Annotated in this window: 48 protein-coding genes (2 of these 48 only partly in view); 15 read left to right on the top strand and 33 right to left on the bottom strand. The window is 48.2% G+C overall.

The annotated features are described in order from the left end of the window. The 11 genes from C5O19_RS16805 to C5O19_RS16755 all read right to left on the bottom strand — a co-directional run. Positions 1-1,683 carry the 5' portion of a PAS domain-containing sensor histidine kinase gene (locus C5O19_RS16805; RefSeq protein WP_104714555.1) on the bottom strand. 852 nt of this gene lie to the left of the window's left edge, so the window shows 1,683 of its 2,535 coding nt (coding positions 1-1,683); its start codon is at positions 1,681-1,683; its stop codon lies beyond the left edge, outside the window. A gap of 385 nt (positions 1,684-2,068) precedes the next feature. Then, on the bottom strand, positions 2,069-3,229 hold the full coding sequence (locus tag C5O19_RS16800) for a serine hydrolase domain-containing protein (protein WP_165796047.1): 1,161 nt from the start codon (positions 3,227-3,229) through the stop codon (positions 2,069-2,071). 22 nt (positions 3,230-3,251) lie between these two features. Continuing rightward, positions 3,252-5,648 (bottom strand): penicillin acylase family protein, encoded by a 2,397-nt coding sequence (locus tag C5O19_RS16795; RefSeq protein ID WP_317046499.1) that lies wholly within the window; start codon positions 5,646-5,648, stop codon positions 3,252-3,254. Positions 5,649-5,717: 69 nt separating this feature from the next. After that, positions 5,718-6,806 (bottom strand): alpha/beta hydrolase family protein, encoded by a 1,089-nt coding sequence (locus C5O19_RS16790; RefSeq protein WP_104714553.1) that lies wholly within the window; start codon positions 6,804-6,806, stop codon positions 5,718-5,720. Between the two features lie 243 nt (positions 6,807-7,049). Continuing rightward, entirely contained in the window at positions 7,050-9,242 is a 2,193-nt protein-coding gene (locus C5O19_RS16785) for a penicillin acylase family protein (protein WP_104714612.1), read from the bottom strand. Positions 9,243-9,440: 198 nt separating this feature from the next. After that, on the bottom strand, positions 9,441-10,889 hold the full coding sequence (locus C5O19_RS16780) for a SusD/RagB family nutrient-binding outer membrane lipoprotein (protein ID WP_104714552.1): 1,449 nt from the start codon (positions 10,887-10,889) through the stop codon (positions 9,441-9,443). A gap of 12 nt (positions 10,890-10,901) precedes the next feature. Continuing rightward, a complete protein-coding gene (locus C5O19_RS16775; RefSeq protein ID WP_243406425.1) occupies positions 10,902-14,489 on the bottom strand; it encodes a SusC/RagA family TonB-linked outer membrane protein in 3,588 nt (1,195 codons plus the stop codon). A gap of 217 nt (positions 14,490-14,706) precedes the next feature. Next, positions 14,707-15,696, bottom strand: coding sequence for a FecR family protein (locus C5O19_RS16770; RefSeq protein WP_104714551.1), 990 nt, complete (start codon positions 15,694-15,696; stop codon positions 14,707-14,709). A gap of 218 nt (positions 15,697-15,914) precedes the next feature. Further along, positions 15,915-16,469: an RNA polymerase sigma factor gene (locus tag C5O19_RS16765; RefSeq protein ID WP_104714550.1), complete on the bottom strand. Its 555-nt coding sequence runs from the start codon at positions 16,467-16,469 to the stop codon at positions 15,915-15,917. Positions 16,470-16,965: 496 nt separating this feature from the next. Then, on the bottom strand, positions 16,966-17,847 hold the full coding sequence (locus tag C5O19_RS16760) for an SDR family oxidoreductase (protein ID WP_104714549.1): 882 nt from the start codon (positions 17,845-17,847) through the stop codon (positions 16,966-16,968). Positions 17,848-17,956: 109 nt separating this feature from the next. Further along, positions 17,957-18,502: a Crp/Fnr family transcriptional regulator gene (locus C5O19_RS16755; protein ID WP_243406424.1), complete on the bottom strand. Its 546-nt coding sequence runs from the start codon at positions 18,500-18,502 to the stop codon at positions 17,957-17,959. A gap of 256 nt (positions 18,503-18,758) precedes the next feature. Here C5O19_RS16755 and C5O19_RS16750 point away from each other — a divergent pair, with 256 nt between their 5' ends. Next, positions 18,759-19,151: a RidA family protein gene (locus tag C5O19_RS16750; protein WP_104714547.1), complete on the top strand. Its 393-nt coding sequence runs from the start codon at positions 18,759-18,761 to the stop codon at positions 19,149-19,151. A gap of 90 nt (positions 19,152-19,241) precedes the next feature. Here C5O19_RS16750 and C5O19_RS16745 read toward each other — a convergent pair whose 3' ends face one another. The 9 genes from C5O19_RS16745 to C5O19_RS16705 form a co-directional block, all read right to left on the bottom strand. Further along, the gene (locus C5O19_RS16745) at positions 19,242-20,300 is read right to left on the bottom strand and encodes an acyltransferase family protein (protein WP_104714546.1); all 1,059 of its coding nucleotides are present in this window, start codon (positions 20,298-20,300) and stop codon (positions 19,242-19,244) included. Between the two features lie 146 nt (positions 20,301-20,446). Continuing rightward, complete coding sequence (locus C5O19_RS16740) at positions 20,447-21,325, bottom strand: alpha/beta hydrolase family esterase (protein ID WP_104714545.1); 879 nt, start codon at positions 21,323-21,325, stop codon at positions 20,447-20,449. A gap of 83 nt (positions 21,326-21,408) precedes the next feature. Further along, a complete protein-coding gene (locus C5O19_RS16735) occupies positions 21,409-24,561 on the bottom strand; it encodes an ABC transporter permease/M1 family aminopeptidase (protein ID WP_104714544.1) in 3,153 nt (1,050 codons plus the stop codon). Further along, the gene (locus C5O19_RS16730; RefSeq protein WP_104714543.1) at positions 24,558-25,430 is read right to left on the bottom strand and encodes an ABC transporter ATP-binding protein; all 873 of its coding nucleotides are present in this window, start codon (positions 25,428-25,430) and stop codon (positions 24,558-24,560) included. The genes C5O19_RS16735 and C5O19_RS16730 overlap by 4 nt, the downstream gene beginning before the upstream one ends. 72 nt (positions 25,431-25,502) lie before the next feature. Further along, entirely contained in the window at positions 25,503-25,712 is a 210-nt protein-coding gene (locus C5O19_RS16725) for a helix-turn-helix domain-containing protein (protein ID WP_104714542.1), read from the bottom strand. Position 25,713: 1 nt separating this feature from the next. Next, positions 25,714-26,226 (bottom strand): DUF2975 domain-containing protein, encoded by a 513-nt coding sequence (locus C5O19_RS16720; RefSeq protein WP_094808569.1) that lies wholly within the window; start codon positions 26,224-26,226, stop codon positions 25,714-25,716. A 105-nt stretch (positions 26,227-26,331) separates the two neighbouring features. Continuing rightward, positions 26,332-26,808, bottom strand: coding sequence for an RES family NAD+ phosphorylase (locus C5O19_RS16715; protein ID WP_104714541.1), 477 nt, complete (start codon positions 26,806-26,808; stop codon positions 26,332-26,334). Between the two features lie 4 nt (positions 26,809-26,812). Further along, a complete protein-coding gene (locus C5O19_RS16710; protein WP_102202514.1) occupies positions 26,813-27,310 on the bottom strand; it encodes an antitoxin Xre-like helix-turn-helix domain-containing protein in 498 nt (165 codons plus the stop codon). A gap of 181 nt (positions 27,311-27,491) precedes the next feature. Then, positions 27,492-27,857 (bottom strand): VOC family protein, encoded by a 366-nt coding sequence (locus C5O19_RS16705; RefSeq protein ID WP_104714540.1) that lies wholly within the window; start codon positions 27,855-27,857, stop codon positions 27,492-27,494. A 319-nt stretch (positions 27,858-28,176) separates the two neighbouring features. Between C5O19_RS16705 and C5O19_RS16700 the strand changes: the two genes are divergently transcribed. Together C5O19_RS16700 and C5O19_RS16695 are read left to right on the top strand one after the other, a co-directional pair. After that, positions 28,177-29,055, top strand: coding sequence for a helix-turn-helix domain-containing protein (locus C5O19_RS16700; protein WP_104714539.1), 879 nt, complete (start codon positions 28,177-28,179; stop codon positions 29,053-29,055). Between the two features lie 70 nt (positions 29,056-29,125). Continuing rightward, entirely contained in the window at positions 29,126-29,863 is a 738-nt protein-coding gene (locus tag C5O19_RS16695; RefSeq protein ID WP_104714538.1) for an SDR family oxidoreductase, read from the top strand. 97 nt (positions 29,864-29,960) lie between these two features. On the opposite strand, the gene C5O19_RS16690 is transcribed toward C5O19_RS16695, so the two are convergent. Next, on the bottom strand, positions 29,961-31,220 hold the full coding sequence (locus C5O19_RS16690; protein ID WP_104714537.1) for an erythromycin esterase family protein: 1,260 nt from the start codon (positions 31,218-31,220) through the stop codon (positions 29,961-29,963). A gap of 170 nt (positions 31,221-31,390) precedes the next feature. Here C5O19_RS16690 and C5O19_RS16685 point away from each other — a divergent pair, with 170 nt between their 5' ends. After that, positions 31,391-31,801 (top strand): DUF1810 domain-containing protein, encoded by a 411-nt coding sequence (locus C5O19_RS16685; protein ID WP_104714536.1) that lies wholly within the window; start codon positions 31,391-31,393, stop codon positions 31,799-31,801. A 241-nt stretch (positions 31,802-32,042) separates the two neighbouring features. On the opposite strand, the gene C5O19_RS16680 is transcribed toward C5O19_RS16685, so the two are convergent. After that, complete coding sequence (locus tag C5O19_RS16680) at positions 32,043-32,444, bottom strand: DoxX family protein (protein ID WP_104714535.1); 402 nt, start codon at positions 32,442-32,444, stop codon at positions 32,043-32,045. A gap of 117 nt (positions 32,445-32,561) precedes the next feature. Between C5O19_RS16680 and C5O19_RS16675 the strand changes: the two genes are divergently transcribed. Further along, entirely contained in the window at positions 32,562-32,903 is a 342-nt protein-coding gene (locus C5O19_RS16675; RefSeq protein ID WP_094808561.1) for a winged helix-turn-helix transcriptional regulator, read from the top strand. Between the two features lie 218 nt (positions 32,904-33,121). Continuing rightward, a complete protein-coding gene (sugE, locus tag C5O19_RS16670) occupies positions 33,122-33,442 on the top strand; it encodes a quaternary ammonium compound efflux SMR transporter SugE (protein ID WP_104714610.1) in 321 nt (106 codons plus the stop codon). A gap of 109 nt (positions 33,443-33,551) precedes the next feature. Here the strand turns inward: sugE and C5O19_RS16665 are convergent, their stop codons facing one another. Both C5O19_RS16665 and C5O19_RS16660 read right to left on the bottom strand, forming a co-directional pair. After that, on the bottom strand, positions 33,552-35,069 hold the full coding sequence (locus C5O19_RS16665; protein ID WP_104714534.1) for a T9SS type A sorting domain-containing protein: 1,518 nt from the start codon (positions 35,067-35,069) through the stop codon (positions 33,552-33,554). Positions 35,070-35,116: 47 nt separating this feature from the next. Then, positions 35,117-36,685: a tail fiber domain-containing protein gene (locus tag C5O19_RS16660; protein WP_104714533.1), complete on the bottom strand. Its 1,569-nt coding sequence runs from the start codon at positions 36,683-36,685 to the stop codon at positions 35,117-35,119. 481 nt (positions 36,686-37,166) lie between these two features. On the opposite strand from C5O19_RS16660, the gene C5O19_RS16655 reads away from it, so the two are divergent. Continuing rightward, the gene (locus C5O19_RS16655; protein WP_104714532.1) at positions 37,167-38,213 is read left to right on the top strand and encodes an Atu2307/SP_0267 family LLM class monooxygenase; all 1,047 of its coding nucleotides are present in this window, start codon (positions 37,167-37,169) and stop codon (positions 38,211-38,213) included. A 114-nt stretch (positions 38,214-38,327) separates the two neighbouring features. Here the strand turns inward: C5O19_RS16655 and C5O19_RS16650 are convergent, their stop codons facing one another. Together C5O19_RS16650 and C5O19_RS16645 are read right to left on the bottom strand one after the other, a co-directional pair. Further along, positions 38,328-39,566 carry a tetratricopeptide repeat protein gene (locus tag C5O19_RS16650; RefSeq protein ID WP_104714531.1) on the bottom strand — a complete coding sequence of 413 codons (1,239 nt, stop codon included), beginning with the start codon at positions 39,564-39,566 and terminating at the stop codon, positions 38,328-38,330. A gap of 122 nt (positions 39,567-39,688) precedes the next feature. Further along, positions 39,689-41,020 (bottom strand): AAA family ATPase, encoded by a 1,332-nt coding sequence (locus C5O19_RS16645; RefSeq protein WP_104714530.1) that lies wholly within the window; start codon positions 41,018-41,020, stop codon positions 39,689-39,691. A 209-nt stretch (positions 41,021-41,229) separates the two neighbouring features. Between C5O19_RS16645 and C5O19_RS16640 the strand changes: the two genes are divergently transcribed. The 5 genes from C5O19_RS16640 to C5O19_RS16620 all read left to right on the top strand — a co-directional run bounded on the left by C5O19_RS16640 (position 41,230) and on the right by C5O19_RS16620 (position 46,758). Next, on the top strand, positions 41,230-41,988 hold the full coding sequence (locus tag C5O19_RS16640) for a helix-turn-helix domain-containing protein (protein ID WP_104714529.1): 759 nt from the start codon (positions 41,230-41,232) through the stop codon (positions 41,986-41,988). Between the two features lie 29 nt (positions 41,989-42,017). Continuing rightward, entirely contained in the window at positions 42,018-43,160 is a 1,143-nt protein-coding gene (locus tag C5O19_RS16635) for an FAD-dependent oxidoreductase (protein WP_104714528.1), read from the top strand. A gap of 583 nt (positions 43,161-43,743) precedes the next feature. Beyond that, positions 43,744-45,018: a sialidase family protein gene (locus tag C5O19_RS16630; protein ID WP_165796046.1), complete on the top strand. Its 1,275-nt coding sequence runs from the start codon at positions 43,744-43,746 to the stop codon at positions 45,016-45,018. A 110-nt stretch (positions 45,019-45,128) separates the two neighbouring features. Further along, a complete protein-coding gene (locus tag C5O19_RS16625; protein ID WP_104714526.1) occupies positions 45,129-46,025 on the top strand; it encodes a pepsin/retropepsin-like aspartic protease family protein in 897 nt (298 codons plus the stop codon). A 91-nt stretch (positions 46,026-46,116) separates the two neighbouring features. Next, positions 46,117-46,758 (top strand): HAD hydrolase-like protein, encoded by a 642-nt coding sequence (locus tag C5O19_RS16620; RefSeq protein ID WP_104714525.1) that lies wholly within the window; start codon positions 46,117-46,119, stop codon positions 46,756-46,758. On the opposite strand, the gene C5O19_RS16615 is transcribed toward C5O19_RS16620, so the two are convergent. Next, positions 46,755-47,450, bottom strand: coding sequence for a LytR/AlgR family response regulator transcription factor (locus tag C5O19_RS16615; RefSeq protein WP_104714524.1), 696 nt, complete (start codon positions 47,448-47,450; stop codon positions 46,755-46,757). The genes C5O19_RS16620 and C5O19_RS16615 overlap by 4 nt on opposite strands. A gap of 1 nt (position 47,451) precedes the next feature. Further along, the gene (locus tag C5O19_RS16610; protein ID WP_165796045.1) at positions 47,452-48,474 is read right to left on the bottom strand and encodes a sensor histidine kinase; all 1,023 of its coding nucleotides are present in this window, start codon (positions 48,472-48,474) and stop codon (positions 47,452-47,454) included. A 221-nt stretch (positions 48,475-48,695) separates the two neighbouring features. Between C5O19_RS16610 and C5O19_RS16605 the strand changes: the two genes are divergently transcribed. Further along, entirely contained in the window at positions 48,696-51,113 is a 2,418-nt protein-coding gene (locus tag C5O19_RS16605; protein WP_104714522.1) for a TonB-dependent receptor, read from the top strand. Between the two features lie 331 nt (positions 51,114-51,444). On the opposite strand, the gene C5O19_RS16600 is transcribed toward C5O19_RS16605, so the two are convergent. From C5O19_RS16600 to C5O19_RS16590, 3 genes are all read right to left on the bottom strand, one after another. Continuing rightward, positions 51,445-51,888 (bottom strand): hypothetical protein, encoded by a 444-nt coding sequence (locus tag C5O19_RS16600; RefSeq protein WP_133163381.1) that lies wholly within the window; start codon positions 51,886-51,888, stop codon positions 51,445-51,447. Between the two features lie 194 nt (positions 51,889-52,082). Next, entirely contained in the window at positions 52,083-53,150 is a 1,068-nt protein-coding gene (locus C5O19_RS16595) for a sensor histidine kinase (protein WP_165796044.1), read from the bottom strand. Positions 53,151-53,259: 109 nt separating this feature from the next. Further along, positions 53,260-54,363, bottom strand: a complete 1,104-nt coding sequence (locus C5O19_RS16590; RefSeq protein WP_104714519.1) for a sensor histidine kinase — start codon at positions 54,361-54,363, stop codon at positions 53,260-53,262. Positions 54,364-54,709: 346 nt separating this feature from the next. Here C5O19_RS16590 and C5O19_RS16585 point away from each other — a divergent pair, with 346 nt between their 5' ends. Further along, positions 54,710-55,198: a MarR family winged helix-turn-helix transcriptional regulator gene (locus tag C5O19_RS16585; protein WP_104714518.1), complete on the top strand. Its 489-nt coding sequence runs from the start codon at positions 54,710-54,712 to the stop codon at positions 55,196-55,198. 484 nt (positions 55,199-55,682) lie between these two features. Further along, on the top strand, positions 55,683-56,297 hold the full coding sequence (locus tag C5O19_RS16580) for an outer membrane beta-barrel protein (RefSeq protein ID WP_165796043.1): 615 nt from the start codon (positions 55,683-55,685) through the stop codon (positions 56,295-56,297). Positions 56,298-56,373: 76 nt separating this feature from the next. Here the strand turns inward: C5O19_RS16580 and C5O19_RS16575 are convergent, their stop codons facing one another. Together C5O19_RS16575 and C5O19_RS16570 are read right to left on the bottom strand one after the other, a co-directional pair. After that, a complete protein-coding gene (locus tag C5O19_RS16575; protein ID WP_104714516.1) occupies positions 56,374-56,814 on the bottom strand; it encodes a DUF2141 domain-containing protein in 441 nt (146 codons plus the stop codon). Between the two features lie 246 nt (positions 56,815-57,060). Next, positions 57,061-57,671 carry the end of a CBM35 domain-containing protein gene (locus C5O19_RS16570; protein ID WP_108724066.1) on the bottom strand. 2,365 nt of this gene lie beyond the right edge of the window, so only the last 611 of its 2,976 coding nucleotides appear in the window; the start codon falls outside the window, past its right edge — the gene reads right to left on this strand; its stop codon occupies positions 57,061-57,063.

The raw sequence follows: 57,671 nt of genomic DNA, 5'->3' as shown, positions 1-57,671 counted from the left end.
TTCGTTTTCCAGCGTGGTTTGTAACTCCCGTTCGAGGGTAATGTCACGGGCTGTACCTAAAAAAAGATGGGCCTCGCCTTTTGCATTCCTGTAGTGCTGACCGATAACTTGAATGGCCAAGGGCTGACTCGTCTCAGCGTTCAGGATTCGATACTCGGCCTCAAACCGTCCGTTGGATTCCGGGCTTAAGGACTGTTCCCATAACCGGGTGAGATGACCCCGATCATCGGGATGTACCATGGACCAGGCTTCTTCCAGGGAAATTTCCGTATGAGATAGACCAAACTTACGGGCGTATTTCTCAGAGGTGTACATCTGACCATTCGTAAGATCAATAGTCCACGTAGTCAATTCCGCCAGTTCAATGGCATCCCGCAAAGCCGCTTCACTTTCTTCGAGTGCCTGGCGGCTAACAACCGTTGGCGTAACATCCTGGATGATACCCGAAATCGAAATGGGTTTCCCTTTTTCCGTCAGGACCTGCCCCATGGAATGCAAATAACGCAAGTGGCCATTCTGGCGACTGATGACCCGGTAGGTGACATCGTGATAACCACCCTGCTTACCCGCGATGGAATCTTCAATGGCCTGGATCGTCCTTGCACGATCTTGCTCATGGATGAGCTGAAAAACTTCGTCGAGTAGGTATGTCTGGCTAGGCAGCTCAAACCAATCCACAATGGGTTGGGAATGAATCGATAGGCGACTGACTAAGTCTACCTTGAAGCTACCTAGGTTTCCAATGGTCAGGGCCAGCTCTAGATCACGGCTTTTATTCAATAGTTCCTGCTGGGCCTGAACCTGCGAAGTGACGTCCTGACAAAAGACAATCACACCCGTAATCGTACCGTCCTGCTCGCGATATGGCTGATAAATCAGATTTAGAAAGCCCTGCATGCTCCCGCTTTCAACCTGAATCTGATACGGTTGCTCGTAGAGATACAAGGGGTCGCCGGATTGCATAACCCCCTGTATTATAGTCTGAAAAGGGTCAGCCGCTTCGGGAATAATCTCAAATAAAGGATGATGCAGAAGCTCCTCAACCGTACGGTTCACCAATCGGGCGTAGGCTTCATTGACAATCGCTACCTGCAGCGACTCCCCGATTAGAACAATGATACCCGCCGTAGCCTGGCGAATCAGATTTTGAAAACGTTGCTCAGAAACGGCAAGTTGCTGAACCGTCAGCACTTTCTGTGTAGTCTCCGTGCACGCCACAAATACGCCTCGTATAAACCCCTTTTCGTCTTTAACGGGACTGTAGCTGTAGGTCCAGTAAACGGGTTCCATTTTTCCGTTCCGATAGATGGGTAGAAGCTGATCTTCCTCCCAGGTTGCCTCGCCACCCGCCATGATGGCATTGAGCCGGGGACGATTAAACGCCCACACTTCCGGCCAAATGTCTTCGCCCCGGCTGCCCAGTACCGCTGGGTGTTTACCCGTAATGCCCAAACTGGGGCGGTAGGCATCGTTGTAAAAACAGATATAGTCGGGTCCCCAGTAAAGAAACATGGGAAACTTGGAGTTCAGTAAAATACCCAGACTGATACACAAGCTGGCTGGCCAGGTATCCGGGGTTCCAAGCGAGGTCTTCGACCAGTCGAACTGCCGGGTAAGTTGACCCATTTCTCCACCTCCTTGTAAAAAGGGAAACGAATCAGTGTAGACGCGGGGTAAGGTCATAATTACGAAAACAAGCAATGCCGTCGGAGTAGGAAGGGTGGGTGATTGGTAACCGAACGCTTTTCATCCAGATCCCACTTTTGAAAGCGAACAATTTTCCAAAAAAGATTTTTGCTGGTTTAAGTCAAGCGATAAAAAACTGTACAGGCGGGTGTTACTGCGTGAAAAGAGTGTATCCTTTTACGCATAACCCGGTCAGAACTGGGGAATAGAATAAACAATCAATAAGAATGTGGTAGAGAGCTACTGGAAACAGAAAAGGGAAACTCAGGAATTTTCTGAAAGAAACGCATCCTTCAAAAACCAAGTCGTTTGTTTAATGAATGGTAAAGTCTGGCAAAAAAAATCCGGACTAAGCTAATGAGTCCGGATTTTAGAAGTATTCTTATTTTAACTTTTTGGGTGAAACCTCGGCTAAAACCATTTGGGCGAGCGAATGAGCATATTCGTCAATGGGAATGGAGCCAATGTTTGCTTGCAGGGCGATGATCACTCCATCGTCAGGGAAATTAAGCAGGTACGAACGCGTTCCTTTTACGGTGCCACTGTGGCCATACCAGGTTCGATCCTTCACATCGTTGCCGATCTGCCAAATAAGTCCCTGCCAAACGGGAGGTGGGTTGTCGGTTTTTTTCGCCCCCCACTGCTTCTCCCGGATGTTAAAGTGTTTAAAGTACAATTTATCAAGGGTCGAATTTCTCAATAAGTGACCCTTGTTAAGAGCCTTTACCAAATACAGCATATCTTCCGGCGTGGAAACAATACCGCCTCCGGCGTATTTATAACTCACATCCTCATACGGAGCATTGATGAGCACGCCCTTTTCATCCCGAACGTAACCCTTCCCGCGATGAGCCACAATGCGGGAAGGAACATCGAAAGAAGTCGCCAGCATACCCGCGGGCTCCCAGATGTTCTTTTTCAGGTACGCTTCAAAGGGCATGCCGGATACTTTTTCGACAATACCATGCATGAGATTACTCGAAAAGGAGGAGTAATTATAGTAGTCTCCCGGCATAAACAGCAGTGGGTCATCGCGAAAAAGCTTGGTCGCCTCTTCAAAATCCTCGTAATGACGCATTCGTTTTACCCCCTGATCTTCGCTATCCCGCTGATTGTAGTGACGGATGCCCGAAGTATGCGTTAGTATATGCCGGATGGTAATGGGTTTTTCCTTGCGGGGAAAATAGGGAAGGTATTTCTGAATTTCATCGTCCAGCCTGAGCAGGCCCTGCTCTTCTAATTGCATGATCGCCAGAACGGCAACGGCTTTAGAAATCGAACCAATATTATGTACCGTTTTTCCCGTCTGCCGCACCTGATTGTCCAGGTCGGCAAAGCCTACCCCGCCCGAAAAAGCCATCCGGCCCTGAATCATCACGGCGGCAGATACCCCAGGAGCACCACTTTCATTCGCCACTCGTTGGAGAAAGTTACGAATACGAGCCGTTTCTTCCTGGGATTCGTTGGACGAACGTGTCCACTGAGCCGATGCGGGTACGCTGATCAGAAGACTGCAAAAACTCAACAGGAGAAAAGAATACATTTTAAACATCTGTCAGGTAGGATTAAGGCGTAAGTAAGGTCGTTCGATCGGCTACGTTTTTGATTTTTTCTTTGCTGAAATACACCGGGAAGTACTCCCCCCGATTCCATTTGTCGAACAAATCCCGGTAGTGCGGATCGTCCGGATTTTCGGATTGCCCCGGACTATTTACGCCCAGCGTCTTATCCCAGTTTTCAGTATCTACCAGAATTCGGAACGAAGCTCCGTGGGTCTGATTCAACGTATTGCCCGAATTGTTGATCGTTTCCGCATTGCCACCCCGGGCAATTGGACCCAGGTTGATTTTTTGTTGCATGGCGGGACTTACCCAGTCACTAAAGGCGTGCGTGATTGTAATGTGTTTGTTGTTTACCTGTCCGTAGTTCCAGTTTTTAGAATCTTTCCCCAGCCGTTTGGTTAATACCTTTAGGGCTTCCTGCAAGGCTGTAGTTAATACCTGATTCCGGGTTTCGAGGGGCGTAGAGCCAAAAACCTCCGGCGGTGGTGAGAGCAGATAGTCGATTAGAACCTTCGTAGAAAGCCGCCGAAAATGAGCCTGAGCGGCTTTGGGTACCGCTTTTTCGTACACGTAGTCCCGCAGTTGGTTTTCCCATTCGCCGTAGATGGCCGCTTCTATTGATTCCGGGTTCAACCGGAAATCCCAGTTTTGTAGCAGGCTTACGGCTTTCTGAACCGATTCTTCGTTCGAAGGAAGAGCAAATTTCAGTAGAGGTACCAGTGTGCGGGCCGGAATGGACAGAACGTCATTCTGTAACTGCGAAAAATCACTCAGATTGAAGCGTTTACTACTGCCCAGCACTTCTTCCAGCCGATCGGTTCGGTACGGAGTTGACCATTCCCAACCGAGGGCCGTACGGGGTTGGTAATCGGGCGAGGTAAGGTTACTATTGGCCGAGGCAATGAAGCCTTTGGCGGGGTCGCTCAGGTGCGGTAACTGCTGGATGGGCAGATAACCCGCCCATTCAAATCGTCCGTCGCCGGGGACGGGTACCAATCCGGACCAGTTGGGGCGAATGGGTGCTAACGTTGAAACCTGCCAGCCGATATGCCCTTTACGATCGGCCCAGATCATGTTGAGCGACGGAAGCCGGGCGAAGGAGCAAGCCTCGCGAAACTCGTCCCAGCTTTTCGACTGATTCATACGAAGACTTGCCAGATAAGGGGCACAACCCACGTCCATCCAGCCCGCTCGCACGGCGTAAGCTTTATTGGTTTTTGCGTCTTCGAACACCACCGGACCGTGACGGGTGTATTTCAACTGTACCACCTGCGGTTGCTGACCTTTAACGGGGATCGTATCCGTCACGATTTTCATCGCCACCCATTGCCCTTTGTATTGATATTGATTCGGGTTTTGCGGGTTGAGATCATACACGTACAGATCCTCGCAATCCGATCCCGAGATGGTCAGTCCCCAGGCTCCGTAGTCATTATGACCGATGGATACACCGGGTAATGTCGGTTCGCCGGCTCCTACGACATTCCAGCCCGGAGCGTTGAGGTGAATCCAGTACCGCAGGGAAGGCGTAGACTGTGTACGGTGTGGATCATTGGCTAACATCGGGAAATGACTTTGCGACTTTTCGCCGCTCAGCGTCCAATTGTTCGACCCCACGTATTCTTTTTCCGTTTCGTACCAGTCCAGAAAGTCAAAGGTCTTTCCTACATCAGAGCCCGGCTTTTTAAAGCGTAAGGGAGCCCGGAAGGCATTGTACAGGCCCAGAATATCCTGCATTAGGGCGGCACCGTCTACCCCCTTTTCCAGCGTAAGTTTCGGTTCGGACGCGGGCGTGCGTGTCGGGTGAAACCAGTTGAGCTCCCGGGTTTTTTCTTCCCCCATGACGTGAACCTGCCGCCCAAAACTCAACTCACTCGTCAGGTTGGCAATCAGGCCTTGATGGCGACTGATGACGACTTCCGGTGTCCAGAAGCCAGGTATGCTTTTCAGTAATTTAAACTCGAAGGAAAGCTTGCTCGTATCCTTCCGAACCTCGGCTACCCGGGCGTTTACACCCGCAGTGTAGGCGGTAATGATGAGTTTACCCCTGGGATGATAATGAGCGAATTCCTGGTCGAGGTTCTGACGAAATTTAAACAATCGCGTACCCAGATCCCGCTTCAACTCCGAAGGTCCCAGCCACTCGGCGACGGTACCCGTGGCCTGCCTCCGCCAAAGCTCCAGCTGAAACATGCGGTCCGTAGCGGCGACGTAGCCCTGAGCAAAAAAGAGATCATGCTCATTTTTAGCGTAAATGTGCGATACCCCCCATTGGTCCCGAATGATCTCCACGGGTTGTTGTAGACCGGGCATTTTCAGCGTCTGGGTTGCCGACTGGCCCATGGCCTGTAGCGTGCCGATTATCCAGATGACGCCCAATAGTAAACGTTTACAATGCATACGCAGGAAGGATTACAGCGGAAGAATAGAAGAGAGGCCGGGAATGCCCCTCTCTTCCAAATGGGTAATTTATTTAGTTTTCGGGAAATAACTGACCTCGATCAGTTCCTTTACGTTTTTGAATTTTTTGTTGGGTTTAAGGTACTGGGCCAGAAAGTCGTAAATCTTCATGCGACTTTCCTTGGCCCCGTAGGAATCGATGCGGTTGAAGGTATGTCCACCGGGAGCGTCTTTGTAGATTTCGTATTCGAATTTCTTCCCATCGGCTTTGAGGGCTTTGATCAGGTGCTCGACTTCCAGTACGTTCACGTCCTCATCGTTGGTATTGGTGTGAATCAGAAGCGGGGTTTGGAGTTTGTGCGTGTTCCAGGCGGGCGAGCGTTTGCGGTATTCTTCCACGTTTTCATCCGCTGATTTCCCTAAGTGAAAATCCGCTGAATAGGCATCCCGGTAGCCCTGACTTTTGTAACCCATCCGGGCAATCAGGTCACTTACGGGAACACCCGCGTAACCGACAGCATATTCTTTGGGGTAATTGAAGAGATTCAGTAAGGTAATCATTCCGCCGTGACTCCAGCCGAGGATGCCCACCCGACTTTTGTCAATAAAATCGTAGTTGTCGAGCATGTAGTCCCGGCAACTTTTGGTGTCATCCACTTCCAGTCCACCGTAATCAATCAATTCGTAAAAGCCTCGGCCGTAACCCGTACTACCCCGGTAATCGGGGGCAATGACTACGTATTCCTGAGCCGTTAATTCCTTGACAATATGGGCATACGCCGTGTTGAAATTGCTATGGACGCCGCCGTGCGGGAGCACCAGTAAGGGATACTTTTTGCTCGGATCGAGTTTCCTGGGAATAAAAACGTACGCCGAAAAGCGAACGGGATTTTTGGCTCCCTGTCCCGTGGGATTTTTAATGACAGCTGGCGGTGGGCCCGTAATGATTACCTTATCAACCATCGCTACATCGCCCACTTTCTGCTCCCAGCTGAGATCATCAATGCCTTTATCCAGAGCATCGAAGCTGTGCTGGAGATTGGATAATTGCTTTTGTAAAGCCGCAATCTGGGCTTCGGGGCTGGCGGGTGTTTTACTTTGGCCCAAGGCCAGGGAGCTGACTAAACAGGCCAGAGCGATTCCAGTAAATTTTTTCATCAATCGTAGAGAGTTGTTAAGTGGTTTTAAATAGTACCCAAGGGGTATGATATCAGCTGTCGAAACGCTTTTCTAGCTCTGATACAAAGATTTCCTGGGTTAGTAAAAACGATTTAGCCCGCTTAAGTGGGGCCTTGTAAATCCAATACGGCCCCTTACCTAAGGAGATTACAATAACACCGCGTAGGTATAGTTCCAAAAAAACTACGGCTTGCCCGGATCGTAGCCAGACAAGCCGCTTGTTTATTGATCGCCGGGGTGGTATTTCTTCTCCATATGTTTCAGGACATCTTCTTTGTAAAAGTAAATCTCCTTGTACGTTCCGTCGATATAGCCCCGAACCTGATCGGTATAATGGGGGGACTTCGGATCGCTGCTGGCCCCGCCCGTCAGAATCGTTTTGGCCCGTAGTCGATCCCCAAACTCAACGGCGGCGACAAACGTATTGCCCGTAACCCCGTAACGTTTGTGCGTTTGGGGTGCTTTGCGACTCACATAGGCATTGAGCGAACCCATGAATCCGGGCGTGGCGGGAACGGCCCAGCTTGGTTTTTGGTCACTCGGCTCGCCTTCGGTGCGTTGAAAACGATTTGCCGTACCCCAGGGTACTTCCCAGGAGCCGTAGTCCTTTTTCAACTCACTGACCACCTGAGCCAGTGCCAGTACCTGCTCTCTCGCGGAAAGAAATTCAGTAGTCAGGGCAGCCCCGTTAGTCAAAGAATACTGCTCCTCCGTCGTCAGGGGGCGGGGCAGTCGGGCCATGTCCAGCTGGATGATTTTTTCCAGCCAGTGCACCGTCAGGGTAGTTGCCACCGATTGCGTATCCGTCTTAAAGTTCCATTGTTTCAGTACCTCAATTGGACCTTTGACGATAATTTTCAGGGAATCTGAAGTCAGGGACTGGTAAGCGGCGATCAAACTGGGTACGTAACGCTCGCCGCTGGGCAAATAGGCATCGTAGGAGGCCCGAACGACATCATCCATCGTGGCTTCTTTGAGGGGTGTCAGTACTTTTACGGCGTGAACCGCCCGCGGGGTATGCCCATCGGGGTGCATGTAGGCGGGAAGTTTCAGAATCTCCTGCGATAATTCACCGGCTCCGTACAAGGGCGTCGAATTGCAGTTTTGCAGCCAGCCGTTGGCCGGGTTGAGGTAGTGAGGAATTTCCGAGAGTTCGTGCGTACCCTGCCATTCCGTAGCCGCCGTGGTACCATCTACCGGACGTTTCCAGTCGAGGAGCGGGTTCTTTCGGGGTACGAAGTTGCCGTGCCAATACGCAATGTTCCCGTCTTTATCGGCGTAGAGTACGTTACTTCCCACCATGGCCCGTTTATTCAGGGCTTCGGTAAATTCTCTTATGTTTTTCGCCTTCATCTTCAGCCAGTGCATGGCCAGCAGGTCGATGTTTGGTTCGTGCGTTTTCAGAGCAATCCAGCGGGTTGCTGTCGCGTAGACAATGGGGCCGTGGTGTGTCCGGTACGTGACCACTTTGCGGGTTGCTATCCCATCCGCTTTTTTGTAGCGAATTTCGTGAACGGTGCTGTCGACGTTTTTCCAGGTACCCTCGTAGCGGTACATGAGTCTTCCATTTTTCCGTTGCACTTCTTCGGCGTACAGATCTTTGGCATCGGAAAGCGAAACCGGATGCATCCAGCCGCAGTATTCATTAAAGCCCTGAAAAATGGGGAATTGGCCCAGGAAAGGAGCCCCGTACGAATTGAGCCCTTCCTCACTGACCACCTGTATCTCAATCCGACCGTAGTACTCAGAGTGGGGATTGATCAGTAGAATAGGCTTTTTATTTTTCGTTCGGGAAGGACCTAACACCCAGCCATTGGAGCCGTCGTTTTTGGGCGGTTCGGCCGTGAAACTCCGACCCGGAATGGTGTGCGTATCGTTCAGGTAAAACGCCTTGAAATCCGCTTCTGAAACATTACTGCCCCCCATGGCGGGTACGTTATTCATCAGATTCATCCAGGGTTCTACCCGGGTAATGAGTTTGGGCTTTACGGCGGGATGCGTGGCCAGGTAGTAGTTAATTCCGGCAGCGTGGGCATCGCAAAGCTTTCGTAACCACTCAGGCGATTGCTGATAGTAGGCTTTGGCCTGCGTCGAGTCAATAAACAGATTAGACCAAAGGTCGCGGAGTAGGGCCGCTTCGCCTTCTACTTCTGCCAGTCGCCCCGTTCGAGTGATGAGAGAATTTTCTACTTTATCGAAGAACTCTTCACACTGTACGTACATCATGCCAAATACGGCATCAGCGTCGGTCTTCGCGTACACGTGGGGCACCCCGTATGTATCCTTGATAATTTCGATGCGTTTGGCCTGCGTACGCATGGCCTTCACTTCTTGGGGCGAAAATGAGCTCTGAGCCAGGACCGGACTTATACACAGCCCCAGTCCAATCGAGAGAAGAGAAATCTTCGAAAGCATTTTTACAACCATTGGTTCAACAAAACAGACGGGTAAAATAAGATTACTAAGGCAAAAGCCCGGTTTTCTAACTTACTATTTTGTAATACTTCATATTATTGGAATATTCTATGGTCAATTAATTATATCAAATCAGTTTTTCAGGAAAAACAAACGACGGATGAGCTGTTTTTCAAGTGGCTCATCCGTCGTCAATTCCTACTGATAAATGGAAATGGCATCGAACAGACTTGGGGCGGGCGAAGGGCTATTCGCATTGGAATTAAGCTCGTTCTGGGAATAGATAAACCGACCGGGCAACTGGCTGCCGATATTCGGTTTAAGTTTAATACCCACCGATTCCTTCCGCGTGCGACGTTCGTCGTTCCAGCCGATGTGCTGACCGTAGAAAGAAACGTAACGTTCTTCCAGAATTTCACGAAGCAGAGCATTTTCCGCCGTTAATCCATCCGTATTTTCCATACCTCCCGGAGCAAAATCTGCTGTAACGTACGGATCATATCGGTAGGTGCCGGCTACTTTGTACGTGGCGTGCAGGTACCCGCCACTATTGAGAAAATTGCGATACGCATTCAGATGCCCTAAAGCAACCTCAAAGCCTTTGCCCGAACGTAAGGCCATTTCGGCCAGCGTCAAAATGTTTTCCTGATAGGTGACTAATGGAAAACTGGCATCACGGGCAAAAAAGCCGCGGGCGGAGGCTGTCGTCAAGGTATTCGGTTCAATAATACCCGGAGCATTGACCCCGTTCTCCAGATAGTAAAACCGGAAACGGGCAGTCTCGTTGGTTTTGGCATTCCCCCGATACGTAGCCGTCTTGGCGGGATTCAATAGATTCGCGTTATACGCCGTTTCTGCTGTAATACTGCCTGCCCGAATGTTGGTCATGAAGCTATAATTCGCGTTTTCATTCACACTGGCAGTTGTTCCGTGCAGTCCGTACATGGAATTGCTAAACCCATTCACCCCAGAAGTAGCTGCCGTATAGGCTTCAGCGTATTGCTTCAAATCTAGATGTAAACGAGCCTTGAGGGTGTAGGCTACCTGTTTCCACTTTGTCAGATCACCTCCAAAGAAAATATCGCGGGTGCCAACCGTTCCAATGCCCGATTCTACGTCCGCAATGCCTTCATTGAGCAGTGTGATGAGTTTTGGAATCAATTCCTGTTGGCTCTCGAATTTCGGATTTTTGTATTCCGCACTATTACTGGCCTCCGAAAAGGGAGCATCCCCCCAAAGCTCCGTAGCCGTACCAATGTTCTGTGCCTGAATGATTTTGGTGATCCCCGCCATAACCCGGTTGCCCAGTGCGTTGGCTTTATTGATGGTAATAACTGCATTTTTATTGACGCCCGTGTAGAAGAGGTTCCAGTCATCATCAAAATTGCTGGCCGTAATCTGGTATTGACCGAAGGTACCAAATTGCTGAAAAGCTCCGGTCCCGTAACCGCTCCAGACAATCGTCAGGCGGCTGGCCATGCCTTCCTGAGCCGCCATGTGAGCAATCTGAGTACCGGTAAAAACGAATTCAGCCGAGGCATCGGTGGGGTTATTTAAATCCTGGTTCATGTCCGAAACCAGTGACTCGCAGGAAAGCAACGTCAGACTCAGCAGACCTGTCCAAAGCGATTTATAGCGAACGTTCATGGGGCTCTTAGATTAGTAATTAATTCGCAGACTGAACACGAGTGATTTCGTACTGGGGTTGTTAAAGTAATCGACCCCCCGGGCGTTTCCGACACCAGACACATTCGTTTCAGGATCGATGCCAACCACCTTCGTCCATAAGACCGGATTTCGGGCAGTAACGGCGAAGTTGATGGACTCGAGTTTGGTTTTTTTGCGGAAACCGGAAGAACTTAACTGATACCCCAGCGTAATCTCCCGAATACGGGTCCAGCTTCCATCGCGGACGAATTGTTCGGCCAACTGGCCCGAATGCCCACCAATGGTCGTGTAGAAAGACTGGTCGAGCAGCACTGGCCCGGCCCCATAATCGGCCACATTCCCCCGAAGCGTTGTTCCGGCCGGGTATAGAGTTCCGGCATAGTTATACATATCCTGGCTAAGCGTGACTTCTTTTCCTACGTCGGCATACGTACCGAAGTTGAGTAGCGTGGCACGGGTGCCTTCGTAGAAGTCGCCTCCCTGGAATGTTTCGAAAAGTACATGGAGGGAAAGATTTTTATAGGATAGGTTCGTTCCGAAGCCACCCCGCCAGTCGGGATTCGGATCGCCTACGATGCCTAAAACTGTACCTAATTTAGGAAAGCCGCGTTCGGTCAAATCCAAAGCTCCCGTAGCGGTGCGTTGGTAGACGCCGCCGTAAAAGGACGACAACGCATGGCCCACGTTGGCTACGGTACTCAGGGCACCACCCGTAAAGGTCACGTTTTCGGTACCCCCCAGATCCGTTACCCGGTTTCGGTTTCGGCTCCAGTTAGCAAAAATGTTCCAGCGAAAGTCTTTCTTCTGTAAAAGATTCAGGTTGAAATCCACTTCCATCCCTTTGTTTTCCATGCTTCCTGCGTTGGTATAACGCTGACTGTACCCCGTTGAACCCGCTGAGGAAACCTGCAGCAGAAGGTCATGAATTTCGTTTTGATAGTACGTATATCCCAGACTTAGGCGGTTTTTGAAAAAACGTAGATCTGTACCGATTTCCCATTCCGACTTGCGTTCGGGTTTTAGGTTGGGATCCCCCTGAATTGAACTTTCCACGAAAGCACCGCCACCATAACCCGAACCCGTCAGGTTCGTAGCCCAACTGCCAAAGGAGGCATTGATGTAAGGAGTTGTATTGCGGTACGGGTCGGGCTGAATACCCACAATACCATAGGAAGCCCGTACTTTGCCAAACGACAATACACTGCCCTGAAATACCGGTAACTGACTGAACTGCCAGGCTATATCCGTCGACGGATAGTAAAAGGTGGATTTGGACTGCGTGCCAAACGTCGAACCGGATTCACTCGCTACGGAACCGTTTACGAATACTTGGTTGTAAAAACCGAAATTAACCGTGGAATACAAGCGAGCCGTCCGACGGTGCGTTTCACTGTTGTAGGGATAATTATTGGCGGCCGTGGAGTTAGCAAAATTCATTGGAGCTTCTTCCAAGATGAAATTATTCATCAATCCTCCCAGGCTATTATACTTGCGGTCATTGATGTTAAACCCGACGACTAGCGTTCCATTTACTTTTTCACTAAAATCGTGACTGGCCCGGCCAATGACGTCCATATTCAACTCCGTTTCTTTCATAATCTGCTGTTCGTACTGACCAGCTCCGGCGTTGACGACGGAATTAACGGGATGGTTCGTAACCCGGCGATCATTGTAAGTATCGATACCCCCGCGACCCGTTAAGCTGAACCAACTCGTAGGGGTAATCACCACTTCCGAATTCATAATCAGGCGATCTACTTCGCTCAAGTTCGTCAACTCATGAATCGACCACAGCGGATCATTGTAGCTGGGGTTGGCTGATGCACCGAGGTAATTGCGGTACGAGCGTTGGCGGTTGGGAATAGCGGAAGCCGTGGGCGAAGCATAATAACTTCCTTTCCAGTAGCGACTGTCAAAATCGGGGGCAGACCGCAGCATTCCAATGTACAGACCACTGGTATTATCACCCTTCTGAATGCGGTTGGAAACCGTCCGGACGAAGTTTGCATTAGCCGAAGCCCGGATCACATCATTGAACTGCCGGGTGGTATTGAAGCGAACGGAATTGCGTTTGTAATCGCTCTGACCCGCAAAAATGCCTTTCTGATTCAGGTTACCTAAGCTTAGGTAAAAATTGCCTTTATCATTTCCGCCGCTGAGGCTGATGTTATTGTCGAAATAGGTGCCCGTCCGGAAGACGGCATCGCGGCGGGCATCGTTATAAATTTCCTGGGAATTTTTCTTAACAATGGGATAGAACGTTTTGCCGTTGTAAGCCTCGAAACGAGCCCCGTTCATGTTCAATTCATCGGCGGCACCCGAACGGCTGGAAATTTTATCCCCCCAGGAAAACTGTGTAGTAGGGCTGTAGACGCCATTGGAACCCTGCCCGTAGGTCGTCTGCAGGGGGTGAAGTACATTGACTTTATCAAAAGAAGCCGTCGAACTGTAACTAACGTTGAGTTTGTTATCATTGGCTCCCCGTTTAGTAGTAATCACGATTACGCCATTGGCCGCTCGTGAACCCCACAAACCCGCCGCCGAAGCTCCTTTCAGCACCTGCATGGAAGCAATGTCTTCCGGGTTGATGTCGTTCAGACGGGATTGCTGGGCCACCCCGCCCCGTGAATCCCCCTGTGTGGTGTTACTCATGGGCACGCCATCGATAATGATTAGGGGCTGATTGGAACCCGTAATGGTATTCTGCCCGCGAATCTGAATGTTGGAGCCCGCTCCGGGATCACCCGTCGATCGGTTGATCTGTACCCCAGCAGCTTTACCAGCTAAGCCGTTGATAACGCCAGTTTCGCCCGAACGTTTAATGTCTTCCGGTTTAATGGTCGAAAGCGTTGATCCTAGCCGATCCTTTTCTTCCTTAAAGCCCAGAGCCGTTACGACTATTTCGTTCAACTGACTATCCGAGGCCGACATCTTCACGTCAATAATGGTCCGTCCAGTCACGACCATCTCCTGCGTTTGATACCCTAAAAAGGAAAAAACCAGCGTGCTGGATTCATTCGGGACGCGAATGGTGTAATTTCCCGTAACATCGGTCGTTGTACCCGTGGTAGTTCCTTTGATCACAACGTTTACGCCGGGCAAGCCTTCCCCATTTTCATCACTCACTTTACCACGAATGGCAATGTCCATGAATTGAGCAGAAGAAGGGTCCGTTTTTTCTTTTTCCCGAGTGGGTGTAGGTACGGGAATTTCTTCGGAAGTTTCTTCCCGGTAGAGGATGTAGAAGTTCCTTTTCGCCTCCCGGTATTTCACCTGCTTGCCTTGCAGGAGTTCTTCGAGATCTTGCTCCAGCGAGAGACCTTTGGGCTTAAAGTTGGCGTTAATTTTCATTTCATTCAGGATTCCGGAACGAAAAGCAATAGAAACCTGATACTTTTTTTCCAACTCTTTGAGGTAGTCTTTTAGATAGATTTCTTTTTTCTGATGGGGATCGTTTGCATGCGTCCGGGCAGAGGCATACAAGGCAGGGGACACGTTCTGGGCCACGACCAGGGGACTTCCCAGGCTCCAGGATAACAGGAGAATCCGACGAACATTCGGGTAGTAAAAAGGCATCATGAAACAGGCTATGGATTTTACATGCGACTACATTCTGATGCAGGAAGTCGCGTTTGGGGTCTTACGATTTTCCTGACCAAAAATGACCTATTCGATCTTCATATTTCCGAAAATCGAGTACTGTACATGTTCCATTCGATGTAGCTGCGGCCTAAATCTCAGGCTATGTTAACTAGTATCTGAGATCGCTAACGAATTTGTATATACGTTAAATGTGTTATCCTTTTAGATAATAGTGTCCCTTGTTGCGGATAATGGTTAAATCGTATAAATCAGCGACGTTTTCCAGTAACGTTTCCGGCGATTGTCCCTGATGCGGTAGAGGGATGGAACCATACGCCGAACGGAGAGCTAGGGCGGGGTTGGTCAGTTGGACCTGCAGGCCATAGCTATCCCTGATTTTCCGGAGAATGTCGCCCAGCGACTCATCGTCCAGAATCCACTTCCCCTGCGTCCAGGCGTAATACTTCTCTGGGTCTGCATTAAACTGGATGTTTATTTTTTCTTGGTTAATCTGTTCAACAACTGATCCCGGTTTCAGCGTAATGGGGGCTGATTGTATTTTCCCTGCGGCTTTAAAAGCGATTTTCCCGCTTTTGAGAACGGTTTGAAGGATATTCCTTCGCGAAAACACATTAAATTCCGTCCCTACTACTTCAATGCTGGCTCCCGATGGTACATGAACCAGAAAGCCCTGATTGGTTAGTGTATGTTTAACGGTGAAGAATCCTTCCCCTTCCAGCCAGAGTTCCCGGAGACCGTCTTGCCAATCACTCCGGTACCGAAGTTGGGTATTAGCGTTCAGTCTGACCTTAGACTCGTCAGGCAATACAAAGGTTTTTACTTCACCATAGTTCGTTTGTAACGTAATCCACTGATCTGCATAATGGTACCAAATACTGCTCAATAAGCCCATACTGACTATAATAGCCGCGATTTTTCCGAGTAAACGGTTTCGTGCCCCCCCCCCGGGGATGTTTTGCTTTTTCCCAATTCCTGCCATTACCTTCTGTCTAACCAGCGATTTATCCTGTTCTAGGGCTGACCATAAGGCATGGTTTCGAATCGCTTCCTGAATAATGACTTCGGCTAACTCTACATTTCCTGGATCCTGACGAAGCCAGTTTTCCAGTTTTTCCTGATCCTCCCGACTACATCTTCCCAGGAAATAATTAATAACTTCTGTTTTTCGGCGGTGGCTGGTCATTCATTGATACGTTCAGGAGGTGGGTTGCGTCGTTGGAAAACGTTAGGTAATCTAAGCTGCGTACAGGTACGCGGAAAGCTTGTTCAAGAATAGAGAGACAATTTTAGGAAAAACTCCCTGAGTCTTGCTGTGTTTTTTTTTTGTAAGCTTTTTTGTCGTAGTTAATTTAATGCTTAATCTACTGAAATGGATATTTTAAGTATCTGAGGAAAAGTGTCTTAGAGATAATTCATCAATTCCCGGCGTAACAAGAATAAAGCCCGCGAAATTTGAGATTCTACGGTCTTCACGGAAATACTGAGTTTCTCGGCAATTTTGGAATAGCTCAATCCTTCTTCACGATTATACTGATACACTTCCCGAATACGATTGGGTAATCGCTCCAGGGCCTGATCGTAAGCCTGGTGTAATTGCTGGTGAAAAAGAAGATCCTCCGGCCCATCTAATCCGGGAATCTGTTCGTACAGTGGAAAAGGAGCGACAGTAATTTTTTTCTTTCGGCTGAGGTCACGCACTACAAAATTTCGGGCAAGCATGAGAAAGTACGCACGCGGATTGGCAATTTCATAATGCTCAAAATGGGCTCGCTTCTCCCAAACCATAATGAAAATTTCCTGAGTCCAGTCTTTAATCTGCTCAGGATCTTCGGAATACTGAGATAGGGTCCGGGTGACTAGCTTATAATATTTGTTCAACAGACTTTCCAAAGCTTGCTCGTCTCCCTGCGAAAGTCTGGTAAATAAAATATTATCGCCAAAACTGGATTTTGACATATAAAATTCAGTTTTAGTTACATATGGTGAAATATTATTTCATTTTGAATCAAAAATGCGATATTATTTTAAAATAGCTAGAAGGGATAGGGAGCTTTTTGAAAGTTTAGTTTAAGAAAAGATCAAGCGACCCGTTGACTTTACAAATTTGACAGACTGAGTTTCGTTCTCTAGGTACGGCTGATAAGTGGGAGAGGTTTTTATCATCTCACAGGTAATTGATGATTGTTGGTAGTTAGCTTATATTCAAATACCTGTATAAACGATATAAATCCGAATCTTGTCCCTATTGCGAAAACCGCCCATTTCCTTCACCCTGCGATAGCCGCGAGCCAGAGAAAGTGAGCAGTTTTCGTAATCCGAACTAATGATCAGCTGTCTTATCAGGACGAAAAAGGAGTTAGTCGTTACTGGTAATTAGTAGGTAGCCGTTTGGAATCCAACCGATTAAAATACCAGCAGCTTCGGCTAGACAAAAAAGGTACTTTCTCAACCTTTAACCAAAATAATGGCCCAGCCGCAGATCCTCAAGCAAACCGATATGAACGGGTTCCCAACCCAGAATTTCCCGCGTCTGAATTGCCGTTGCCGGACTATCGAAGGTGATAAACCGACTCATCCAGTCAAAATGATTACTGGCCTCTTCGGGCGATACGGAGACCACGGGTACTTGCAGCTCCTGTCCGATTAATTCCGCAATTTCCCGAACCGGAATGCCTTCGTCCCCAATGGCATTGTATCGCTGACCCGTTGCGGCTTTTTCCAGAGCCAGTCGGTATAAGCGGGCTGCATCTAATCGGTGTACAGCGGGCCAGCGATTGCTGCCGTCTCCCACGTACGCCGAAACGCCCTTCTTCCGGGCCAAATCAATCAGGAACGGTACAAAACCGCCATCGCCCTGATCATGGACGGAAGGCGGAAGCCGGATCACCGAAGCCCGTACGCCCGCCTCAGCCAAGGCCATAGCCGTAGCTTCGGAAGCCCGGTGCGTGGCCGGAGCCGCGTCCGCTTCCGTAATAATGCCTCCATCGCTAGGCACAATTAGAATTCCTCCGGTTACGATCAACGGACGATCGGTACCGACCAGGGCGGAACCGAGGGCTTCAATGGCCCGTTTGTCCGTTGCCGCCGCCGCCGCATACTGCGAAAAGTCGTGAATAAAGGCCGTATGGATGACGCCATCCGCTGCCGAGGCTCCCTCTTTCAATGCTTCCGCATCTTCCAGGCTACCCCTGAGTACGTCCACACCAATCTCCTGCAGGGACTGAGCGGAGGCGTCGGAACGGGCCAGGCCCAACACCTGATGCCCTGCCGCTAGCAATTCCTGTACAATGGCGGAGCCTACAAAGCCCGAGGCTCCCGTTACAAATACTCGCATGATCGTGTATGTTTGTGAGGCGAGTGTTCGAACGAACGGCTTGCTCACTCGCCTGTGATTACAAGGCAAAATTGAACAATCAGGACAGGCAAAAAGAGGACATTTGTCCCTATTTTACCGGTTGCCTGAGCTGAGCCTGTCGGATCCGCGTCAGCGTTTTCAAAGAAACGCCGAGGTAAGAAGCTACCATCCGCAAAGGTACGCGGGAGAGAATACCAGGATAGGCTTGAAGAAAATCCTCGTACTTCTCGGCGGGCGTGGCACTGAAGGTTTGGTAGAGGCGATTGCGACTGAGATGCAGATGCCGGGAAATCAGTTGTTCGGAATAGGTTCTAAGGTTGGGGATCGTTTGAAGTAACGTATCAAACCGATCGCGGTTCCAGATCATCAGCTGACTGTCTTCCAAGGCTTCAATGATGTAGGACGAAGGCGTACGGTGGGTGTAACTTTCGCCATCGGTGGTCCAGTTCAGTTCCGGTGAAAACTGCATGATGTGTTCCGTACCATCCGCTCCAATCCGGTAGGTTCGCAAGAAGCCCCTGGTGATGAAGATTTTATGCCGGCAGATTTCCCCGGCCTGTAATAAGATCTGTTTTTTGGAAACCGTCCGCTCCACCGCCGCCGCCGTAATCATGGCGATTTCTTCCTCAGACAAAGCGAGGTTTTGGTTTTTTATATAATTTTCAAAAATGGCTAACATCTCTTACTAGAGGGAATGGATAGCGTGCCGTTGCTCTTACGAAGATACTACACAAAAAAGCTTGGATGTATGTCTTGTACTACAATCCGCACGGCTGATTTGTCCTAGGATTGCAAATTATTTTACGCGTTCCAAAAAAGGTATGACATAAGGCTGTCGCTCGAGGCAGCGATTTTTGTACGGTCAAATCAATTATAACATCGTTACCCGCATGGAAAAGCGAACCATTGATCCCTGGAAATGGGGAGAGTACACCAATTCCGTACAAGCCGTTGAAATCAAACAGCCTACTGGCACGCTCTATTGTTCCGGGCAGGCCGCCATCGATGCTTATGGCCAGCCCAGTACGGCCGACATGCGAACCCAGTTACAACAAACCTTTGATAACCTAGAGCAACTCATCACGGAGGCCGGTTACAGTTGTCAGGGCATCGTGCGGCTGAATGTATATACAACCTCCACAACGGAATTTTTTACAACCTGTGGGGATTTGTACCAGTCCTGGATCGTCCAACACGGTATCAAACAGGCCACTAGCTTACTGGAAGTGAAAGGCCTTTTTCAGGGGCTAACGATTGAGCTGGAAGCGACTGTAGTGAAGTAAACAGGATACTTCTGATCAGCAAAAAGGTTCGGTAAACTACCGAACCTTTTTGCTGTGCTGTAAAAAGATAATTTACTGAATTATAGGTATTTACATCCGTTTGAGGTAAGTGCGAATCGGCTCATCCAAAACTTTCAGGACGAAATACGCAAACAGGATTAGTAAGACAACCCCGGCGATCATAATGACAACTAATTCACTCACGGGCGGCTTTTTTGCCTCGATGTAACTCAGGACAATCCACAAAAAAGGATAGTGCGTCATGTACAGCGGATAGGAAATATCACCCGAAAATTTACAAATCCGTTGTAACGCGGGCTCGACCGGCGTACCCGCTCCCAAGGCAATCAGTAAAGGAAAATAGAACACCACGAGCAGCGGATCGACCAACCAGTTTATCGCTTTTGAAAAAGGGACTAAAAACGTCAGGAGTAGTAAAAGACCCACTACACCAAAACCCAGTCGCGTACGAATGATCAAGTGGCTCCGGTACACGAGCATACCCGCCAGAAACGAATAGAAAACCCGGCTTCCGCCGCCCCAAAAGTTATCCCCGCCAAATCCCACGGCTAGGTACGTGGATCGGTGAGCTTCGTAGAACAGCGTACCCGCGGCAATCAGGGTTAAGATTGCCAGAACTCTGGTGGGTAGTTTGACCAGTACTAAAGCATAGAGCACATTAGCCAGGTACTCCCAAAACAGCGTCCAGGTGGGCGGATTGAGGTGAAACAGATTGAAGTACCGTTCGCGGACCAGCGGAAAGGGAATCATCAGACAGGAGGTAAGAAACAGGCCCAGCGTCTGACTGGCGTATACTGAATAGAGTTTGCTAAACGGATCAAAAACGAAGGTCAGTAATCCAATGACCGAACCGATTACTACTAGCGGATGCAAGCGAATCAGCCGTCTTTTTAGAAAGGTACGTACGCCCATCGATCCTAATTTATCATCGTACGCGTAGGCGATGACAAAACCCGATAAGCAGAAGAAAAAATCGACGGCTAGGTACGCGTGGGCAATGAAACTGTCGTGGTAGTCCGGAGTGATGAACTCCATAAAGTGGAAAATAACCACGGCTACGGCAGCAATGCCCCGCAAGCCATCGAGCACTTGAAAATGAGGTTTGGTCGGTACAGAAGAGGTCAGCATACAGGCTGTTAGGGTACTGGATACGGAGAAGAATTCCTGTTGTAAGCTGCTCAGCTACTCACCTCAGGAGCTAAAATGACGCGAACCAATCAAGCCTCCAGGTACGGGAATACCCAGAGGCTTGAAAAAATACAGCGATTCGCCGTCTAGCGAAGCTGGCGTTGGAAAAAACGCAACGCTTCTACGTGTACGTCGATATCCTTTGGGTAATCGTGCTTGCCACCAATGACTTTCAACAGGACTACTTCGGGCTTCCCTTTGGCTAGGTACGTATGTCGTTCTACAGTACGGCCATCGCTGGGGTCTGTATCCGGGAGTTTTTCCATCGTTGGTTTACCCCGATATCCCGCCAGCTCGGCCCAGTAGGCAAAGGTGCGGTCGGTGGACCGTACACGGCCCATATTCATGTTCGGCCCCAGATCAACAACACCGCCCTGATACGGGTTTACGTTATCTTCCGTACCGTTGATGATCAGCATGGGTACGGGTTTGCCCGCGGGCGTACAGTCCAGATTATCAGTATCGGGCAGATTGGCGATGATGGCCGTTACGGCCCGGAATCGATCTGGCATCGTCAGGGCCAGTTTATACGCCATGTGACCACCCCCGGAGGTGCCCACAGCAAAAACCTGCTCCGGCTGAATACCGTAATGCCGCTCAAAGTATTCGATCATGCCCGCAAAGAAAGCCTGCTCGTTGACGTCCTCCTTGTTCGCCAGGGCGGGCGAAGCTTTCCGACATTCATTCCAGTACCGTTTATAGCCATCGGGGTATACCAGCAGCGTGCGGGTGGCCTGAGCCTCCTGTTCCGCTTTTTCGGTGCCCCGCATCATGCCTTTGCCATCGCCGCCCGATCCGTGCATGACGAAGGCCAGACTTTGGGGTTGCTGACCTATGGCGGGTTTATGAAAATGGAAGACACGGTAATTTCCTTCAATTAGTAAAGAGTCCGTCAGCACTTGAGCGTGTGATCCAGTGATGGATAACCAACCCAGCAGGCAGGCAAAGACAATACGTTTCAACATTACAATAGATTTAGCATGCAAAAAGTAACGAAGATCGGAGGCACCACGCTCGGATTCAACAATTCCTGAAAATTTTCCATGCGTTAACGTTGGACCTGTTTAAAGAGAACATCGATTTTTGCGTGGACGGACGGCGGACTGACGCGGTACAGTTCGTCCAGCAAATCCGTCGAAACCGGTGACGCATTCGGATAGGCGTGGGCCGCCAGCAGCCGTCGCAGGGCCTGATTGACGCGTTTTTCACCGATTAACTCGCTCAGTTGATACATCGCTACCAGCCCTTTCGAGTAATGCAGGTGATCGTTTTCGGGTTTGACCCGATACAAGGGTTCTTCCGTGGTGAATCCCCGTTCCTGCTCGTAAATCCCCCGGTGTAGGGCGACGTGTTCCAAGGCCTTTTCGTATCCCAGCGTATGCTTGACCAGCATTAGCTCGGTATACATGGCCAGTGTTTCGGTTAGTAACTTACTACCTTCGCGTTCGTCCGGCACCAATTGATTAGCCCCCCACCACTGGTGCGAAAGCTCGTGGGCGGCTAGTTCGTTGATCACGTCCTGCTGCCGATCTCCGGCCAGATTGGCGTGAAAGAGAAGGTCTTCCGTCATGAAAATACTGGCTGGATACGCCGTGCCCGCAAAGCCCGAGGTAAAGGAGGAAACTTCAGCAAAACGAATGACCGCAAAGGGATACGGCCCAAATTCCCGCTGGCAGTAATCGAGTGCCCGCTGCGTCCGTTGGATCAAATGATTCACATTTTCCGAATGTTTCGGGTCGTAATACACCTCGATACCCGTACCCCGATGGTTCACCCGACGAAGCTGATAGTGAGCCGAGGAAAGAGCAAAACGAAACGGGACCGGAGTGGGCGTCTGAAAATGAAAATACCGGCGATCCTGCTGCGTCCACTGCTCGACCAGTGATCCAACGCCTACAACGGTCTGAGCGGCGGGCGTCGAAACGAGCATATCCAGTCGAATAAAATCCGTCGGACTGCGGGGAGCTTCCAGCGGTCGTAAAGGACTGGCGGGGCCTAATCCTCTGTTTCGCCGCTCTTCCGGCGAGCTAATTTCTACATCGGTCTGATAGCCAATTAGCGGAAAATAATTACTGAGACGGAGAAACGTTCCATTTTGCACGATGGCATTAAAGGATTCATGGCCCGAAAAACCGTCCCAACCCGAATGAAAGGCGAAATGCAACTGAGCCGTATCGCCGGGCTGCAAGGGTTTTTCCAAACGCATAAGCTGTGTCTGATGCGACAGAACTTTACGCAGTTGCCCACGTACCCATACCAGCGAATCCAGTTCGATTCCTTCGGGGAGGGTCCACAAAACCTGATCAAGGGTCTGGGATGATTGGTTAACGAGCTGATACGTACCCCGTACCCGGTACCTGTGTTGCTCCGGAAATAAATCGACCTGCGTTCGAATGTCCGTTACCCGCGGCTTCGGCTGATCGCGGAATCGACGAAACTGCTGTTCATACCACTGCTGCTCCGCGAGCCGATCGCTACGTTTGGGAACTTTGGCGTGAATGGTCAGGCCCAGCGTAAGACTTCCAACGAGGAATAATACCAGAATTGGTATACTCCGCAGGTGGGGACTTTTTCGCTGTACCGTAAACGTGAGCAGGAGCAACACAACGCTCCACCCGTAGGCCAGTCGCCAGCTAAAGCTTTCCACGTACGCGTCCCAACCATTCATTTCGCTGTAACGCCCGCTGTACGGTGCGGCCAGGCGAATCAGTGGATGCGTGAGTCCCAGAAATTTACCCAGGGACGTGGAAACGAGTAGCACCACGACGGTCGCCACCAGCAGGCTCATTCCTTTTTGGGGAATGAGCCAGTATAGGCATAAGGCTAGTCCACTACTGATGCTCACCGGCAAACCAATGAACGCATACAGAGCTGCGTAAGCTGACCAGTCAACGGTGGGGTACTGATACACCCACTGAAAGACCAGAGCCACCCCAATCACCAGCGTAAGCATCAGCACGTGAAGTAGGCTTAGGCTGAGCCACTGGGCTACTAATTGCGTCACCTGCTCGGCGGGCGTGGAACATTCCAACAGGCTAAAACCTTCGTTGCGGCTCCGATAAAAGAGTTCATGGCTATAGAATAGTACGATGCAGACCTGCAAGCCCGGTAAGTTGGCCAGAATCCGGTTGACAAAAACGGCCGTAGTCGCGTAGCGTTCGGGCAGACGAATGCCCTGATCCAGCGTGCCGTAGTATTCCATGGCCATATAAAACACGAGACTCAAGACCAGCACCGCAAAAGGAATGCTTCGGATGATCCAGAGCAGACTAAGGCGAACTTCGCTGATGAGGACGGAATAATGGTAAGCAATTCCCTGAGCAAAACCCGTCAGAGGTCGGTATTGCCCCTGAAAGGAATGAGCTAAGGATTTAGGCGAACGACGACTTTTCGTAGGGATCTGAAACCGATAGCGAAGTAAACTGAAACCGATGACCAGTCCGGAAAATAATAGATACCCGCATCGGTTGAGGAGCAATACACCGCTAAGTTGTAGGAGTTGACTGTTTTTCTGTACTACGTTCCAGTGATTCGTCTGCTGATAAAAGGCAGACAATCCCAACGGATCTAGCAAGGCAGTTAAAAACTGAGCTTGTTCCGACGCAGGTAAAGCGGCAGACATGAGCGGCGAGCCCGCATACAACATCACGACCAGATAAGCCATGTACAACAGCAGGGCGACTATGTACACGAGCAATTTTCGGGAGCTGAACCAGGCTACGCCGCTCAGCAGAGCCACGTACAGGAAAAGGTTCGGTACGCTGAACAGGAAAAAAGGCTGGGCGTAATACGTGCATTGAAAAGTGCCATTGTATTCGGTCTGCGTGAATTGGGAAAGCAGTACGCCCGTGCTGAGACTCAGCATGAGCAAAGCACTCAGCAGGAAAACCGCCGTAAACCGTCCCATCAGAAAGGGAACCTTCTTTAGCGGCAGGGCGTACAGAACCGTCTCCAGGTTGGCGTCTTTTTCCCGAAAGAATACCTGAGCCGAAAAGAAAGCGGTAATAAAGATGCCGGCCAGATTGAATAAACCCGTAAGGTGCGTAAGAGCGTAGCTGCCGTACCGGGTCAGTTCTCTACTGGGACTAAACGTAAGCTGTGAGCCAATGAAATAGCCGATAAACAATGCGAGTGCCAGACTTAGATAAAAACCGGGTTTGCGGAAGTACGAGTGGAGTTCGAAGGTAAACGTCGCTTTCATAACGCAGGTTGATTGAGGGTATGAAAATAAACGTCTTCCAGACTAGCCGCTAAGGGCTGATAATCGGGCCCGGGACAGCTAGGTGCGTAGTAGTGGGCCACGTGCGTACCGCCGACCAACTGCATCGAAAGCAGACCCGGTTGGGAGGCAGCGAGTTCTGTTTTAGCGACGCGTCGCTGCCAGAGCTTACCTTCCAGATTTTGAATGAAAGCTTCGGGTTTGCCGCGAGCGATGAGTTGACCCCGATTCATAATGGCCATATCGGTACACAAGTGCCGCACATCTTCGACCAGGTGCGTAGACAGGATGACGATTCGTTCTTCACTGATTTCACTGAGCAGATTATTGAATCGCAGGCGTTCTTCGGGGTCGAGGCCCGCCGTAGGTTCGTCCACAATCAGTACTTTGGGGTCCCCGAGTAAGGCTTGGGCAATCCCGAATCGCTGTAGCATACCTCCCGAAAACCGATGAGCTTCCTGATGCCGTACGGCATAAAGGTTCGTTTTTTCGAGTAAGGCCAGCACCTGTTCCGTTCGGGATGCCCGGTGGGTAAGACCTTTCAGAATGGCTAGATGTTGGAGTAATTCGTAGGCCGATACCTTGGGGTAGACGCCAAAGCCCTGGGGTAGAAAGCCCAAGTGTTGTTTGAAGAGCCGGGGCTGTTGCCGAACGTCGAGGTCATTCCAGTGGATTTCCCCCTGATCGGCGGTTTGCAGGCCCGCCAGCGTTTTCATGAGTGACGATTTACCGGCTCCGTTGGGTCCCAGTAAGCCAAACATACCCGGACCGAGATCGAGCGAAACATCGTTGAGGGCTTTCACGCCATTGGCGTACGTTTTGCTAAGGTGTTGAATGCGTAAGTATTGCATAGTTGAAATGACATAGCGATTCCCGCTCTCGCTGAAAGCGGGAGTACAAGAAAAGAGGAAGGGAAAAAGGGCTTAGGGCTCGGCTACGTATTCAAGAATATCGCCGGGTTGACAGTCCAGAATCTGACACAGTGCTTCCAGCGTATCGAAACGAATGCCCTTAGCTTTGCCTGTTTTGAGGATAGACAAGTTGGCTGGTGTAATGCCCAGTCGCTCGGCTAGTTCTTTACTCTGCATTTTCCGGCGGGCGAGCATGACATCCACGTTGACAATGATGGGCATACTAAATAATTAAGTCCTGTTCATTTTGAAGCGTAAGCCCCTGTTGAAAAATAACAGCTAGAAAATACGTAAATACCCCGAGCAGGAAATGCAGGCTGATAAGTACCTCTACCGGCGAACCAAGGGGATAAACCAGCGAGATCAGCACGGTTACCAGGGTGGGTAATAGCAGATTCCCCCGGTAAAACCACTGCAATTGCCGGATGCCGTAGGGGGTAAACAGTCGGGTTTGGGTAAAAACCGTAAAAACCCGGCTCACCAGATAAAAGAATAGCGTATACATGCCCAGTAATAACAGAAACATACACAGATAGCCGGGATTGTATTCTCCCAGTAGGTACGGCTTCGTCGTGAAGGGATAATAAATTTCAAATCGGCTTTGCTGCTCATTTACATGTAATGACCAGCCCGTGGCAAAAGCCAGGGCAGAAAGTACAAAGGAAAGTCCATAGCCCAGGGCCGCCAGGCGGGTCAGGACAAACAGGATGCGGGAGATAAAACGAACGGTTGCCATCGGTAAGAATCGTTAGACCTTACAAAGCAACAATTAATTATCGTAAAACAATAATTAATTAAGAAAAATAATAATCTTTTGGGAGGAGACCCTATGTCCTTTCACTTAAGCCGTACCACTTCGTAGCCGCGTGTCCAGCGGTAATACTCGCTGGTGAATCAGCTGAACGTCGATATAGGCCGGGTGACGCGGATGTAACAAAAGGTTGTACGATTCAGGCATGATGACCGAGGGTACGCCTACGGCCAGACAAAAGGGATCTTTCAGCCATTCTTTCAAAATCGTCTGGCTGGCGAAGAGGGAGGGAGCGTTCCAGTATGCGGGCAAATGACTGGGATTCAGCCAGAAAACGGTTTGCGGATCTTCGGGTAGGCGGAGTGTACTGAGCCACAAACGGGGCAGCTCGCTCGTGAGCAGGGGCGGCAGGTGGACCAGCGTTTCCAGCAGGGCCAGTTCCGGCGTTCGGCTGGTGTAGAGAATACCGATGCCTTTGGGGTTCCAGCGACCCCCGTATTTATAACTTCCCACCGTCGACAAGGGGTCCGTGTGGTAAGGTTCTTTGTTGATACGAAATACGTCCATGTACTTAACTAATGATTCCCCATTCAATCCGACCGAGTACGTCTTCGGCTAAGGCAAAGCCTGAAACGGTATCCAGTACGGCAAGCGGCGACTGGGCTTCCTGTTCGCTGGTGGCGGGGCTGCTGTACGCTTCGGCAACCGGGGCTTCAAACGATCCCATACTTCGTAGCGGTGGTGTAGGCCCGGGTTCCTCGGTACGCTCGGCGTAGGCTAATTCGGGCAGGGGGGTATGCAACCAGCGACTAACCAATTCCGACCGACCATCGAAAACGTTTAGACTGTGCCGGAGTAAGCGTTCCAGTAAGAGCAAACGCTCGCTGGCGGCCAGGGAAAGTACCTCCGAGGGAGTTTTCCCGTGCAGACCCCGGACGGACATATTCAGTACGTGAGCCATTTCCTTGTCGCTCAAGCCGGCAAGGGCGGCTACTTCGTCCACCCGGGCACGTAGTACGCCTTGCCGGGCTTGTTGGATCAGATGCGTTACGGGCAAAACAGCTTGCATAGAATGATTTTACTAGTGTATGGTAAATATACACACACACGAGTGAAAAAATTCCATTTTGTCGTATTCTTTTCCTGGGTAGGTGAAAATCGTTGCGTTAGGACGAACAAAAAGCAACGAAAGAACGAGTCCATGCGGTGAAATTTCCCGTTGGCAAGCCCTTGAGAAATTCTACAAGAGATTATTCCAATCGAAAATGCGGATTATAGATGATTCCCAGCGTATTACCAAAGGGATCCTGTACCGTGGCCACGAAAATACCGCCGCCTACTTCCTGGGGTTCTTCCAGCGATTTTGCTCCCTTTTCCAGCAGCGATTGATACACCTCGTTGATGTGCTCTACGCCCCAGTACGTAACGGGCGAACCCAGAGCAGGTGCCAGATGTGGGTCCAAGCCTAATTCATAACCGCCGACATTGTAGCCCACGTAAAAAGGCTCATCGAAGTACGGAGCAATACCCAAAAAACCGGTGTACCAGGCCTTGGTCTGTTCCAGATCAGGAGCGGCGTAAATGGTGGTTCGGAGGCCTAACAGCGGAGATGCCATGCGTTAGCGGTTCAGTGAGATGACGAGGATGAAAACTAGAATGAGCCGCCAAGATAGCAAACCTGACTTTTAATGAAAGATACTCTCTCGAAACGTTTGCACGAAAAAGTGCATCGTCTACTCGCTTTAATGTAGAGAAGAACCAGGCAAGATGAAACTTTCTGAAAGCAATCTGAATTCCTTGGGATGGCGATCAAGTAGGAGAAAGGATCCGTACGCTCCACGATTAAACTGGGAGTCTGTATACAACGCGAGTAATTAATTACGTATGAAACGAGGCAGGTCGCTCGTATAGAGGAATGCGAATAAAAGCTAGGCTATGAAAGATACAAAAGGCTTACTCCAACAGATCAGACATCACGATACGCTGGTGTTGACCGTCAACGAAAACTGTACGAAACCACCATCAGAACGAGTTTTGCAAACGCTACTGCAACCTCATAAGTTGTCGTACTACTATTTTGTATTTATGGATCAGGGAGCAGCCACGTATATGGCGGATTTGCAAAACGTGATTCTATCGGACAGCCAATTGTTGATGGGGTTGCCGAATCAGGTGTTCGCCAATTCGTATTCGCACGCCCGGACTCAACATTTTAAGGTTGGTTTTGATGAAACCACGCTGGCCCTATTACCGCAATCCTATTCCTTTCTGCTCAATCCGCATCAATTAACCACTATTACTTTCAATCCCGCGTCTAAACAGCGGGTCAAGGCTCTGCTGTCCGTATTATTTCAATTGCTCCATGCCTCGGAACGACGGGCTGATGTACCGATCCTTCTAGCCTATTTAAACGCCCTGCTAACGGAATTCAATAGTGCCTACTTCGAGCAAAGCCAGCAGAAGGTACGTTCAAATCCCAGACTGGCCAAATACGCGGCTTTCAAACAAGTAGTGGAAAACCATTTAACCGAACAACCGGAAATCTATACCATCGCGGAAGAATTGTCCCTGACCCCGAGCGGCTTGTACAGTGTAGTGAAGGAATTTTCGGGGGTTTCGCCCAAAGAATGGATTACTAGCCGATTAATACTGGAAGCCCAACGTAAACTACAGTATTCCAGCGTTTCGGTCAAAGAACTAGCCTACGAGCTGGGTTTCAATGATCCCGATTATTTTTCGAGGGTATTCAAAAAAAGAACCGGCAAAAGCGTCCGTTCCTTTTTGACGGAAGGGCACGATTTGTCCGGTAAATAACACGATTAGTCCAGAAGCCCTGGGTAGGGGCTCGCTACTTTCGCCCCGTAAGTTTTAAACGGTTCAAACAATGAAAGTAGCATTAGTAACAGGAGCCAATAAAGGCATTGGGCTGGAAGTAGCCAAACAGATCGCTCAAAAAGGATTTCAGGTGTATCTCGGAAGCCGTGACCTGGCTAAAGGCGTACAGGCAGTAGAAAAACTTCAGGCAGAAGGATTCAGCAACGTCGAAGCGATCGCTTTGGATGTGACGGACGAAGCCTCGGTTCAAGCCGCCCGCGAGCGTATCGGTCAGCAAACGGAGGTTTTGGATATATTGGTCAACAATGCCGGTATTTCGGGTGGATTTGAACAGTCGGCCCTCGGGTCACCCATCGAGCAGTTTCAAACCGTGTACGATACCAATCTGTTCGGCGTAATCCGAGTGACGCAGGTATTCATTGATTTGTTAAGGAAAGCCGCCGAGCCGCGAATTGTTAATGTTAGTACCAGCATGGCTTCCCTTACGCTGGCCGCCGACCTGACTTCGGAGAGCTATCCCACCCGTTTTGTGGCGTATCAATCTTCAAAGACAGCCCTGAACATGTACACGATCAATCTGGCGTACGAGCTTCGCCATACGTCCTTCAAGGTAAATGCCGTTTGTCCCGGTTATACGCAGACCGATTTTACCAATCATCACGGGACCAGTACGGTAGCCCAGGCCGGCGAACGGATCGTTAAATACGCAACGATCGGATCGGATGGACCAACGGGTAAATTTTTCAGTGAAGAATACTTTCCGGAGCCGGCTAACTGTCCCTGGTAAAACCGGAACACCACTAGGTACTTCCTGGTGGGGTTTTCTTCTCTTAAGAATAATGCAGAGCGTCTCCCGCCCGCGTTCCTTATCTTCGGATGATCCCTTACTCCGCTTTTTTCACCGCCCGCATTTCCCGGATAAAGAAAATACCGTCATATGCCAAATTCCAGGGAATGGCCGCGACGCGGCCTGGAATCGTAAAATGCATAGGTGATTTCATCAGAAAGGGTTCTTGTGGGTAATTGTAGGTAGCGTTGTAGAAAGAGAAATCCACAAAGCCGTAATGAATCTGCTCTGGTATCCAATTCTCGAATCCGTTTTTGTGCGGGGCCTGAACGGAAAACGTCGGTGCTCCCAATCGCCCGGCCGTTCCCTGGTACGAAGCAAAACCGAGTACATAGGTTTTCGTCGCCCCGTCTCTGACAAACGCAGTACCCATGTTTTCAAAAATGACCTGATCGAATTGTTTCGCCTTACTTTTGATGTGATCGGTATACTTCATTACGTGCGTATTGGCCGCCCAGACGATCACCTTTTCGTTTTTATATTTTTCATTCACGACATAGTTAAGATTCACCGCCATCGCTTGATCCCGTACCCGATTAGAGTTCCTAGTGAGGGCCTTCAGGTTTTCGACGACGATCTGCCAGTATGAGGAATCGTTATTGGCAAGCTGGGCCTGTCGTATCGTTTGCAACCCGTCTTCCAGTACCTGAACCATTTCATTCGTAAAAAACTCAGGATTAAGGGGTTTAGCCAGTAAGGCGGCTACGGCCTCAAGGAAGGTTTGGTACGCGGCGGCCGTGGCGAATGTTGCATTTACATGGGTTTCAACCAGGTGTCGATCCAGGTCTTCTTTCAGGTGCTGAAAGCTGTACGCTTGAAAAAGCTGGGAATCAAAACCCGTAACCTGCAAGGGTTGCTGAGTTTGGAAGGTGTGCGGGATATAGTTTTCGAAGAGGTACTGACAGGCATCACTACGCGTCCAGATGGGAAAAATGTTTTCTCTGAAAAAAGGGATAAGGGTTTCGGAGCGTTTCGCTACTTCATCCCAGCCTTTCGTTAAGCCATAAAAGTCACTTTCAAAGGCAAGTACATTAAAACCCTTCTGTTCGTGCAGGTATTTGATTAAACGGGTTTTGGCAAGAAAGGTCGTTGCGTCCCCGTGATCCTGTTCGCCCAGCATTACTACGCGGGCATCACCAATGGCCTTACCAATCGGTTCTAGGTCCCTATAGTCGGCAGTAGAAGTCTCCACATGCTCAATATTGACCGTATGTTCAGTGACATATTTTTTAATAGCCTGACTAAAGCAGGGTAAGACCAGAAGAAGCGAAAAGGTAGTAAAAAGTACTGCTTTCATCGCAAGACGATAAGGATAGGCGTGGTAAAAAACAGCGTTTTTTGTCTAAAAACGTCTTGAAAATGAGGATGCGGTTTAGATAGGAGAGGTTGCATGAAATTAAGGATAGAATGGGTTTGAAAGGTTTAGGCACAACTCTTTTTATACCAGTTGGAGCAAAAATTACTACGATGGACCTCAACCGATTTATAGAAGCTCAACAAGAAGAGTATGCTCAGGCTTTGTCTGAAATTAAAAACGGGCGGAAGCGGAGTCATTGGATGTGGTACATTTTTCCGCAGTTGAAAGGACTCGGTTATAGTCACATGGCCCAGCACTATGGTATTGCGGACCGGGCGGAGGCTCAGGCCTATGTACAACATCCCGTGCTCGGGCCTCGTCTTATCGAAATTTCCCAGGCCCTGCTGGATCTGCCGATAGCCAATGCTACGGTCGTTTTGGGAAGTCCCGATGACCTGAAATTACGTTCCTCCATGACCCTGTTTGCTACGCTCGAAGCAAGTGATCCCGTATTTCAGCGGGTACTGGATAAATTCTATCAAGGAGAAGCGGATGCCCAGACGCTACATCTACTGGGTTAATCAGCTGATAATCGGACACTGGTATTCCATTGATTGCAATCGACCCTACGTCCCAGACCCTATTCCAGGCTCGTTCCATTGGAAGAACCCATCGACAGGGCTTCCCATGGGTACAAAAGGGAATAATTCGTTGACTGTTGGGTTATAAACGGTCGATGACAGAACCGCCTGACATTGGTCAGAAGTAAGTCCACATAGGGTACACAACAATGGGTTTAATTCGGTACGGCGTCTTCATATCTTACAAAAATGAACGTATGGGTACCTTCGTCCATCGACCCCAGGCGACCCCGGCGGCCAGTAGTGTAAAGATAACATTTACACCAATGAGCGATACCTCCCCGCGGGCGATGTGAAAAATACTGGCGGTGATCATCAGCAGAATTACTCCCACCGCTGCGAGCGGCGTCAGTGCAGGTTTCACGTTAACCAGCATCGGTAATACCAGACCCAAAGCTCCCAGTACATCGACCATTCCGGTAAGCGTCACCAGCGATCGGGGTACCTGATTCGTCCAGGGCCACATCGCCGCTAAGGTATCCAGGGGTTGAAATAGTTTCATGCTGGCGGCCCAGAGCAGGCTTGCCGCCAGCATGAGTTGGATAAGCCAAAGGGTTACGTGCAAGATTCGGTTCTTTTTCATGTGCTGATTGATTTGGAATGGCACGAAACTAGGTAAGTTTGCTATCCTGTAGAAAGCACTATCCGCTGGGATAGCACTTTCCAGTTGGATAGTAACGTACCCTTAAAACCCAGTCTGATGCTTACTAGCGAAGGTTGCCCTAGTACGATGTTATCGATCAAAGATGCCCTGGAGGCTCTGGAAGGGAAGTGGAAATTGCTGATTTTGTTCGCTTTATCTTCTTCGGGGCCTAAACGCTTTAAACAGATTTCCAAAGAGGTCGCCGGGATTACCGATAAGACACTATCGAAAGAATTGAAATTGCTCGAATCGAACCAACTCGTGAAACGGGAAGTGCATGATACGTTCCCACCGACGGTTGAGTACTCGATTACGCCGCACGGGCTGTCGCTGGAAAAAGTAATCGCAGAACTGCATTACTGGGGACTGGCCCACCGGAAGCAGATTATTGGAAAGTAAAGAATGATTCGATTATGAAAAGGGCTTTGTGTAGCATAGCGACCTACTTTACCGCATAGCCATTACTGCCAGAATTTAAAAATGAACCCAAACGGGAATTTTTGAATGCCTGGGGAAGTTTAGACAGCACGAACTACGTTAAGTCACTGGAGGACGACCTCCCCCACGCAGGGAATCGCATTCGGGACGGCCCGGCTTATTTTAAAAAAAGCCAAACCATGGCCTGGATCTATTTAATTTTCGCTGGACTGCTGGAAGTCGTCTGGGCGTACTTCATGAAACAATCCGAGGGATTCTCTCGCCTTACCCCCTCTATCCTCACGCTTATAGCCATGCTGGCCAGTTTCGGGCTGTTGTCCGTAGCCATGCGAACCTTACCCCTCGGTACGGCTTATTCAATCTGGACGGGCATAGGAGCGGTAGGAGCTTTTCTGGTGGGAATCATTCTACTGGGTGAGTCAGTTAATTTCACTCGCATTTTGGCTGCTGTGTTAATTATCGCAGGGCTGGTACTAATGAAAGTTTCTTCTTCTCATTAATTGCTAAGAGATGTAAAAGGCATTCTCTGGTGGTAAATAATAACGCACTAAAAAATAAACCCAGTCTTCGTACAAAGACCGGGTTTATTACTTTTTACCTAACCGCGAACTACTGCTTGATCACTTTAAAGGTTTCTACCGTACCGTTCACAAATTGTAAACGTACCACGTACAAACCCTTGCTTAAGCCCTGCATGGAGAGCTGGCTACCGGGACTTGAGGTACGGTAAACAGTCGTTCCCATGGAAGAAAGTACCTGTACGCCCTGTAATTTGGTCTGATCCTTCACATGGAGTGTCAGTACATCTGCTACCGGATTCGGATACACGCTGGCCTGTGCGGCTAATTCGAAAGCTATACTTTGAGAACGCGTGAGTTCCGTGTAGCCATCGAAATCAACCATCCGCAGGCGGTAGTAATTTATACCATTGGCTGGATCTGTGTCCAGGAAGCTGTAACGTTGCTCTGCAGTACTGTTGCCTTTCGCAGCTACTGAACCAATGGTTCGCCAGCTACGGCCATCCAGACTGTGCTCCACTTCGAAGCTTTTCGTATTTTTCTCTTGTGCCGTAAGCCAGGTTAGCAGAGCCGCATTTCCTTCCTTACTGACCTCAAAACGGGCCAAGGAGACGGGTAACGCCGAGGATACGGAACCAATGGCCAGGGCGGTAATCGTAGCACCGGTCGGAATAGTACCCGTGATCGTCCGGTCCTCCTGATTGCCCGTAGCGGTGGCTCCGCCACTGAGGTCAATCCACTGTGTACCATTCCAGCCCACTAATCGCAGGTTTTGAGCCGTGGCAAAGCCGGTCATGTCAGGCATGGATACGCGTACATTCACTTGGTCCGCAGTACCCTGCACCGTAATCCAATCCCACTGCCCGGCCGGGCTCACACTCATAATACCCGAGCCTACAGCCGTAATCGGATGCGTGCTACCACCGTCGGAGGGGTCCGGCGTAGTGGTAGGATCGCCCGTAATCCAGGCGACCGCATATTCATTGTCTCCCGTTGGAACGCTCAACGTTTGTAGGGGTCGGTAGTCCGTACCACTGCCGACGGGGAAGAAAAAAGGAGTGCTTCCTCGTTTACTGACGTAGCCATCAACGTGCTTGGTGTCACTGGCGTTATTATCTCCATAAACCGCCGCTGTTCCAAAGTGGATGGCTCCCAGGCTGGTGGCACTCCGAACGGTAGTCGTGATGCCATTATGGAAGTTTAAGGTACCTGCCACGTTGATGCCCTGGCTGTTGGTAATAGCCATCACATTGGCTCCAATGTTAAAGCGGAGATTGGCAAAGTTGGGAGCGATGGTCCCGGCAATAGTACCATTCCCTTGAGCCGCAAATAAGTCCAGACTGGATGTACTGAGCCAGGCACCCCGGTTGTTGAAGAGCGAGTTACCGTGCTCAAAGGTACTGTTATTGAGCAGGGTCATACTACCATCCGCCAGAATAAAGAGTCCGTCGGGACTGTAGTCAGAAACCGTACCTCCGTCGATGATGACCGGAGAACTATCCCCACCAAGGGTAGTGGATTGGGCCATCCCCGCCAATGGACTTAGCAGTAAAGCTATAGCCGCACTGATCCAGGGGGTGACCGCGTATCGTTTAGTAGTTGAATGCATAGCGATCAGAATAAAGATTGGAAAACACACGCTGAAAAGCCTACGGCTTACTTCGCCGCCTGAGCCTGCTTTTTGCTCACGCCCAGCAGTTGTTGTAATTCCTTGATCTGATCGGACAGACTGGCTACGGCTTTCTCGGCGTTTTCTGCTTTGGCCGCAGCGGTCCGTAATTGCGTATTCTCAGTCGTTAGGGCTTCTACTTTAGCATTCAATTCCTGGATTGCCTTGGTCAGTACCGGAATCAGGGAGTTGTAATCTACCGAAAGCGTTTTATCCGCATCGTTTCCTTCTTCTACCAGCATCGGGAGTACTTTCTGAAGATCCTGAGCAATGAAGCCGATTTCTGAACGGTTGTAGTCCTGACTAGCTACGGAGCTTTTCTTTTCGTAAGATACAGGTTTGAGTTGGCTGACGAGCGAAAGTCCATTGTCAACGGCTTTGATATTACGCTTCAGACGAGCGTCAGACGTCAATACAACGCCACCGGCACGAACGTTTGCAGAAGCGTTAATCGTACCTGCCACATCCAGGTTATAACCGGGTGCCGATGTTCCAATACCTACCCGACCATTCCAGGAAATGGTCATGCGAAGTCTGTTGCTGGAATCACTTGGGTTCATGGAATCGCCATGCGTGAAAAAGCCGATGCTTTTGTCACTACCAGCAATAATTTTGGCACCGATGTGTTCCGCAAAGCGGCCATAACCGAAGAATGCACCACCGCCACTACGGAAGGCAATTCCCCGATCTGCTCCAATGTCACCGCCATTATCGAAGTAGGCGACTACTGGTTCTGTGGGGCGACCACTTCTGGTTTCAACAAAAAACTGTGGGTTAACGGTACCAAGACCAAATCTGCCTTCCTCATTGATCATCAGCCGATTCGTTCCACTGGTTTGCAATTGCAGAGTACTAAGGTTGTTTGTTCCATCGCCCTTGTAGTAGGAAATCACTCGGGACATAAAGGGAGCAAAGGCATTATTAACGCGTCCTCCGAAGGATACACTTCCCAATTCCGTATTCGTCACAATATCGGAGGGTGATTCTTCACTGCCTCGGGAACTCGTTAAGATTAATCCCGGGCTGGTACCATTACCGTAGCTGAATACACGAACATTATCTTCATCTCCCGTACCGGCACCATCGTTCACAATGGTCAGTCTTCCTTGCCGCTGCGAAGTACCGATACTTACCCAACCCTTCTGGTAAATATGTTGGTTATTAGAGGTTGCCGGGTTGGTAGTACCTATTACATTCCAGGGTTGAGCGAGCTTTTTACTAACCCAGCCCGTACCGTCAAAGTAGTATTCACCCGCACCCATCGCCGGATAATTCACGTTTTCACTGGTTATGGCACCGTTACCGTTATAAACAGTCATACCGGTAACGGCACTACCCGCTAAGCCCCAGGTCGTCGTCGTAGTAAGCCAGGCACGAGGCATTAAAAGTCCTTTGGAAAGAATACCAGAGTTGGCAGAGGGATTCGTATTTAAATCTAATAAGGCTGCCGCATTAGGAGCACCCGTACCCCCGATTTTCATCTGAGCCTGGAGTGAAGGAGCTGCTGACAGGGCCGCCAAAAAGCAAGCAGTGGTAAGTAGTTGTTTAGTCTTCATAGGGTAAAGGAATTGGATGAAAAAAATTGATTAGAAATAAAAAGAATCACCTGAGCGATGAAACCGCCAGGCCTAACAAACCGTCAAATAAGAACTCAGGAAGCTTTCAGATATAGCAAGGAAACAGCGTAGGGATCGAGCTGTAAAAAAGAAAGGTTCAGTGGATAGATAGTAATCATTTTAGCGGAAACGATTTGGAATATCTAAATAAGAGTTGTGAATTGGGGAGCAAAGGAATTGTATACGTATTTGAGAAGCTATAGTAATACTTGAATCCTCTTGTAGTAATACTTGTATTATTTAATGAGTATTAAATAGTTTTTAGTACTATGTGCTTAGTATTTAATTAAGTATATAAGGGTTTATTTTGCTACGAAAAATCCTTAAAAAGGGCACGGGTTTTGGAAAAACGGCGAAAAAGGAATCATTTACTGGATTTTTTCATTAAGCCAACAAATCGAATCCTATCTAGCTTTAACGCATGGAACTTGGTATTTCCAGTTTTGGTGAAATCCATCCCGATCACGTTTCGGGTGGAGCCCGTAATGCCCACGAACGAGTACAGCAGTTGCTCGAAGAAATTAAACTCGCCGATGAAGTAGGTCTGGACGTCTTTGCCCTAGGTGAGCACCACCGGCCTGATTTTGTGGTGTCGGCACCGGAAGTAATCCTTTCAGCGGCGGCGGCTCAGACGAAAAACATCAAACTTTCCAGTTCAGTAACGGTATTAAGCTCAGCCGATCCAGTACGGGTCTTTCAGAATTTTGCGACGCTGGATTTAGTCTCAAACGGACGGGCGGAGATTATGGCGGGGCGAGGATCGTTCATTGAATCTTTCCCCTTGTTTGGGTACGACCTCAACGATTACGATGGCTTATTTACGGAAAAGCTGGAATTACTGTTAGCCATTAATCAGAGCGAGAAGGTTAGTTGGGAGGGACAGTTTCGAGCAGCTATTCAGAACTTGGGTGTGTATCCAAGACCTTTACAGGAATCTTTACCCGTATGGCTAGCTGTAGGGGGTACGCCTGCTTCGGCGGCTCGGGCTGGCTCGCTGAATATACCCATGACGGTAGCCATTATTGGCGGAACGCCGGATCGCTTCGTGCCCTTTGTCAAGCTCTTTCGGCAGGCGGCCGCTCAAGCGGGTCACGACGTAAGTAAACTTCCGTTGGCCATCAACTCGCATTTCTACGCCGCCGATACGGCTCAACAGGCTATCGACGACTTTTTTCCACCCTATGAACTTATCATGAACCGCGTAGGACGGGAGCGGGGCTGGTCACCCATTGGCCGGGATTATGTCGAGTTCATGCAAAAAAGTGGACCTCTGATGGTGGGCAGTCCCCAGCAAATCATCGACAAAATCATGTACTTCTACGAGTTGTTCCAGCAAACTCGGTACCTGGCCCAACTCATCGGCGGGCATTTGGTTCCGCACAAGAAAATACTCAGAGCCATCGAATTGTTTGGTACGGAGGTGGCCCCAGTCATTCGTAAGGAAATGGCTTCCCGGCAAACGGTATAAAAAAATAGAATCACTAAGTACTCCAGGCAGTATAAGAAGTTGTTTATAAAAAACCCGAGTTGAGACACCTCAACTCGGGTTTTATTTTTTTCAATTACTCAAGAAATTAATACTTTAAGCTCCTCGCATCGAGGCAAAATTATACAACCAGCTATAAATTAATACCCCGAAAAAGGCTAGATAACCCAGGAGAAGACCCAGGCCGAGGTAGACAAATCCAACCAGAACGGCTAACGCTCCCAAGCCAATAATCAACCAACTTACGACTTTCAGCCAGGTTGGAATACGTTCGGGGTGATCGAGCAGTCGGGATAGCGGAATAATAACCAGCAGTCCGTACATACCTAACAGAAATAAGGGACCGTAATCCAGCCAATAATGAACGGCTAACGATAGGACCCCTACGCATAGAGCGATACCCGTAATCCAGGCCAGCCGCTTTTGATTTTTTTCCAGAGCCATTCTTCCGTACGAATCCAACTGTAGAATCAGGTAACCAACCGGCATCATGACCCAGGTAAAATACAGAAAGGCGATGATGAGGACCAATAGTACATTCAAAACAGGAAAGCGTTCGGCGTACTGGCGAACCAGATTCTGCCCCAGCAGTACTCCCAAAATGATCGACCACTGCATGCTCGATTGGTGACGACTCATCCAGAAGGAATAGTTGAGATAAGCCCGATACAGAGGATTTTTGGCTTTTACGGCTTCTTTCATACCCTCCTGAGCAAACTCATACGTCGCCTTCATCCGTAAGGCTTCGGCAAAATGCTGTCGGGCCTCCGAAATATTCCCCCGTTCCAGTTTACTCCAGCCGACGGTGGCGTGCGTGTAAGCGTTGTGAGGGTCGGCAGCCAGGGTTTCTTCAATGGTACTCTGCATTTCCTCCAGCCGCCCTAATTTGGTTAGGGCTTCGGTACGCGTGTTCAGACACTGTACATGTTCGGGGTCAATGGCCAGGCCCTGGTCGGCGTAAAACAACGCTTTTTCCCAATGCTTCTGCAGGTTGTGCAGGGTGCCGAGCATATTGAAATAGTCCGCATCCCAGGGATCCAGCTCAACGGCTTCCAGTAAAGCCTGTTCGGCATCAGCGTATCGCTTGGCAAGGAGTAAGGTCACGCCGTGAAAATAGTGAGCAATGGAATAGTCAGGTGCCTGGCTCAGGAGTTCCTCGGCTGTTTCCAGTGCCTTTGGATACTCGTGCGTATTGATGTAGGCCTGTACAAGCAGAATCAGGGCTTCTAAATCTTCGGGTTGTTGCAACAGCCACTGCCGTAATTCCTGAATCGCTTCCGCGGTGCGGTTGAGATTCATCAGCAAACGGGCTTTATCAAGGGCATTTGATTCCAAACGAAAGAATGGTTTACGTACAGTTAATACAAAAGGTAGGCGATAAGGACAAGACAGAATACAACCGAAAGGGAATCGGTAGTAAGTAAGAAATTACCTCGGCTGAAGCATTTTTATACATGCTACTTTAGCTTCAGATAAGTCAAAATATCATCGTACAGACCACTCTCATTCGAGTATAGAGCGTAATTTTTAGCCGTTGCAAACCATTCTTTGGTCGTAGGGCGATGCCTGCGTAGGGCTTCCTTAAAGTCAGCCATCGTTAGGGGCAGTACCCGACCTTGCCGAAGTGATTCAGGTAATTTCTGTTCAATAGCCAGGTCGACCAGGGCCCGTAAATCTGCCCCCGAATAGCCGTCAGACTGTTTGGCAATGGACTGGTAATCGATTCCTTCGAGCGGTTTATCAGCCAGCAGGATTCGTAGAATTTCTACCCGGGCCGCTACATCGGGCGGACTGACAAATACAATACGATCAAAACGACCCGGGCGACGGAAGGCCGTGTCCAGGTACCAGGGCGTATTGGTCGCTCCCAGAATCAGGATGCCTTCGTTACTGTACTTCACCCCATCCAGTTCGTCCAGAAATTGGTTGATGAGGGTACGGCCCGCCGCTTTGCGTAAATCGGTCCGGCTGGCACCTAGGGCATCAATTTCGTCGAAAAACAGAACGCAAGGCGTATGCATCCGGGCCTGCTGGAAGAGATCGTGCAGGTTTTTTTCGGAGTTACCCATCCACATATCCAGCACTTCATTGATCCCTACTGAAATAAAATTCGCTTTGATTTCACCGGCCGTAGCCCGTGCCAACAGCGTTTTCCCACAACCGGGAGGGCCGTATAGCAGAATACCACCGCCAATTTTCTTGCCGAAGGCTTTGTAAATTTCCGGATTATTGAGCGGGTGAATCACCTTTAATGCGATTTCTTCCTTGACGGCCGTAAGCCCACCGACTTCGGCAAAGGTGACGCGGGGCTTTTCGATAAGCCCTGAACCTTCCGCTTCGATGCGGTCAATCACCTCGTCGAAACTGCTGGTTTGACCCAAACCCGAATCCCGAATGGCCTGATTGAGTTGCTGTTCGAATTCCGCCTGCGTTAGGGTATGATCCTGAGCGGTGGCCTGTTTGTAGTACGCATTTGCCGCCTGTAGATCACCAGATGCCAGGGCAATACGAGCCAGCAGAAACAGAACCTGAGGTGAGGGAGCCGTATCCAGTAATTCTTCGGCAATGACGTGAGCCGTTGAGAAACTGGCTAGTTGCAGGTAACATTCGGCCAGTCTGAATTTTAAATCCAGGTCAGCACTGAGTTGTAGGGCCGCTTTATAGGCTTCGAGAGCTTCTTCATACCGAGCGAGCTGGTAGTAGGCATCGGCCAGCATTCGCCAAAGGGGTACATTCTGCGGCGAAACCTGAAGAGCTTCGCGAAGGGCATCGAGTTGGGACTGATTCATGCCCAAAAATACGGGATCGGCTTGTTACTCGGCCTTTTTGACAAATTCAATTTTAATGGCTTATTGCATACATCGTTGAGGTTAGGGCCAATTGAAATACAAAATAGGGTATTCCAAATCTGGTTTTCGCTAGCGATAAGGGACGTCTGGCGTATCGTCTTTACAGGTACGTACTACCTTTGGATAATCATTTGCTTACACCAGTCGCTATGTCAACCTACGGTTTAACTTATCAATTTCGAAAGCCCGATGGCTCCCTTTCAACCTTTGTGGAAAGTTTCTGGATGCTCGAACAATCATCCGAGCACAAGCTACCGGTTATTGTTGTGCCGGACGGACGCGTGGACATTCTCTTTTCAGTGACTCCGGCAGGGGCGGTACAGGCGATGTTACGCGGACTGGATACGGAACCCGGCAAGGGGGACCTTTCACCGGGTACGCGGATGTTTGCGGTGAGTTTAAATCTATTGGCTGTGGAATATGTATTGGGCGAAAGCGTGGCTACCCTGCTAAATACAGGTCGCTCCTTACCGGCTGGATTCTGGGAAATTCAGTCAGAGGACCTTCAGGATTTTACAAGCTTTTGTTTCCGGGTCAGTGAATCCATTGAACGTCGTATTCAACCCAATCCTGATTCACGAAAGCAGCAGTTATTTGAATTATTATACGAGTCCCGGGGCGATATATCCGTAGAAGAACTAGCCCGGCGGGTAACGTGGAATCGTCGGCAGATCAACCGTTATTTTACCCAGTGGTTTGGCTTGCCTTTAAAAACCTACAGTACCATTCTGCGTTTCCGGGCTTCGTTTGAGCACCTTCGTCAGGGAAAACTCTTTCCGGAAGAGAACTTCACCGATCAGGCTCATTTCATTCGGGAAGTGAAAAAGTTTGCCGGTGTCGTACCCAAAGAGTTAAGCAAAAATGTCGAGGACCGATTTATACAATTTTCAACCCTCCCTGCTGTCTAGGTTTGCTGCGTATTTAAACGCAAAAAGCCATGACTATACAAGGTAAAACAATCGCCATCGTTGGCGGAGGACCGGGAGGCCTGACCCTTGCTCGCCTGTTACAACTACAAGGAGCCGAGGTAAAGGTATACGAACGGGATGTGAACGAAAAGGCCCGCGTCCAGGGAGCCACCCTGGATTTACACGAAGAGTCGGGTCTGGAAGCCCTCCGCCAGGCAGGACTAATGGAAGCATTCTGGGCCCATTACCGACCCGATGCCGGTAAGTTACGAGTCGTAGATGCGAAGGGAACGATCTACTGGGATGATCATGTACAGGATTCGTATCAGGACGATCGTCCGGAAATTGACCGTGGGCCCTTACGAAACCTGTTGCTGGATTCATTACAGCCAGGTACGGTGGTTTGGGATCGTCAATTGATGACGATGCGACCCAGACAAGAAGGATGGGAACTGACTTTTCAAAACGGAACATCCGTACAAGCCGACCTAGTAATTGGAGCCGACGGAGCTCGTTCCCGCATTCGACCGTTTTTAACGGAAATCAAACCCTTTTACAGTGGCATTACGGTGTTGGAAGGAGCCGTTCCGAATGCCGAAACAGCCAGTCCATCCATTCATAAGCTGTTAAAAGGAGGCAAGATCTTTGCCTTAGGAAACAGTCAGTCACTGATTGTGAGTTCAAAAGGTGACGGCAGTATGGCCTTTTACGCAGGATTCAGAACGGAAGAGGACTGGGTACGGACGTCAAGGATTGACTTCACCCAAAAAGATCAGGTACTGGCCTGGTTTCAATCGGAATTTGCGGCGTGGGATGATCATTGGTCCGAACTGTTTACCCAAGCCGAAACGCCCTTTATCCCTCGTCCACAGTACTGCATGCCCTTAGATCAAACCTGGGAAGCACAAGCTAACCTGACTTTGCTGGGTGACGCGGCTCACCTGATGCCACCTTACGCGGGTGAAGGCGTGAATATGGCCATGGCGGACGCTCTCGAATTGAGTCAGTGCTTGACGAATCCCGCGTATGCGACTACGCTGGAAGCCATTGCAGCTTACGAACGGCAGATGCGATCCCGGGCCTCGCAAGTGGCTAAAGCTACCCTCGAATCTACGGAAATGCTACACGCTCCGGGAGCTTTGGAAGCCTTAGTAACGGTATTTAAAGGGTAGTGCTGGCCTATATGGCTAAAGAATAGGACGGATCTGCCCCAGGGTAGGGCAGGTCCGTTCGTTCGAGAAAAGTAGCGAATGATTAGAAACTGGTTTCAATCCCGGTTGCTTTTAGGGTTAGATTAAAACCCAACCCTAGGGAATGGGTTGACCCTACGGCTCTTCGTTGGTGGTTTCGGCGGGACGAACTAGAGTTATAGGCTCAGCCTGATATTTAGTAGCCTATTAAAATCCGTTTCAGTTTTGTTTGAGAGTTCAGAAGTTAATGAGGAATAATACATTAACTTTATAAATTATCATAACGTTTTTTTTACGTTATAATGTTATTAATAGTGTCAATCTTTTTTAAACTTCTACTTTTCATAATCTAAATGCTTATTCTATTCATGGCTATTCTATACCCATGAATCATCCACCCCTCCTCTTTTCTACATCTCATTAATTAAAGATTGAGTCTCATTTAATTGCATTTTGGGCTAATTGCTATTTAGACTAGTTCTTAATCATTATGTTTGTTGATACATTCTCAGCACCTTCCCAACAACTATAGCTGGTCTTGATGATATCTAAACTTTATCCGATTATGATACGTCTTACGTATTTTCTCTTGCTCTGGTGCTTGAGCCTAGGAGCCTTCGCGGCCCATCCCTTGTTTAGTGATACGACTAAAGTATACGGACTTCCACTCCTGACTAAAACACCCAAAGGGGATGTGATTTTATCTTGGACCGAGAAGGACAACCAAAGTGTAGTGGGCTACTACTTTGCAACGTCTACCGATCAGGGTCAGCATTTTTCCGACAAGCAACTGATCTTTTCAGCACCCGGCATTGGTACAGGTCAGTTGATGCGGCCCAAACTTATCTTTAAAGGAGACGGAACATGGGTAGCCGTTTTCACCTATAATCCTAAAATGACGGCCAAACCGATGGTGGCAACAGCCGCCCCGGCCGCTGCTCCACAAGGCGGTGGCCACGAAGGTCATGGTGCCCGGCCAGCCGGCGGCGGAGGTCGTCCCAATATGGGGGACCGGAAAGCTATGCAGGTAGTGTATACGTTTTCTAAGAACGCCGGCAAAAGCTGGTCTACACCTCAGCCCGTGTACCAGGATGTAGATGTACCTGCTCTGCGGGGCTTTTTCGACGCTACGGTTATGGCCAATGGTGAAGTAGCAGTTGCTTATCTGAAAGACGTGATCGGCAGTACCAAACACGAAGAGCGTGACTTACGCCTGGTCGTATCGAAAGGAGATCGCTTTGAACCGGAACAATTGCTGGACCCTACCCCCTGCGATTGCTGCCCAATTAGTTTGCTAACGGATACCGATGGCAAGCTTAACGTATATTACCGCGATAACCGTGATAACATTCGTGACATTGCTCGACTAATTTCCAAAGACAATGGCAAAACGTTTTCGCAATCCGAGATTCTGCACGATGATAACTGGCAAATCAATGGTTGCCCGCATTCAGGTGCCGTTTCCGTACGTTCAGGTAAGAGCGGACTAGTATCGTGGTTTTCGGCGGGTAAGAATGAACCCGGTCTTCGTCTGGTAACGACCGAAGGCAAAAAACTGCTCGTTATTACCGATCCATCGGCTAAAAATGCCGCCTTGGTGGGTTCGAAAGACGGCGGGGTTTTACTCTGGGACCAGAACAAACAGGATGGTGCCGGTAAAAGCATTGCGTACCGGACGGTTAAAGGCACTGCCGTTTCTGATACAAAATGGCTCAATGAAACCGCCAGTACCATGAATCCGAGTGGTTTGATGGTGGGCAACAACCAACTTCTGATCGCTAGTGAAGTGGCGACGCCCCAAGGGAAAAATTCCATTCAACTCACGAAGGAGTCTTTGTAAATACTTATGTTACGCATAAAAAAGACCAGTCTGCATAAGGCTGGTCTTTTTTATGGCTAGTTGATCTATTTTCCGTACTTTCAATTCCCGTACGTATCGCTCCCATCTGCATGAAACCATTCAGCCTGCTCAGTTTTCTTTTCTTGGTTTGTTTAAAATCCTGGAGTCAAGAGAAGCCGATCCGCATCCCCTTTCAACTGACACCCGCCAATAACCTTTCGGTACAGGTTCTAATCAATCGGATCGATACTTTACAGCTTATGTTCCACACGGCATCGAGTGGACTCACACTTACGGAAGACGCTACGCGAAACGTGCGAAGTCTGAAATTTGCCCGAACTGATACGGTCAAAAGCTGGGGTGGCGAAGGGAACACTTCCCGGTATAGTCCAAACAACACGTTGCAATTGGGCAATCTAACTTATCAACAGGTTTCCATTTGGGAAAACAAATATTCGGGGCCCGGTACCGATGGAAAATTTGGCCTTGATTTTTTCGCGGGCCGGGTGGTTGAGATCAATTTTGACGAGAAAGACCTTGTCATTCATCAGCATCTCCCCAAAACCATGCGGGGATACGAGAAACTTGATCTGAAGTTCCAGCAGGATATGCTTTATCTGGAGGGTGGACTGGTTATCGGAACGGACACGCTGCGTCATTCTTTTCTCATGCATTCGGGGTATGCGGGTAGCCTGTTACTGGATGATGCCTGGGTGGCTCAGCACCCTCAGATTCAACATTTACCCGTCATCAGTGGCCAGGAGTTGAAGGATTCGTACGGCAATCGTTTAAAGACCAAGAAATCCAGCCTGTCGGCTTTTTTGCTGGGAAAGGCTAAGCTCCAGCAGGTTCCGGTCAGCTTTTTTGAGGGAGCGATTGGCAGACAAAAAATCAGTGTATTGGGCGGTGATGTGCTGAAACGATTCAATTGGATCATTGACGTTGCCGGAGGGTATGTGTACGTGAAGCCGAACCGTTTACAAAAAGCTCCATTTAGTACAACGTAACCTCACTGGCAGATTAGCTGATTCACTCATTACCCACAGGATTACCATCGGTGACGCTATTATCTTTGTAATCACCTGAAACGACTGCCCCATGCCTTATAAACTGGTCATTTTTGATTTTGACGGTACCCTGGCCAATTCCTTTCCGTACTTCCTGCGTACGGTAAATACGTTGGCTCTTACCTATAAGTTTCCCGTCATTCAACCCGAAGACGTGGATCACTTACGGGGTATGGATGCCCGACAAATGATGAAACGAGCCAAGCTACCCGCCTGGAAAATGCCACTGATTGCCCGATCGTTTATCCGGCTCATGGCCCGTGACATTGATCAAATTCAGCTGTTTGAAGGCATTCCAGTTGTGTTACACCAACTTGCCGAACAAGGCGTTCGGTTAGCCATCGTCAGTTCCAATAGTGAAGCCAATATACGCCGCGTACTGGGGCCAGCCTGTGCTTCGCTCATTTCCTATTACGGATGCGGTGCATCCCTGTTTGGGAAGCGAAGAAAGTTTACCAAAGCCATGAAGCGAAACGGTGTTCTAGCCCACGAAACCCTCTGCATCGGAGATGAACTTCGGGATTTAGAGGCCGCTCGTCAGGTAGCTACGGCCTTTGGAGGCGTCGCCTGGGGGTATACCCGGGCGGACGTACTAGCTTCGCACCCTGACGTTACGCTGTTTCATACCTCCACGGATTTGTTACAGAAAGTGCTAGGTGTACCGCAACCTTAAGCTAAGCCCACCTCCCGGAGAAACTGCTCGCGGTAATTGGCTCCAATCGGAATCTCGTAGCCCTCCAGGAAAATGCGATTTCCTTCAATATGTGAGATCTTGGACTTGTTGACTAAAAAGGAACGATGTACCCGCAGAAATACCGTACCTGGCAAAAGTTCTTCCACCCGCGTAAACGTCATCGCTGGTAGAATCATCTGCTTCGGAGTTACAATCTTCGTATTATTTCCACTGGCTTCGGCAAAGAGAATCTCTTCGTGTAGGAGTTTGTAGATACGGCCCTCGGATTTAAGAAAAACAAAGCTTTCCGACTTGTCAGGCAGAGCTACGGGCGTAGGCCGTAAAGCGGCCAGAGCTTTATCAACGGCTACGATGAAACGTTCCAGTGAAAAGGGTTTTAACAGATAATCACAGGCGGCCAGATCGAAGGCGTCTACGGCGTATTCTTTGTAGGCCGTCGTAAAAATGACCTGCGGGGGCTGGCGAAGGGTTTTCAGAAAGGCAATGCCATCCAGCACGGGCATGTTGATGTCGAGAAACAGAATCGATACGGCTTGCTGTTGCAGGATCGCCTTGGCTTCCAGAGCATTACCACAACTGGCCACGACCCGAAGCTGGGGTAAATGACTACAATACGTCTCGATGATTTGCCGGGCAATCGGTTCGTCATCTACAATCAGGCAGGGTACCATGTTACTTCTTCTTTAACTGTAAAAGTACCTGATAAAACGTCGGCTGGGCGTCAATCGTTAAGGTATGTTCTTCAGGGTATAAAAGTTCTAACCGTTTCCGGGCATTCTCCAAACCCAGGCCACTGTTTTTATTGAGCGTCTGAGCTTCTAGTTTCTCGTACGAATTTCGAACGGAAAACAAAATGGAATCGGCCCAGAGTTTCAGTTCAATTTCAATGGTAATCTTCGATTCAACCGTGTTTTTAGAATGTTTGAACGCATTTTCAACAAACACAATCAACAACATCGGGGCAATTTGCACGCTAGGATCATGAATACTTTCCCACTGTACCCGCAAGTTAAGCCGATTTCCCAACCTGATTTTTTCAAAGGCAATGTAGTTATCCAGATACGAAAGTTCATCGACCAAGGGCACCCATAGGGCTTTGGTTTCGTAGACAGAATAGCGTAAAAGATCCGAAAGTTTTAACAGCAGGGGCGGGACTTTCTCGTGATCGGTCAACGACAATCCGTATAGATTGTTAAGCGTATTGAACAAGAAGTGTGGACTTAACTGGGACTGTAACAATTGCAACTCACTCTGACTTTGTTCCGCCGATACCTGAGCATCCTTCAACTGTAAACTGATGGCTGTACGAATATGCTTGACAAACATACCCACCAGAATGCTTAAAGCTGTAAAGGGTGTGATGAAGATAACGAGATTCAAGAAAGAGGGTAAGGTATTAATAAGTAATAAAGCAATACAACAAAAGAGAATTAGAATAAGCAGAATGATTAATTGTCGATTAGGAATGCGGGTTTTGTTGACCGTCAAAAGCTGTGAAAAGGTCCGACCGAGGTAGATCCCCCCCACAAAGTACACGCCCGCCAGTAGCGCAACCTGGTCTTCGTGCTTACCCGCCAGGACCCGTTCGAAATACGGTTCTAACAGGAAATAGACGACGAAAACGACCGCCGCCGCGATCAACAGATGCAGAATCCGACTCGTCTGAAAAAGGTTTATAGAGCTTGTTGGTTTCATTATACTTAAGTTTTGCCGAAAACTAAGGGATCGACCATAGGCTTGAAAACTTTCCGGTTGAACAGGCTGCCTTTCCTTACCAATAATGTTTAAAAGCGGACGAATGGGTTTAACCTCTGAAATGCTCATTCTGTCCGTCTCCTTATGCCCTCCATCCGGATCATTAGGGCTACCGATCGAGTCACTGCACTTTCGCCGACGAAACAATTCTCTCGTCTGTTATGAAACTCTTACTGACCGTACTCGTCTTTTTGCCACTGTTCGTCTGGGCTCAGGATTCCACCTATACCTTACAGGGCAGGATTCAGGATGAACAGGCTCGCCCCATTCCCGGAGCAACGATTCTACTTTTGAAACATACAAAAGTACTGCAAGGGGTAGTTGCCGATAGTACCGGACATTTTGAGTTACATCGGCTGGCGAAGGAAACTTATCAGGTACAGGTGACCGCTTTAGGCTACGAAAGCTACACCAGTTCATCCTTTTCCCTGAATCGCAACCCCTGGAATCTTTCGGTCATTAAGCTTCAGCCTTCAAAGAATACGGACTTAAAGGAAGTAAAGATTACGGGTAAACGTCCGTTGATTGAACACGATCTGGATAAAACGATTGTAAACGTCGAGAATCTACTGAGTAGTGCGACCAGCCACGTGCTGGAAACGCTAGAAAAGGTACCAGGAATTACAGTGGAAACGGACGGTACGATCCGCTTGAATGGCATGAGCAGTGTCACCGTACTCATGGACGGGAAGCCGACGTATTTGTCTGGACGCGATCTGGCCGATTATCTACGGTCGTTACCCGCTTCCTCCCTCGACCGACTGGAACTGATGACGAATCCCTCCACTAAATACGATGCTGCCGGTAGTGCTTTACTGAATATCAAACGCAAGAAAGAACGATTGCAGGGCCTAAATGGTAGCCTGAGTACCAATTACAGTCAGGGTTGGGAAAGTCGGACGAACCAGAGTATATCGCTTCAGTATACCCAGCAAAAATTACGACTATCCGGGCTGCTTTCTCATAGTAAGGATGGCAATCAAACCCGTGAACAAGTGGACCGAACCTTTACTGAAGCATCCGGTCAGTCGAAGGCTTTTGTCAATCTGATGAATCGCTCCTGGCTCAGCGGTCATAGCCTGACGGGTAAACTGGAAATCGAGTACGCATTTACGAAAAAAACTTCGCTCAGTCTGGAGCTGGATTATACGCACGCCCCCAAACGGGAAGGGTTATCCTACCTCAGTAAGCGTTTTGCCCCAGAGCTTGACTCCACCGGACGCGGCTCGATTGATGCTCATTCGCAACGGAATAATCGTGGCCTCACCCTGCACTTACAGCGGGAATTTGACCGGAAAGGGCAGGAATGGACCGTTGACCTTACGCACTGGTCGTATAGTAATCGAAGCACACAGTTCCTGCAAAATCAAAGTTATGCCCCCCATGAAGTGTTAATAACTGACCAGCGATTTAGGTATGATCTCCCTTCCTCACTACTAATTAGTACGGCTAAAACGGATTTTACCCGTCCGTTCGCGAGCGGTGGTACACTGGAAGCAGGTTTAAAATGGAGTTATGTAACTAACGATCTTGACTCGCGGTACTATCAACGGGTGGACAATGAATTGATCCCCAATTACCGCCAGTCCAATCATTTCGTCTATGAGGAATCGATTCGTTCGGCGTATATTAATGCTCGTAAAAATGGAAAACGCTGGCAGGCCCAGGCAGGGCTGCGGCTTGAACAAACTTGGCTGAAGGGAGAACAGCGGGAAAATCCGGAAGTACCTCAAACCAGTTTTTCCCGACAATACACCAATGTGTTTCCCAGCATTTTTCTAAGTTATAAACTCGATAGCACGGGTACGCGATCGCTAACGCTGAGTGCCAGTCGCCGGATTAACCGACCGAATTATCACCAACTAAATCCCTTCCTGTTTTATCTGGACAACTATACTTATACCTCAGGAAATCCCCAGCTTTTACCCGCTTACCCTCAGCAATTCGAGCTTAAGTATCAACACAATACCATTTGGGGCCTGAGTGTTCAGTATAACCAGTTCCGTAATATCATTTTTCAAACAACTCAGGCCGTGGGAGATGTTTTTATTACACGTCCCGGAAACATTGCCAACGGCAGACTCCTTTCACTTTCAGCTTATGCCTCCTATAATCCCTTTCCCATTTGGACGTTCACGGCATCCGGCGGGTTCGTACATCTGGCCATTTTACCGACTGAAGTGTACGGACAAGCCCTGGACGCACGATTGCTAACGGGTCGTATCAACGTAACGAATCAATTGAAGCTGGGTAAAACCTGGCGAGCAGAATGCACCATGAGTTACACGGGTCCCAGTATCAATGGTCAACGCAGGAGTCAATCCCTGTATCGAATCAACGCCGGAATTCAAAAGTCACTTTGGTCCAATAAAGGGAGTATCAATCTGATGGTGGAAGACTGGCTGCGAAGCTGGGTGCAGCGTGAACAAACCGGCAGCCTAGGAGGGGCTACGGAGTTTCGGACCAGTCGAACCGACACGCGTCGGATAGGTCTGGCCTTTGCGTATCGTTTCGGCAAACAAACCCGAAATCGCTCGTATAGTGATGCTGCCCAGGAGGAAAAAGGACGGGTTAACTAAGCGGATACACTTTACGATCTTTCATGAGATTTAAGTATTCACTATTCCTCCCAGCTCAGTCTTGTTCTACACGATTCTCGTCAATCCATCATCTTTACTACTGAATTCTTTTAAAGCATTGAAAACTAAGCTTCTACTCAATTGATTTACATTTCTTGAATGGACGTTTAAGAAATGTAAAATCAGTCAATATCATATGGTTTTTAGCCCGTGGAACACTTAAAACCCTTGAAAGACAATTTGTCAGGCCCTTTTCAGGCCCGCGAGAATTAAACAGAAAGATTTTTCCGAAGTAGGTTCTGAAGGATCGAAATCTCAGAACGATGCAGGATTAGGGTTGTCGGGTGTAGATGTAAGCCTGGGCATCTACTTCCCGGCCGTAGTCCAGGATGAGTTCCTCCTCACAGATATACATCCTGGATTTTCCCAATTTTCGCGAGTACGAAGTTTCGACACTATCCGTAACCGCCAATTGAAGGGGGCGATCCACTATAGAAACCTGATAAGGCATTCGAGGAGAAGTACGGCCTTGAGCAGTAACCTGGCATGTGTAGTTGGCAAAGAAATGAACTACTTGGTTGGGTATTGTATCGTGCTTTACAAATCCACCTTTAATGGTCTTTAATCGCCAGGTACCTAGCAATCGGCGAGATCCTTCTTCAACCGAAGTCGTATACGCCTGCGAAGCATCGCAATCCAGTGGCCTGGGGGAAGAAGGTGTTTTTTTACAAGCGATCAGGTTTAGTACGAATCCTAATACAAGAAGATATTTCATAGCCATTGAGATTTGTGGATAAGACCCCGATACTTAAACAAACGTTGGAAAAGCTAAATAAAAGAGGTTAAGAATAGAAGTTTTGTATAATCTGTGACATTCATATTTCCTATAAAAATAAGTACTCCAAAAAAAGTAAGTACTCTACTTATCGATTCAACTCCATAGAGTAGGGCATCTTGAGTATAGAGACACTAGACTTTGTTAGTGTCTCTATACTCAAGATGCCCTATATCTATCAGTAAAGGTGCTTTGGCAATAAATTCATTTTCCTGTTGAATTACCATAATTGATTGATTCGCTAATAACTGGTACCGTTCCTGAATATTTTTCAATCCAATACCAGAAGCGGTCTGAGCATGATCTTCAAAATTTACTTTAGGCTGATAGTTATTTCTTACTACAATATATTGTTGTTCGTCAAAAATTTCAATCGATAGGGGTTTACTAGTAGACATACTGTTATGCTTGATCGCATTTTCTACCAAGGTTTGTAAAGTATAGGGAGGAACTTTAGCTTGTTTAGCTTGCGTACTTACATTAAATGATACCTGTAGAGAACCTTCAAATCGTTCCTGCAAAATATAAATATAGGACTCGACAAACTGTAATTCATCCTCTAATAAAATCAGGCTTTCTTCTACACCTTCGGAAATTTGATAACTAACTACCTTGTTTAATTCTGCGATGTATCTTTTGGTCCAATCATCGGTATTACCTGAATCCAGTACATGTAAAGAATGATATAAAAAATGCGGTGTCATTTGTTGCTGTAATAGCAGGAGTTGATCGGCTAATTGTTCATTTTTTACTTTTTCTATATGAACCAGGGATAACATCACCTCTCGGCGTTTTACATAAAAAAAAGCGAACGGAAAAAGCAAAGATACGATCATCAAACCCCGAATCGACAATCGTAGTAAAGCCCATGATAAGGGGTATTGCTCCAGAGGTTTAGCTGTATACAACTCTCCGAATGAATGAAAGGCGTAGTGAAACCCAATGGAAATCAGCACACACGCTACAATACTAGCTGAGATTTTTTGCCAGCTTTGAGGAAGACTGGGCTCGTGAAGTATGTACAGAATGGCTACCCAACCTGAACAACACATCAAAAGAAGAAAAAACTGGGAAGTTAATAGATTAATTGGATCCTGTTGCCATTCATGCGGGAGACGTAAGGGAAGTACATAGGCATAAATCAAAATAAAGCAGAAAATAAACCCCGGTTTTATAAGTTCACGAACTGAACCATCTTTCATGTATTTGTTCTCTCTGAAGGAAGAAAACAGAACGTTTCCCATAACATTACTCATTAATGATACTCCTGTAAAATTTTGCTTTGAACTTTCAGTCTATATCCCGCCTGCATCAGCTTACGTCTTCTGGCACCAACGATTCGACGATCAATGGGGCTTTAACGATAAAACTATTGTTGTGTCGAATAATTACCATCAAACGGTCCGTTAGTAATTGGTAGCGTTCCTGGATATTATTGAAGGCAACCTGAAAGGCCGTTTGCTGGATCGTATCTATATCCTGCCGGGGTTGATAATTATTCCTTACCACCAGACAATCCTGTTCGTCAAATACTTCAATGTACAAAGGTTTATCCATTAACATTAAATTATAGTTTAGTGCATTTTCTACTAAGGTTTGTAAAGTATAAGGTGGAAATTTAGATTGTTTACCCTGCTCGCTCACTTGAATGGATACTTCCAAAGCCCCATCAAAACGTTCCTTTAAGAGGTAGATATACGATTCAACAAGCTGCAATTCCTGTGTCACACTGATCAAGTTATGTTTGTGACTAGTATTATAGAGTTGATGACGAATGGTTTTACTCAATTCTACAATGTATTTTTTTGTCCACTTATCATGATTACCCGACTTTAATACATTCAGTGAATTGAATAAAAAGTGAGGAGTCATTTGCTGTTGTAATAACTTAATTTGATCGGTTAATTGTGCACTTTTTACGGCTTCAATCTGTAACTTTGAATCCATCAGCTCTTTTTGTTTGACGTAAAAGTAGGCTAGGGGATAAAAGAATAGACAAATGGCTAAGCCACGATTAAATAATCGAAATAAAACCCAATAAAATGGATAAGTAGTTAAGGGTTTTAATGGATAGTCTTCAGCTATGAAGTGAAATGAGTAATAGAAAAGAACTGAAATTAAGCCACTACTTATAAAACTCAAGACGATTTTCTGCCATTGTTTCGGGATTTTGGGTTCGTGCAGAATGGCTATAATGGATAACCATACTGAACTACACATCACAGACAGAAAAAATTGTGAAAGAACTAAATTCACCGGATTCATTTTCCATTGACCTTCCATGATACGTGCCGTCAAGATGTATCCATTGATCAACAGAAAAGAGAAAATCAGTCCGGGTTTGATGAGTTCACGAACGGAATTATCTTTAAAGAACAAATTATTTTTTAGGAGAGAAAGAAGCGTATTATTCATTACTTCGAGCTGATAATATATAATGAAGTGTTAAAACCAAGATTCCAAGTAGCGTTCAACCAAGTCATTTTGCAGATTATAAGGTGTACCCTTTTACACTTTCGTTACGTTTTCTTTCCTAGTACATGAGGGTGGGAGAGTAACTATTCTTTAGAATTAAAGGTCATTATTCATTCATAACTATTTAACATAAACACAATTATAAAACATCATTTATAGTATTTTATATCTCTTGACCTTTTATCCAAGAACGATTCTTTTTATAAATACTCAAGCACTAACCAGTAACCTTTGAGCAGAAAACCATACTACATTCTATTAATTTTGAAGAAACAAGTCCGCTTCTATGAAAAAGAATACAGAGGATATAATCATTGCAAATATAGAATCGCATTTAGTTAATTCGGTTGCCATTTCGTTTAATATGGTAAATATGCTTATGGTTAGACTACTGGACCGTGAGTATATCAGACGAGGATTTACTTTTCAGTTTGATCAAGTGCCGGTACTGGCTATTGTCCATTTGGCCGGCGATTCCCTTTTATCTCAGCAGGATATTGCTACGCTCATCAAACGGGATAAATCCAGCGTGCGACGCTCCCTGCAGGTTTTAGAACGGGATGGCTATGTGCAAACCCTGGCGGATGCTGCGGATAAACGAAAAAAACTGATCAGGCTCACCGATAAAGGTAAATTAGTCGTGGAAATGGCTTTTCGTACAGCCAGCCGGTTCGACGATTTTCTAACTGAAGAATTAAACCCGGACGAACTTGATCAGCTGAATCAAATACTTAAAAAGATGCACGCTCTTTACGAACGTCAATTAGCTGAATAAGCGTAAACATCATACTTCTTCTCGCTTTCCACCCCTTTAGCAGACTTATTCTCGAACTACTACTACTTATAGCTACTGATGGTCGATTTTTTATAATTGGGGATATATCTACTAATTGGAATGCTATTTTTGCAGTTCCTTAGTATAATCAGTGCTGGTTCAGTACTCATGTGTAATGCTTGAATCATTCCTTATGAAAATCTTGTACATCCTTATTAGGAGATATATCTCCTAATAAGGATGTACAAGACCTTTTAACCCTCATGAAAATAGAGCGAAAGCACAAAGCGTCTTCCGTGTCGCAGGCAGAACGATGTGGAAAGAAGAAGACGAAGTCGGTTACGGTTACCCGTTTTTGGGAAAGTGATCCATGGGCCGATTTTTTCTACCACTTAGCTTTCAGAAAACCTGACCAAAAATGAAGTTACCTTTTGGCCTAATCCACCTGACACCCTGTGATTTATTTCATCAACTTATCAAATCCATGAAAACCCGACAAATTATCTATTGCACCTTGTTCAGCTTGTTTTTTTTGAATCTGAGTCAGAAATCCACTGCTCAAGTAGCATTCACCATTCATGGTACTGGGGTTACTTCGACCCTCGATGATGCCAAGGTAAAACCCGGCGTAGGGGTAGCTGCGAAAATGTATTTTAGTCCCAGAGTAGCTCTAGGCGTCTCGGCTAAATACTTGGGATTGGCTTACGACGAACACCAGTCCCTGGGTGTTAACCTCAGAAACAAAGGATCCATTGTGCCCTTAACCGGTATGTTTGAATATTATCTGACGGATGGATTCATTCGTCCCTATCTAGGCGTGGAAGCCGGAGCCTATTTGAGAACGGTGAAGGTTGATTTTCAGGGAGAACAAGTGGCTAAACAGAAAGATACCCGTTTTGGAGCAGCCCCGAAGGCAGGCGTTGCTTTGTCTTTTGGCGGGATCGGCGTGTTTGCTGAAGGAAGTTATCATCTCTTGTTCGGCAACAAAGATGGCAGTACGACCATCGGTTCAGCCAACAATATCAACTGGCAAAACCCTAACCGACTCTGGGCGGTGAATGTGGGTTTGACCTTTGGTTTCCCAAGAACGAACCAATAATTTCTTCCTTAACCAAAGCGGATAGCAGGTATGTACCTGCTATCCGCTTTTTTGTATCTCCTACTCTACTTAGGGTTCAGAAATTTCGCATTTTGCAGTCAAGGCTTAACGGAGCACCTTTTACTTCAAATTTGAAGTCATTGAACGTAGGCTTGCTCATACCCGAGAGATAGAAATTAGAAAAGGCTACCCCTTCTTTGGGTATCCCAAGCATGTTTTTATCCATTTTACCATTTTTATTGGCGTCATCAACTAAGGCTAGGCCGTAGGTGCCCGGCGGTAAATCTAGCGATACCTTTAAGGTTCCGTTCGTTAGCGAGGACTTGGGAAAGCGATGCCGCGAAACCGGCTTTTCAACTTTAAAGCCCTGCTGGTCTTTAAACACCGCAACTAGAATCTGCCCATCGGTCGATTTCAGGTTCGTAATCGTAAGCTGTACTGTTTGGGCCTGAGTGGCGAGGAAGCTGGTGGAGCCTACTACCAACAACGTTTTCAGCCAGAGATGTGCATGTTTCATAAAAACGATTAAGCAGCAATCATGTACGGATTTGAGTTAACTATTAATAAGCTTGTACAACTACTTTAGAACTTTCTTATAAAAATTAAACCAAGCTAGTCATCGGGTAGATATATCCCCTATTTAACCGTTAAATCTTCTATTATTTTGCCGAAGTAGCACCCCTTACCATAATGAAGCTTCTTTATTAACATCGCCGATGAAAAGACCTTAGCTCTCCATCGGCGATGTTAGAATTTTACGCGATTAGTTTCTGATCAATCGGGCTTGCCTGCGATTGCCCTCGGTATCTTCGAGTGAAAGCGTATATACTCCCACATTAAGTGGTGCGACATTTATCTGGATACTTCTGTCCGCAACCGATGTGTATTTTTTCACCAATACGGGCGTGCCATCATTTTTCGTAATTTCCAGTCTGAGTTCACCCACCAACGTGCGGGGTACTTTAACCGTCAACGGGCCATGCGTTGGATTAGGAAAAAGCGTCAGCGAATCCTGATCGGCAAAACGTACGGCAAGGGTTTTAGAGTAGGCAAAGGTTTGGTCAAGATCCACCTGCTTGAGTCGGTAATAATTGGTTTGATTCAAGGTCGGCGTAGTATCGGTAAATTGATAGGCGATGGATTTGGTCGAAGAACCAGCTCCGGCTACCGTACCAATGGGCTTGAATGCTTTCGCATCAAGACTGCGTTCGATAATAAATTCCCGATTGTTCACCTCGGCCGTGGTTTTCCAGTTCAACCGAGTCGTACGGTTTACTTTCTTCGCCTCCACATTCACCAGTGTAACGGGTAAGGCAGACTCCCGTAACTGAATCAATCGAACATCTGCGGCTGGAACATTTAGTGTTATACTAC

The sequence above is a fragment of the Siphonobacter curvatus genome, assembly GCF_002943425.1.
Lineage (GTDB): Bacteria > Bacteroidota > Bacteroidia > Cytophagales > Spirosomataceae > Siphonobacter > Siphonobacter curvatus.
This window is presented reverse-complemented; position numbering and strand designations above follow the sequence as displayed.

What these genes read in the sequence shown, in the direction of transcription:
- C5O19_RS16785 (WP_104714612.1), bottom strand. Translation starts at nt 9,242, where the DNA reads ATGCTTTCGAAGATTTCTCTTCTCTCGATTGGACTGGGGCTGTGTATA.
- C5O19_RS16590 (WP_104714519.1), bottom strand. Translation starts at nt 54,363, where the DNA reads ATGAATAATACGCTTCTTTCTCTCCTAAAAAATAATTTGTTCTTTAAA.
- sugE (WP_104714610.1), top strand. Translation starts at nt 33,122, where the DNA reads ATGGCCTGGATCTATTTAATTTTCGCTGGACTGCTGGAAGTCGTCTGG.
- C5O19_RS16800 (WP_165796047.1), bottom strand. Translation starts at nt 3,229, where the DNA reads ATGTATTCTTTTCTCCTGTTGAGTTTTTGCAGTCTTCTGATCAGCGTA.
- C5O19_RS16725 (WP_104714542.1), bottom strand. Translation starts at nt 25,712, where the DNA reads ATGCCCATCATTGTCAACGTGGATGTCATGCTCGCCCGCCGGAAAATG.
- C5O19_RS16760 (WP_104714549.1), bottom strand. Translation starts at nt 17,847, where the DNA reads ATGCGAGTATTTGTAACGGGAGCCTCGGGCTTTGTAGGCTCCGCCATT.
- C5O19_RS16655 (WP_104714532.1), top strand. Translation starts at nt 37,167, where the DNA reads ATGGAACTTGGTATTTCCAGTTTTGGTGAAATCCATCCCGATCACGTT.
- C5O19_RS16600 (WP_133163381.1), bottom strand. Translation starts at nt 51,888, where the DNA reads ATGAAATATCTTCTTGTATTAGGATTCGTACTAAACCTGATCGCTTGT.
- C5O19_RS16640 (WP_104714529.1), top strand. Translation starts at nt 41,230, where the DNA reads ATGTCAACCTACGGTTTAACTTATCAATTTCGAAAGCCCGATGGCTCC.
- C5O19_RS16610 (WP_165796045.1), bottom strand. Translation starts at nt 48,474, where the DNA reads ATGAAACCAACAAGCTCTATAAACCTTTTTCAGACGAGTCGGATTCTG.
- C5O19_RS16715 (WP_104714541.1), bottom strand. Translation starts at nt 26,808, where the DNA reads ATGGACGTATTTCGTATCAACAAAGAACCTTACCACACGGACCCCTTG.
- C5O19_RS16695 (WP_104714538.1), top strand. Translation starts at nt 29,126, where the DNA reads ATGAAAGTAGCATTAGTAACAGGAGCCAATAAAGGCATTGGGCTGGAA.
- C5O19_RS16595 (WP_165796044.1), bottom strand. Translation starts at nt 53,150, where the DNA reads ATGAAAGATGGTTCAGTTCGTGAACTTATAAAACCGGGGTTTATTTTC.
- C5O19_RS16765 (WP_104714550.1), bottom strand. Translation starts at nt 16,469, where the DNA reads ATGTCAAAATCCAGTTTTGGCGATAATATTTTATTTACCAGACTTTCG.
- C5O19_RS16575 (WP_104714516.1), bottom strand. Translation starts at nt 56,814, where the DNA reads ATGAAACATGCACATCTCTGGCTGAAAACGTTGTTGGTAGTAGGCTCC.
- C5O19_RS16635 (WP_104714528.1), top strand. Translation starts at nt 42,018, where the DNA reads ATGACTATACAAGGTAAAACAATCGCCATCGTTGGCGGAGGACCGGGA.
- C5O19_RS16625 (WP_104714526.1), top strand. Translation starts at nt 45,129, where the DNA reads ATGAAACCATTCAGCCTGCTCAGTTTTCTTTTCTTGGTTTGTTTAAAA.
- C5O19_RS16605 (WP_104714522.1), top strand. Translation starts at nt 48,696, where the DNA reads ATGAAACTCTTACTGACCGTACTCGTCTTTTTGCCACTGTTCGTCTGG.
- C5O19_RS16750 (WP_104714547.1), top strand. Translation starts at nt 18,759, where the DNA reads ATGGAAAAGCGAACCATTGATCCCTGGAAATGGGGAGAGTACACCAAT.
- C5O19_RS16790 (WP_104714553.1), bottom strand. Translation starts at nt 6,806, where the DNA reads ATGAAAAAATTTACTGGAATCGCTCTGGCCTGTTTAGTCAGCTCCCTG.
- C5O19_RS16665 (WP_104714534.1), bottom strand. Translation starts at nt 35,069, where the DNA reads ATGCATTCAACTACTAAACGATACGCGGTCACCCCCTGGATCAGTGCG.
- C5O19_RS16795 (WP_317046499.1), bottom strand. Translation starts at nt 5,648, where the DNA reads ATGCATTGTAAACGTTTACTATTGGGCGTCATCTGGATAATCGGCACG.
- C5O19_RS16685 (WP_104714536.1), top strand. Translation starts at nt 31,391, where the DNA reads ATGGACCTCAACCGATTTATAGAAGCTCAACAAGAAGAGTATGCTCAG.
- C5O19_RS16770 (WP_104714551.1), bottom strand. Translation starts at nt 15,696, where the DNA reads ATGACCAGCCACCGCCGAAAAACAGAAGTTATTAATTATTTCCTGGGA.
- C5O19_RS16660 (WP_104714533.1), bottom strand. Translation starts at nt 36,685, where the DNA reads ATGAAGACTAAACAACTACTTACCACTGCTTGCTTTTTGGCGGCCCTG.
- C5O19_RS16745 (WP_104714546.1), bottom strand. Translation starts at nt 20,300, where the DNA reads ATGCTGACCTCTTCTGTACCGACCAAACCTCATTTTCAAGTGCTCGAT.
- C5O19_RS16700 (WP_104714539.1), top strand. Translation starts at nt 28,177, where the DNA reads ATGAAAGATACAAAAGGCTTACTCCAACAGATCAGACATCACGATACG.
- C5O19_RS16740 (WP_104714545.1), bottom strand. Translation starts at nt 21,325, where the DNA reads ATGTTGAAACGTATTGTCTTTGCCTGCCTGCTGGGTTGGTTATCCATC.
- C5O19_RS16675 (WP_094808561.1), top strand. Translation starts at nt 32,562, where the DNA reads ATGCTTACTAGCGAAGGTTGCCCTAGTACGATGTTATCGATCAAAGAT.
- C5O19_RS16630 (WP_165796046.1), top strand. Translation starts at nt 43,744, where the DNA reads ATGATACGTCTTACGTATTTTCTCTTGCTCTGGTGCTTGAGCCTAGGA.
- C5O19_RS16620 (WP_104714525.1), top strand. Translation starts at nt 46,117, where the DNA reads ATGCCTTATAAACTGGTCATTTTTGATTTTGACGGTACCCTGGCCAAT.
- C5O19_RS16710 (WP_102202514.1), bottom strand. Translation starts at nt 27,310, where the DNA reads ATGCAAGCTGTTTTGCCCGTAACGCATCTGATCCAACAAGCCCGGCAA.
- C5O19_RS16730 (WP_104714543.1), bottom strand. Translation starts at nt 25,430, where the DNA reads ATGCAATACTTACGCATTCAACACCTTAGCAAAACGTACGCCAATGGC.
- C5O19_RS16580 (WP_165796043.1), top strand. Translation starts at nt 55,683, where the DNA reads ATGAAAACCCGACAAATTATCTATTGCACCTTGTTCAGCTTGTTTTTT.
- C5O19_RS16705 (WP_104714540.1), bottom strand. Translation starts at nt 27,857, where the DNA reads ATGGCATCTCCGCTGTTAGGCCTCCGAACCACCATTTACGCCGCTCCT.
- C5O19_RS16585 (WP_104714518.1), top strand. Translation starts at nt 54,710, where the DNA reads ATGAAAAAGAATACAGAGGATATAATCATTGCAAATATAGAATCGCAT.
- C5O19_RS16645 (WP_104714530.1), bottom strand. Translation starts at nt 41,020, where the DNA reads ATGAATCAGTCCCAACTCGATGCCCTTCGCGAAGCTCTTCAGGTTTCG.
- C5O19_RS16735 (WP_104714544.1), bottom strand. Translation starts at nt 24,561, where the DNA reads ATGAAAGCGACGTTTACCTTCGAACTCCACTCGTACTTCCGCAAACCC.
- C5O19_RS16780 (WP_104714552.1), bottom strand. Translation starts at nt 10,889, where the DNA reads ATGAACGTTCGCTATAAATCGCTTTGGACAGGTCTGCTGAGTCTGACG.
- C5O19_RS16680 (WP_104714535.1), bottom strand. Translation starts at nt 32,444, where the DNA reads ATGAAAAAGAACCGAATCTTGCACGTAACCCTTTGGCTTATCCAACTC.
- C5O19_RS16690 (WP_104714537.1), bottom strand. Translation starts at nt 31,220, where the DNA reads ATGAAAGCAGTACTTTTTACTACCTTTTCGCTTCTTCTGGTCTTACCC.
- C5O19_RS16775 (WP_243406425.1), bottom strand. Translation starts at nt 14,489, where the DNA reads ATGATGCCTTTTTACTACCCGAATGTTCGTCGGATTCTCCTGTTATCC.
- C5O19_RS16615 (WP_104714524.1), bottom strand. Translation starts at nt 47,450, where the DNA reads ATGGTACCCTGCCTGATTGTAGATGACGAACCGATTGCCCGGCAAATC.
- C5O19_RS16720 (WP_094808569.1), bottom strand. Translation starts at nt 26,226, where the DNA reads ATGGCAACCGTTCGTTTTATCTCCCGCATCCTGTTTGTCCTGACCCGC.